General features: G+C 73.9%; 49 protein-coding genes (1 of these 49 only partly in view). 32 read left to right on the forward strand and 17 right to left on the reverse strand.

From position 1 onward, the window contains the following. Window positions 1-162: 162 nt before the first annotated feature. The 4 genes from ACFYSC_RS01435 to ACFYSC_RS01450 are packed head-to-tail and all read right to left on the reverse strand — an operon-like array spanning window position 163 to window position 2,829. Window positions 163-735, reverse strand: a complete 573-nt coding sequence (locus tag ACFYSC_RS01435; protein ID WP_389956290.1) for a hypothetical protein — start codon at window positions 733-735, stop codon at window positions 163-165. Between the two features lie 4 nt (window positions 736-739). Beyond that, window positions 740-1,651: a zinc metalloprotease HtpX gene (gene htpX / locus ACFYSC_RS01440; RefSeq protein ID WP_362945642.1), complete on the reverse strand. Its 912-nt coding sequence runs from the start codon at window positions 1,649-1,651 to the stop codon at window positions 740-742. A gap of 9 nt (window positions 1,652-1,660) precedes the next feature. Beyond that, window positions 1,661-1,939 (reverse strand): hypothetical protein, encoded by a 279-nt coding sequence (locus ACFYSC_RS01445; RefSeq protein WP_362945645.1) that lies wholly within the window; start codon window positions 1,937-1,939, stop codon window positions 1,661-1,663. After that, window positions 1,936-2,829: a PspA/IM30 family protein gene (locus ACFYSC_RS01450; RefSeq protein ID WP_389955064.1), complete on the reverse strand. Its 894-nt coding sequence runs from the start codon at window positions 2,827-2,829 to the stop codon at window positions 1,936-1,938. Before ACFYSC_RS01450 ends, ACFYSC_RS01445 begins: the two co-directional genes overlap by 4 nt. A 149-nt stretch (window positions 2,830-2,978) precedes the next feature. Here ACFYSC_RS01450 and ACFYSC_RS01455 point away from each other — a divergent pair, with 149 nt between their 5' ends. Then, window positions 2,979-3,590: a DUF3043 domain-containing protein gene (locus tag ACFYSC_RS01455; RefSeq protein ID WP_389955066.1), complete on the forward strand. Its 612-nt coding sequence runs from the start codon at window positions 2,979-2,981 to the stop codon at window positions 3,588-3,590. 100 nt (window positions 3,591-3,690) lie between these two features. Then, a complete protein-coding gene (locus tag ACFYSC_RS01460; protein ID WP_389955069.1) occupies window positions 3,691-4,047 on the forward strand; it encodes a hypothetical protein in 357 nt (118 codons plus the stop codon). Here the strand turns inward: ACFYSC_RS01460 and ACFYSC_RS01465 are convergent. Next, entirely contained in the window at window positions 4,006-4,146 is a 141-nt protein-coding gene (locus tag ACFYSC_RS01465) for a hypothetical protein (RefSeq protein ID WP_389955072.1), read from the reverse strand. The two genes, ACFYSC_RS01460 and ACFYSC_RS01465, sit on opposite strands and share 42 nt — an antisense overlap. Window positions 4,147-4,216: 70 nt before the next feature. Then, on the reverse strand, window positions 4,217-5,539 hold the full coding sequence (locus ACFYSC_RS01470) for an SMI1/KNR4 family protein (RefSeq protein ID WP_389955074.1): 1,323 nt from the start codon (window positions 5,537-5,539) through the stop codon (window positions 4,217-4,219). Between the two features lie 55 nt (window positions 5,540-5,594). Here ACFYSC_RS01470 and ACFYSC_RS01475 point away from each other — a divergent pair, with 55 nt between their 5' ends. Further along, complete coding sequence (locus tag ACFYSC_RS01475) at window positions 5,595-6,593, forward strand: aldo/keto reductase family protein (protein ID WP_362945655.1); 999 nt, start codon at window positions 5,595-5,597, stop codon at window positions 6,591-6,593. Window positions 6,594-6,745: 152 nt separating this feature from the next. On the opposite strand, the gene ACFYSC_RS01480 is transcribed toward ACFYSC_RS01475, so the two are convergent. Next, window positions 6,746-6,952 (reverse strand): hypothetical protein, encoded by a 207-nt coding sequence (locus tag ACFYSC_RS01480; protein ID WP_389955078.1) that lies wholly within the window; start codon window positions 6,950-6,952, stop codon window positions 6,746-6,748. A 112-nt stretch (window positions 6,953-7,064) separates the two neighbouring features. On the opposite strand from ACFYSC_RS01480, the gene ACFYSC_RS01485 reads away from it, so the two are divergent. Both ACFYSC_RS01485 and ACFYSC_RS01490 read left to right on the forward strand, forming a co-directional pair. Then, window positions 7,065-8,240: a bifunctional adenosylcobinamide kinase/adenosylcobinamide-phosphate guanylyltransferase gene (locus ACFYSC_RS01485; RefSeq protein ID WP_389955080.1), complete on the forward strand. Its 1,176-nt coding sequence runs from the start codon at window positions 7,065-7,067 to the stop codon at window positions 8,238-8,240. A gap of 199 nt (window positions 8,241-8,439) precedes the next feature. Continuing rightward, window positions 8,440-9,264, forward strand: coding sequence for an adenosylcobinamide-GDP ribazoletransferase (locus ACFYSC_RS01490; RefSeq protein WP_389955083.1), 825 nt, complete (start codon window positions 8,440-8,442; stop codon window positions 9,262-9,264). An 11-nt stretch (window positions 9,265-9,275) separates the two neighbouring features. Here ACFYSC_RS01490 and ACFYSC_RS01495 read toward each other — a convergent pair whose 3' ends face one another. The 3 genes from ACFYSC_RS01495 to ACFYSC_RS01505 all read right to left on the reverse strand — a co-directional run bounded on the left by ACFYSC_RS01495 (window position 9,276) and on the right by ACFYSC_RS01505 (window position 11,759). Beyond that, window positions 9,276-10,196 (reverse strand): CPBP family intramembrane glutamic endopeptidase, encoded by a 921-nt coding sequence (locus ACFYSC_RS01495; protein ID WP_389955085.1) that lies wholly within the window; start codon window positions 10,194-10,196, stop codon window positions 9,276-9,278. A gap of 241 nt (window positions 10,197-10,437) precedes the next feature. Further along, window positions 10,438-11,415, reverse strand: coding sequence for a hypothetical protein (locus ACFYSC_RS01500; RefSeq protein ID WP_389955088.1), 978 nt, complete (start codon window positions 11,413-11,415; stop codon window positions 10,438-10,440). Continuing rightward, a complete protein-coding gene (locus tag ACFYSC_RS01505) occupies window positions 11,412-11,759 on the reverse strand; it encodes a GntR family transcriptional regulator (RefSeq protein WP_179818577.1) in 348 nt (115 codons plus the stop codon). The genes ACFYSC_RS01500 and ACFYSC_RS01505 overlap by 4 nt, the downstream gene beginning before the upstream one ends. Window positions 11,760-11,887: 128 nt before the next feature. Here ACFYSC_RS01505 and ACFYSC_RS01510 point away from each other — a divergent pair, with 128 nt between their 5' ends. The 9 genes from ACFYSC_RS01510 (at window position 11,888) to ACFYSC_RS01550 (ending at window position 21,906) form a co-directional block, all read left to right on the forward strand. Then, entirely contained in the window at window positions 11,888-13,375 is a 1,488-nt protein-coding gene (locus ACFYSC_RS01510; protein WP_389955092.1) for a leucyl aminopeptidase, read from the forward strand. Window positions 13,376-13,593: 218 nt separating this feature from the next. Further along, window positions 13,594-14,973 carry a dihydrolipoyl dehydrogenase gene (lpdA, locus tag ACFYSC_RS01515; protein ID WP_389955095.1) on the forward strand — a complete coding sequence of 460 codons (1,380 nt, stop codon included), beginning with the start codon at window positions 13,594-13,596 and terminating at the stop codon, window positions 14,971-14,973. Between the two features lie 39 nt (window positions 14,974-15,012). Further along, a complete protein-coding gene (gene sucB, locus ACFYSC_RS01520; RefSeq protein ID WP_389955098.1) occupies window positions 15,013-16,482 on the forward strand; it encodes a 2-oxoglutarate dehydrogenase, E2 component, dihydrolipoamide succinyltransferase in 1,470 nt (489 codons plus the stop codon). A gap of 177 nt (window positions 16,483-16,659) precedes the next feature. After that, a complete protein-coding gene (locus ACFYSC_RS01525; protein ID WP_389955101.1) occupies window positions 16,660-17,553 on the forward strand; it encodes a TIGR01777 family oxidoreductase in 894 nt (297 codons plus the stop codon). Window positions 17,554-17,619: 66 nt separating this feature from the next. Then, on the forward strand, window positions 17,620-18,357 hold the full coding sequence (locus tag ACFYSC_RS01530; RefSeq protein ID WP_362940449.1) for a peptidase E: 738 nt from the start codon (window positions 17,620-17,622) through the stop codon (window positions 18,355-18,357). Window positions 18,358-18,385: 28 nt separating this feature from the next. Next, window positions 18,386-19,063: a lipoyl(octanoyl) transferase LipB gene (gene lipB / locus ACFYSC_RS01535; protein ID WP_389955105.1), complete on the forward strand. Its 678-nt coding sequence runs from the start codon at window positions 18,386-18,388 to the stop codon at window positions 19,061-19,063. 226 nt (window positions 19,064-19,289) lie between these two features. Then, window positions 19,290-20,219 (forward strand): lipoyl synthase, encoded by a 930-nt coding sequence (gene lipA / locus ACFYSC_RS01540; RefSeq protein WP_362940455.1) that lies wholly within the window; start codon window positions 19,290-19,292, stop codon window positions 20,217-20,219. Between the two features lie 165 nt (window positions 20,220-20,384). After that, entirely contained in the window at window positions 20,385-21,065 is a 681-nt protein-coding gene (locus ACFYSC_RS01545) for a DUF4191 domain-containing protein (RefSeq protein ID WP_362940458.1), read from the forward strand. A 10-nt stretch (window positions 21,066-21,075) separates the two neighbouring features. Continuing rightward, entirely contained in the window at window positions 21,076-21,906 is an 831-nt protein-coding gene (locus ACFYSC_RS01550; RefSeq protein WP_389955109.1) for a class I SAM-dependent methyltransferase, read from the forward strand. A 17-nt stretch (window positions 21,907-21,923) separates the two neighbouring features. On the opposite strand, the gene ACFYSC_RS01555 is transcribed toward ACFYSC_RS01550, so the two are convergent. Further along, a complete protein-coding gene (locus ACFYSC_RS01555) occupies window positions 21,924-22,385 on the reverse strand; it encodes an RDD family protein (RefSeq protein WP_389955111.1) in 462 nt (153 codons plus the stop codon). Between the two features lie 261 nt (window positions 22,386-22,646). Here ACFYSC_RS01555 and glnA point away from each other — a divergent pair, with 261 nt between their 5' ends. After that, the gene (gene glnA, locus ACFYSC_RS01560) at window positions 22,647-24,071 is read left to right on the forward strand and encodes a type I glutamate--ammonia ligase (protein WP_362940467.1); all 1,425 of its coding nucleotides are present in this window, start codon (window positions 22,647-22,649) and stop codon (window positions 24,069-24,071) included. Window positions 24,072-24,546: 475 nt separating this feature from the next. Here the strand turns inward: glnA and ACFYSC_RS01565 are convergent, their stop codons facing one another. After that, window positions 24,547-25,158 (reverse strand): hypothetical protein, encoded by a 612-nt coding sequence (locus tag ACFYSC_RS01565; protein ID WP_389955115.1) that lies wholly within the window; start codon window positions 25,156-25,158, stop codon window positions 24,547-24,549. Window positions 25,159-25,456: 298 nt separating this feature from the next. Between ACFYSC_RS01565 and ACFYSC_RS01570 the strand changes: the two genes are divergently transcribed. From ACFYSC_RS01570 to ACFYSC_RS01590, 5 genes are all read left to right on the forward strand, one after another. Next, entirely contained in the window at window positions 25,457-26,884 is a 1,428-nt protein-coding gene (locus ACFYSC_RS01570; protein ID WP_389955119.1) for a sensor histidine kinase, read from the forward strand. Further along, a complete protein-coding gene (locus ACFYSC_RS01575) occupies window positions 26,881-27,564 on the forward strand; it encodes a response regulator transcription factor (RefSeq protein ID WP_362940479.1) in 684 nt (227 codons plus the stop codon). The genes ACFYSC_RS01570 and ACFYSC_RS01575 overlap by 4 nt, the downstream gene beginning before the upstream one ends. A gap of 227 nt (window positions 27,565-27,791) precedes the next feature. Beyond that, window positions 27,792-28,856: a sigma-70 family RNA polymerase sigma factor gene (locus ACFYSC_RS01580; protein WP_389955121.1), complete on the forward strand. Its 1,065-nt coding sequence runs from the start codon at window positions 27,792-27,794 to the stop codon at window positions 28,854-28,856. 101 nt (window positions 28,857-28,957) lie between these two features. Next, window positions 28,958-29,770 (forward strand): C40 family peptidase, encoded by an 813-nt coding sequence (locus ACFYSC_RS01585; RefSeq protein WP_389956293.1) that lies wholly within the window; start codon window positions 28,958-28,960, stop codon window positions 29,768-29,770. A 27-nt stretch (window positions 29,771-29,797) separates the two neighbouring features. Next, window positions 29,798-30,793, forward strand: a complete 996-nt coding sequence (locus ACFYSC_RS01590; protein WP_389955123.1) for an LLM class flavin-dependent oxidoreductase — start codon at window positions 29,798-29,800, stop codon at window positions 30,791-30,793. Between the two features lie 26 nt (window positions 30,794-30,819). Here ACFYSC_RS01590 and ACFYSC_RS01595 read toward each other — a convergent pair whose 3' ends face one another. Together ACFYSC_RS01595 and ACFYSC_RS01600 are read right to left on the reverse strand one after the other, a co-directional pair. Then, window positions 30,820-32,019, reverse strand: coding sequence for a hypothetical protein (locus ACFYSC_RS01595; RefSeq protein ID WP_389955126.1), 1,200 nt, complete (start codon window positions 32,017-32,019; stop codon window positions 30,820-30,822). 246 nt (window positions 32,020-32,265) lie between these two features. Further along, window positions 32,266-35,352, reverse strand: a complete 3,087-nt coding sequence (locus ACFYSC_RS01600) for a bifunctional [glutamine synthetase] adenylyltransferase/[glutamine synthetase]-adenylyl-L-tyrosine phosphorylase (RefSeq protein ID WP_389956296.1) — start codon at window positions 35,350-35,352, stop codon at window positions 32,266-32,268. 339 nt (window positions 35,353-35,691) lie between these two features. Between ACFYSC_RS01600 and ACFYSC_RS01605 the strand changes: the two genes are divergently transcribed. After that, window positions 35,692-36,564 (forward strand): alpha/beta hydrolase, encoded by an 873-nt coding sequence (locus ACFYSC_RS01605; protein ID WP_389955129.1) that lies wholly within the window; start codon window positions 35,692-35,694, stop codon window positions 36,562-36,564. 117 nt (window positions 36,565-36,681) lie between these two features. On the opposite strand, the gene ACFYSC_RS01610 is transcribed toward ACFYSC_RS01605, so the two are convergent. Further along, window positions 36,682-37,407 (reverse strand): hotdog fold domain-containing protein, encoded by a 726-nt coding sequence (locus tag ACFYSC_RS01610; RefSeq protein WP_362940494.1) that lies wholly within the window; start codon window positions 37,405-37,407, stop codon window positions 36,682-36,684. A 435-nt stretch (window positions 37,408-37,842) separates the two neighbouring features. Here ACFYSC_RS01610 and ACFYSC_RS01615 point away from each other — a divergent pair, with 435 nt between their 5' ends. After that, on the forward strand, window positions 37,843-42,012 hold the full coding sequence (locus ACFYSC_RS01615; RefSeq protein WP_389955132.1) for a SpoIIE family protein phosphatase: 4,170 nt from the start codon (window positions 37,843-37,845) through the stop codon (window positions 42,010-42,012). After that, window positions 42,012-42,308, forward strand: coding sequence for an STAS domain-containing protein (locus ACFYSC_RS01620; protein ID WP_389955135.1), 297 nt, complete (start codon window positions 42,012-42,014; stop codon window positions 42,306-42,308). Before ACFYSC_RS01615 ends, ACFYSC_RS01620 begins: the two co-directional genes overlap by 1 nt. Window positions 42,309-42,458: 150 nt before the next feature. On the opposite strand, the gene ACFYSC_RS01625 is transcribed toward ACFYSC_RS01620, so the two are convergent. Further along, the gene (locus ACFYSC_RS01625; protein ID WP_389955138.1) at window positions 42,459-43,820 is read right to left on the reverse strand and encodes a glutamine synthetase family protein; all 1,362 of its coding nucleotides are present in this window, start codon (window positions 43,818-43,820) and stop codon (window positions 42,459-42,461) included. Window positions 43,821-44,112: 292 nt separating this feature from the next. Here ACFYSC_RS01625 and ACFYSC_RS01630 point away from each other — a divergent pair, with 292 nt between their 5' ends. Genes ACFYSC_RS01630 through ACFYSC_RS01640 form a run of 3 tightly spaced genes read left to right on the forward strand, consistent with a single transcriptional unit; the run spans window position 44,113 to window position 46,777 of the window. Next, on the forward strand, window positions 44,113-45,087 hold the full coding sequence (locus tag ACFYSC_RS01630; protein WP_389955140.1) for a hypothetical protein: 975 nt from the start codon (window positions 44,113-44,115) through the stop codon (window positions 45,085-45,087). A 35-nt stretch (window positions 45,088-45,122) separates the two neighbouring features. After that, window positions 45,123-45,662 carry an EF-hand domain-containing protein gene (locus tag ACFYSC_RS01635; RefSeq protein ID WP_389955143.1) on the forward strand — a complete coding sequence of 180 codons (540 nt, stop codon included), beginning with the start codon at window positions 45,123-45,125 and terminating at the stop codon, window positions 45,660-45,662. Window positions 45,663-45,706: 44 nt separating this feature from the next. Then, the gene (locus ACFYSC_RS01640; RefSeq protein WP_389955145.1) at window positions 45,707-46,777 is read left to right on the forward strand and encodes a terpene synthase family protein; all 1,071 of its coding nucleotides are present in this window, start codon (window positions 45,707-45,709) and stop codon (window positions 46,775-46,777) included. A 77-nt stretch (window positions 46,778-46,854) separates the two neighbouring features. Here the strand turns inward: ACFYSC_RS01640 and ACFYSC_RS01645 are convergent, their stop codons facing one another. Further along, window positions 46,855-47,832, reverse strand: coding sequence for a DUF5937 family protein (locus tag ACFYSC_RS01645; RefSeq protein ID WP_389955147.1), 978 nt, complete (start codon window positions 47,830-47,832; stop codon window positions 46,855-46,857). Between the two features lie 47 nt (window positions 47,833-47,879). Here ACFYSC_RS01645 and ACFYSC_RS01650 point away from each other — a divergent pair, with 47 nt between their 5' ends. The 6 genes from ACFYSC_RS01650 to ACFYSC_RS01675 all read left to right on the forward strand — a co-directional run. Beyond that, complete coding sequence (locus ACFYSC_RS01650; protein ID WP_389955149.1) at window positions 47,880-49,337, forward strand: MFS transporter; 1,458 nt, start codon at window positions 47,880-47,882, stop codon at window positions 49,335-49,337. A gap of 516 nt (window positions 49,338-49,853) precedes the next feature. Further along, window positions 49,854-51,392: a BTAD domain-containing putative transcriptional regulator gene (locus ACFYSC_RS01655; protein ID WP_389955151.1), complete on the forward strand. Its 1,539-nt coding sequence runs from the start codon at window positions 49,854-49,856 to the stop codon at window positions 51,390-51,392. Between the two features lie 2 nt (window positions 51,393-51,394). After that, a complete protein-coding gene (locus ACFYSC_RS01660) occupies window positions 51,395-53,491 on the forward strand; it encodes a sensor histidine kinase (protein WP_389955153.1) in 2,097 nt (698 codons plus the stop codon). A 156-nt stretch (window positions 53,492-53,647) separates the two neighbouring features. Beyond that, the gene (locus ACFYSC_RS01665) at window positions 53,648-54,592 is read left to right on the forward strand and encodes a hypothetical protein (RefSeq protein WP_389955156.1); all 945 of its coding nucleotides are present in this window, start codon (window positions 53,648-53,650) and stop codon (window positions 54,590-54,592) included. Between the two features lie 101 nt (window positions 54,593-54,693). Continuing rightward, window positions 54,694-56,478, forward strand: a complete 1,785-nt coding sequence (locus tag ACFYSC_RS01670; RefSeq protein WP_389955157.1) for an NAD+ synthase — start codon at window positions 54,694-54,696, stop codon at window positions 56,476-56,478. A gap of 70 nt (window positions 56,479-56,548) precedes the next feature. Continuing rightward, window positions 56,549-56,739, forward strand: partial view of a Scr1 family TA system antitoxin-like transcriptional regulator gene (locus tag ACFYSC_RS01675; RefSeq protein ID WP_389955160.1) — the 5' portion only. It continues 151 nt past the right edge of the window; only the first 191 of its 342 coding nucleotides appear in the window; its start codon is at window positions 56,549-56,551; its stop codon lies beyond the right edge, outside the window.

Raw genomic sequence — 56,739 nt, forward strand, 5'->3', positions numbered from 1 at the left:
GGAGCCCGCCGCGCGCCCTGTCATGTCTTGAGGAGCAGATTACGGCGCGTTCCCGTCGTCCGGCCGGCGCGCCGTGACGCCGCGAGGAACTCAGCGCGCCATGACGACGCCGGAGGCTCCGTACGCCGCGGCCCCCGGAGAACCCCGTTCGGCCGGGCGCCGCTAAAGGCCCGGTGCGCCCCAGAGGGGGAACCAGCGGTCGAGATCGGGCTCGATGGGCAGCTCGTCATCCAAGGCGGCGCGCACCTGGAGTTCCAGTGCGCTGTCGCGGTGCTGCCCCGACAGGGGCGCGAACGGGTAGAAGGTGCCCCGCTTGTACAGGTAGACCAGCGCCAGGCCCCGGCCGGTCGGAGCGGAGAAGCTGACCAGCGAGCACAGCAGGGACGGGCCGAACCCGGCCGACTCCAGGGAGGAGTTGACCGCGTGCAGGCCGGTGACCAGCTCGCCGAGCCCGTCGGGCGAATGGCGCATGAACAGCCAGGTGTAGCCGTAGGGGTCCTGGGTCTCCTCGACCGGCGGGCCGTCCCCGGCGGCGAGCAGGTCCACGACGTCCTCCTGCAGCCGGTTGAACGCCTCACCCTCGGCCGAGCGGAAGCAGACCGACCCGTTCCCGGTCGGAGCCAGGCCGGTCGCCGCCTGCAGCGTCACCGCCGCCGACGGCAGCGCGAACAGTGCGTCCAGGTCGGGCTGCGCCGGCTCCGTACGGCCCAGCATCGCGTCCCACCAGCGTTTCACCACGTCACGCCCCTCTGCCCAGTTCGGCGGAGATCCTGCCGAGCTGCTCCAGCCGCCGGTCCAGCGGCGGGTGGGTGGCCAGCAGGGCGGCCATGGCCGTGCGCCCCGACACCGCGGGGGCGAAGAAGAACGCGTTGAACGGCTCGGCCTCCCGCAGGTCGCGGGTCGGGATGCGGGCCATGTCCCCGCTGATCTTGGTGAGCGCGCTCGCCAGCGTCGAGGGGCGGCCGGTCAGCAGCGCGCCGGCCCGGTCGGCCGCCAGCTCGCGGTAGCGCGACAGCGCGCGGATCAGCAGGAAGCTCACCGCGTACACCACGACCGACACCAGCAGGATGATCAGCCCGACCGGCGGGCCTCCCCGGTCGTCGCGGGCGCGTCCGCCCAGACCGCTGTAGAGGGCGAGGCGGGTCATCAGCCCGGCGACCACCCCGAGGAAAGAGGCGATCGTCATGACGGCGACGTCCCGGTGGGCCACGTGGGACATCTCGTGGGCGAGGACGCCCTCCAGCTCCGGCTCATCCAGCCGGCGCATCAGGCCGGTCGTCACGCAGACCACCGAGGTGCGCTGGTTGCGGCCGGTGGCGAACGCGTTCGGGACGTCCGAGTCGGCGATCGCCACCCGCGGCTTCGGCATGTCGGCCAGCGCGCACAGGCGGTCGACCAGGGCGTGCAGGGCGGGGGCCTCCCGTGGTTCGACCACCCGCCCGTGCATGGCGAACAGGGCGATGCGGTCGGAGGCGAAGAACTGCACCAGCAGGATGCCGCCCGCGATGAGCAGCACCACGACCGCCCGGACGCCCAGGGAGATCAGCACGCCCACGAACACGACGTACAGCAGCCCGAGCAGGAACATGGTCAGGACCATGCGCCTGGTCAGGCCCCTATCCCGGACAAATCGGGTGTGTGCTGACGTCATATGGACAAACTAACCGGGAATCAGCCCCTCATCCCCGAGCATCTCCCGCACTTCGTCCATGGAAGCGTCGGCCGGAGGCAAAATCAGCTCCGAGGACTCCAGGCTGTCGTCCGGCAGCGGCTTGCCCACGTGGCGGATCTTGTCGAGCAGGTCGTGCAGGCAGCCCCGGAAGGCGCCCTCGTCACCGGACTCGATCGCGGCCTCCAGCCGGCCGTCGAGCGCGTTGAGGACCTCGAGGTCCTCGGGGGCGATCTGGATCTGCCCCTCGCCCATGATGCGGACGATCATCGGCCCTCCCCCGGCTGGCCGTACTCCTGGGTCGGCTGCCCGTACGGCTGCTGCTGCGGCTGCGCGGGCGGCTGCTGGGGGGCCTGCTGATGCTGATGCTGATGCTGATGCTGCTGGGGAGCCTGCTGGTGGGAGGGGGCGTGGCCCTGCTGGGCCGGGCCGGACTCGATCGCGCCCTGCGGCGCCGGGGCCTGTCCCAGCTCGGCCTTCATCCGGGCGAGCTCCAGCTCCACGTCGCGGCCGCCGCCCATGCGGTCGAGCTCGGCCTGGATGTCGTCGCCGCGCTGGCCGCTGAAGTCGTCGAGCGCGCCGCTGGCGAGCAGCTCGTCGATGGCGCCCGCGCGGGCCTGCATCGAGGCGGTCTTGTCCTCGGCCCGCTGGATCGCCAGGCCGACGTCGCCCATCTCCTCGGAGATGCCGGAGAACGCCTCGTTGATCCGCGTCTGCGCCTCGGCCGCGGTGTAGGTGGCCTTGATGGTCTCCTTGCGGGTGCGGAAGGAGTCGACCTTGGCCTGCAGGCGGTGGGAGGCCGTGGTGAGCTTCTCCTCCTCACCCTGGAGGTTGTCGTGCTGGACCCGCAGGTCGGCGATCTGCGTCTGCAGGGCGCCGCGGCGGGTCAGCGCCTCGCGCGCCAGGTCCTCGCGGCCCACGCTGAGCGCCTTGCGGCCCTGGTCCTCAAGCTTGCGGGACTGGGCCTCGATCTGGTTGATCTGCAGTTCCACCCGCTTGCGCGAGGTCGCGACATCGGCGACCCCCCGGCGCACCTTCTGCAACAACTCCAACTGCCGCTGGTAGGAGTAGTCGAGGGTCTCGCGCGGATCCTCCATCTTGTCCAAGGCGTTGTTCGCCTTGGACCTGAAGATCATGGAAAGTCTCTTCATCACGCTCATGCGCGTCGGCCGTCCCCTTCTTCAAATGCGCTATCGGGTCTCCCGGGTGATCTCCGGCCCCCCGGGAGAACAACCGGAGGCCACCTAGGTTCACCCTACGCATAACGTACGGGGGCGTCACTAAGTTGCAGTCCCGGTAGGCTGGCGATGTGTTCCGACGTACCCAGACCACCGCGGACGACTCCCCCGCCTCCGCCTCCGATCCTAAGCCTGCGGGCAAGGGGCGTCCCACACCCAAGCGCCGCGACGCCGAGGGCCGCCGCCGCCAGCCGGTGACCGCCCCCAAGGACCGCAAAGAGGCCTACCGCCAGCTCCGCGAGCGCCAGGCCAAGGAGCGCGTCAGGGCGCGCGAGGGCATGCTGCGCGGCGAGGAGCGTTACCTCCCCGCACGCGACCAGGGCCCGGTCCGCAAGTTCGCCCGCGACTGGGTCGACTCCCGCCGCCTCGTCAGCCAGTACTTCCTGCCGTTCATGGTGGTGGTCCTGCTGATCACCTGGATCCCCTTCCCGGACCAGGACTTCCGCACCGCCGTCAACATCGCCGTCGTCACGATCGGCTGGCCGATCATGATGGTCGGCGTGGTGCTGGCCTCGGTCTGGGTGGCCTGGCGGGTCAAGAAGCTCGCGGCGGAGAAGTACCCCGGCGAGAACGTCCGGGGTGTCGGCTTCTACGCCGCCATGCGCGCGCTGCAGATCCGCAAGCTGCGCTTCCCGCCGCCCACCGTCCTTCCCGGCGGCAGGCCCGTCCCGCCGAAGAAGTAGTGCCCCGGGGGCGACGGTCCCTCCCCGGAAGCCGGTACCCGTGGCCCCGCCCTCCTCATCCGGGACACCGTTGGCGAAGTAGATCAAAAGCAGCGGCCCCATGATCACATCCGTGATCGTCCTGTCCGGCATGCCGGGTGAGGAGCCGCCCACCGACGACGAGGGCATGGCGCGGTACGCCGCGACGCTCACCGCGCCGCAGATCGCCGAGGTCGTGCGGTCGGCGGTGCCGCTGAGCGCGCCGGTGCGGATGCGCTACCCGGCCAGCGTGCGGCGGCGCTACGAGCGGCTGCGGCGCTTCCCCGACGGCTACCTCGTGATGGCCGACGCCCTGTGCAGCTTCAACCCCGTCTACGGGCAGGGGATGACGGTCGCCGCGCTTGAGGCGCTGCTGCTGCGCCGCCTGCTTCGTGGATCATCTGAGCCGGAGCGGCAGGCAGGCGATGGTCACGGCTGATCGGTGGTGGGCGGCGAGCCTGTCGTAGCAGGCCGCGATGCCCTTGAAGTGCCTGGGCCGGTTGAAGCAGCGTTCGACGACGTTGCCCCCGGTGAGCACGAATGCCAGGGGCAGGCCCGCGCCGTACCCGCTCCGAGCGGTCCGGTACGGCGCCTCGGCGGCCCGCCGCTCAGCTGTCCGGCACGTCCCAGTGGAGCTCGCCGTCGGCCACCGCGGGCTCCCAGTACCCGACGGTCCCGCCCGTCTCCAGGGCGTCGGCGGTGGCCTTCAGCAGCGCGTGGTAGGAGCGGACCGGGACGCCCGCGGGCTCGAAGTCCAGCCGCCCCTCGTGGTCGTGCTCCCCGATGTCGCGCAGCAGCGAGTCGGCCACCAGGTGGTTGCCGAGGCCGTCGTCGCCGAACGGGATCATCCGCCCGTCCCACCACTCCGACCGCGGATCCGCGATGTCGTCGGTGCCGTCGACCTCGCACAGCGTGCGCCAGGTGTCGCGGATCTCCCGCACGCTCATCAGGTTGTTACCCAGCAGCCCGAAGGCCCAGGGCCGCCCCGCCACCGTGACGGTGCCGTCGTGCCGCAGCAGGGAGGCCCGCAGGTCATCGGGGAACCGCAGGCCCATCTGCGCCTCGGCGACCGCGATGGTCCGTGCCCGGCCGGGCCCCGCGAGGGTCGCGTAGGTCTTCGGCGCGTTGCTCCGCAGCCACCGCTCGATCCGCGCCCACTGCCGGTTCACCGCCCGGGTGACCCGGGGCGGCACGGTCCGCACGCGGGGCCGGGTGATCTCGGGGTGGCAGTCGGCGTCGGGGGCGCCGCCTTGGTTCCCGTACGGCCCGCCCGTCCCATCCGGCTCGTCCCGCCCGGCCTGATCGGCCTGATCGGTCGGGGAGCCGGTCTCCGCGGGGTACGGGTCTCCCGACGCCTCGGCGCGGACCGCCAGGTCGTCTTCCAGCAGGCCCGTTTCCTCCAGGGTGTGCAGGGACGACTCCCCCACGACCGTGCAGGTGAGGATGGCACCCCAGCCGGGCTCACAGTCCGGCGGGTAGGGGACGTCGGAGACACGGTCCTCTGCGGACACCGCCCTCGACCCGGCTCCCCCCGAGAAGACGTTGCTCTCCAGTGCCTGCGCTCCGGCCGCCAGCAGGACCAGCGCCGCGGCCACGGCGCCCCAGCGGGTCAGGCGGCGCCGGACCGGGCCGTCGAGGGGGCGGCGCGGCGGCCGTTCCGCGGTCAGGAAACGGGGCAGGCGGGTGCCGGCCCCGTAGCGCCTCAGGTCGTCGGCGGTGGGGACGCCGAGGACCGGGACGGGAGGCCACCGCCCCTCGGGCCTCGTCCCGGGTTCCGGCGCGGGAGGGGAGGCGGGGACGGGGACCGGTCGCGGGCCCGCGGCGGGGGCGGCCGGACGGCCCCGCAGACGCATGATCACCACGACGATCACCGCCGCCGCGGCGGCCGCGAGGCCGAGCCGTACCCATCGAGAAGTGATCAAGCGCAGCACGCCGGGCAGAGTATCCCGAATCAGTCGGTCAGATGGCACCTACTAGTGTCGGCGTATGGAATTTCGGCATCTCGGCCGCAGCGGTCTGATGGTCAGCGAGATCAGCTACGGCAACTGGATCACCCATGGCTCCCAGGTCGAGGAGGACGCCGCCAAGGCGTGTGTGCAGGCGGCGCTCGACGAGGGGATCACCACTTTCGACACCGCCGACGTCTACGCCGGCACCAAGGCGGAGGAGGTTCTGGGCCGCGCCCTGAAGGGCGTCCGCCGCGAGTCCCTGGAGATCTTCACCAAGGTCTTCTGGCCCACCGGCCCCGGCCCGAACGACCGTGGTCTGTCCCGCAAGCACATCACCGAGTCCATCAACGGCTCGCTGCGCCGCCTGCAGACCGACTACGTGGACCTTTACCAGGCCCACCGCTTCGACAACGAGACGCCGCTCGAGGAGACCCTCAAGACCTTCGACGACCTCGTACGGCAGGGCAAGGTCCTCTACGTCGGCGTCAGCGAGTGGACCGCCGAGCAGATCGGCCGGGCCCTGAAGATCGCCGACGAGATGGGCTTCGACCGCCTGGTCTCCAACCAGCCGCAGTACTCGATGCTGTGGCGGGTCATCGAGTCAGAGGTCGTCCCCCTCTGCGAGAAGGAGGGTCTCAGCCAGGTCGTCTGGTCGCCGATCGCGCAGGGCGTGCTCACCGGCAAGTATCTTCCGGGTCAGCCGCCGCCGGCCGGCTCCCGGGCCACCGACGCGAGCGGCGGCAACTTCATCTCCCGGATGCTGACCGACGACGTGCTCACCCGCGTCCAGGAGCTGAAGCCGATCGCCGGCGACCTGGGGCTGAGCATGGCCCAGCTCGCGGTGGCGTGGGTGCTGCAGAACCCGAACGTGGCCTCCGCCATCATCGGCGCGACCAAGCCCGAGCAGGTGCGTGACAACGTCAAGGCGTCCGGTGTGAAGCTGGACGCCGAGGTGCTGAAGAAGATCGACGACATCCTCGACCCGATCGTCGAGCGGGACCCGGCCAAGACCGTCAGCCCCGCGAAGCGCCCGTAACCGCCGCGGCCGCACCCCGCCTTCCCCGTCTTCTCATGAAGAGAGCGTTCTCGTGGAAGGCGGGGTGCGGTCGTCCGGGAGGCGCCCCCGACCATCCGGTCATCCGGGCACGCCGCCGGGCCACCGGCCGTGGCGGCTGTGACGGCCTCGGCTCAGGCCGGGCGCAGTGACATCCGCGCGTACTCCACGCGGTCGCCCTCCATGAGGCTGACGCTCTCTACGCCCGCCTCCAGCAGCTCCCGCCACGTCTCGCCGAGCCACGACTCCGCGTCCGCCTGACTGGTGAACGTCTCGGACGGCACGGCCTCCACGGTCACCGGATCGCCGTTCGCGTCCTCGTAACGCCAGTACCACGTCATGTCCCGCGCTCCTTCCGCCGATGCCGCAGGCGCCCTTTCGACCGCTCAGCGAACCCTACCTCGCCGGTCGTCCCCCGGCATGATCGCGGGGCCGCGCCCGTACGCTGGGGCGGTGAAAGTCCTGATCTCCGGTACGGCGCGCGGCGGAGGATGGCCCGTCCCGGGCTGCGGGTGCGCCTCGTGCGCCCGCCTCTCCCCCGGTCACCGCCGCCCCACCGAGGTCGTCGTCTCCGCGGCCGCCGGCACCGTACGGCTGCCGCTCGTGGACGGCGGCCCGCTCCCGCCGGGGTACCGGGTCGCGGCCACCGCCGACGGGCTCGTCCTCGTCGCCCCCGGCGGCGGACGGATCCTCGACGCGACGGCCTCCCCCGCCTCGTCCCCCGCGCCTTCCGCACCGGTCTCCGGTCTCCGGGAGGCCCCGGACGACGAGCCCGGAGCCCGCTGCGACCTGGTGCTGATGGACGTGCTGGACCGGCCGGAACGGCTCGGGGACATGCGGCGGCGGGGCGTGGCGGACGAGCGGACGCGCGTGGTGGCCGTGAACGTGGACCACCGGGTGCCGACGGAGGCCGAGCTCGCCCGGCGGACCGCGCTGTGGGGGGTGCTGGCCGTACCGGACGGGACGGTCCTCGACCTCGCCGGACCCGCGCCCGCCCGTGCCCCGCGGCCGCCGCGGACCCTGCTGCTGGGCGGGGCGCGGTCGGGCAAGTCGGCCGAGGCCGAGCTGCGGCTGGCGGCCGAACCCGAGGTCCTCTACGTGGCGACCGGGCCGTCCGGCGACGGCGACGCCGAGTGGGCCCGCCGCGTGCGGGCCCACCGCGACCGCAGGCCCGCCCACTGGGACACGGCCGAGACGATCGACCTCGCCGGCCTGCTGCGGACCCCGGGACCGTCCCTGCTCGTCGACGGACTCGGCACCTGGGTGGCCGCGGTCTTCGACGAGTGCGACGCCTGGCCGGACGCCCCGGAGAGCCCGGACGGCGCGGACGGCGCGGACGGCGCGGACGGCGCGGACGGTAGGGCCGGCGCGGACGGCCTGGGCGGCGCGGACGGGCTGGGCGGCCTGGAGGCGGTCTCCGCCCGGTGCGACGAGCTGGTCGCCGCCTGGCGGCGGACCCGCCGCCGGGTGGTGGCCGTCTCCGACGAGACCGGCCTGGGCGTGGTGCCCGCCACGGCCGGCGGCCGGATGTTCCGCGACGTCCTCGGCCGGCTGAACCAGCGACTGGCCCTGGAGTCGGAGGAGGTGGCCCTCGTGGTGGCCGGCCGCCTCCTCCCCCTGCCCGTCTGACCCCTCCTCCCGCCCGTCCGGCCCTGTCCCCCGTGGTCCCCCGCGCCCTCGTCCGGCTCTGTCCCTCCCCCCTGCCCGTCCGCCCCCTCGGCCCGGTGAGCCTCCAGCGGTCACCGTCCGGCTCGGCGGTCCACCCGTGTCGCGGTCCCCGGTCGCCCGCCGACGGACGGCGGATGACGGGCGGCTACGATCGGCGGTCATGTCCGCAGGCCCCTCCCCGCCCCGCCCGTCCACGTTCGCCGACGGGCTCCGCCTGGCGGTCGGCACGCTGAGCGTCCTGCCGGTCCGGTCGCCGGAGGTGGTCGACCGCCGGGCCGCCGGGGTCGCGATGACGGCCGCGCCGTTCGTGGGCGCGCTGCTCGGGGCGGTCGGCGCGGCCGTGCTCGGGGCGGCGCTGTGGGCGGGGATCTCGCCGCTTCCGGCCTCGGTTCTGGCCGTGGGCTCCCTGGCGCTGCTGACCCGGGGCCTGCACCTGGACGGCCTGGCCGATCTCGCCGACGGCCTGGGCAGCGGCAGGCCCGCGGACCGCGCGCTGGAGATCATGAAGCGGTCCGACATCGGCCCGTTCGGCGTCGTGACGCTGGTCCTCACCCTGCTGCTCCAGGTGGCGGCGCTGGAGGAGGCGGCCTCGGCGGGGCTGGGGCCGGTCTCACTGGTGACGGCCTGCGCGGCGGGACGGCTGGCGCTCACCTGGGCCTGCCTGCCGTCCGTCCCGCCGGCCCGCCCGGACGGCCTCGGCGCGACGGTCGCGGGAACCGTACGGCGCGGCGCCGCGCTCGCGGTGACGGCTCCGGTGCTCGCCGGGGTGACGGCCCTGGCGTACGGCGTCGCGGGGCGGGGGCCGTACGCCGTGCCCTGGGGGTTCGCGGCGGCCGTGCTCATCGGGCTGCTCGCCGCCCGGGCGCTGCGGCGCAGGGCCGTGCGGCGGCTGGGCGGGGTCACCGGCGACGTGCTCGGCGCGCTCGTGGAGGTCGCGGCGACCGCCGCGCTGCTGGTGTGCGCGGTGATCGCCGGGAACCGCTGACCCGGGGTGGCTCAGCCGGCGGCCGGGGCGGGCGGGGTGACCGGGCGGAACCGGAACAGCGCGGCGGTCAGTACGGCGATCAGAGCCGAGCCGACCAGGCCGGTGATCCCGGCGACGGCCAGGTGGGGCGGCGCGGCGACGTCGCCGACCAGCATGATGAGGCCGCCCGAGCCGTTCAGCGACGCGTGGCCGATGACCGCCGGCCAGATGCTGCCGGAGCGCAGGCGCAGCCAGCCGAGCAGGGCGCCGAAGGCCACGCAGAAGACGACGAACATGGGCGCGGCCCACGCTCCGAGCTCGGGGTAGTTGTAGCCGCGCAGTGTGAGCGGGGCGTGCCAGGCGCCCCAGATCACCCCGGAGACCAGCAGCGCCCGCCAGGTGCCCATCGGCATGAGCCTGGGCAGGAGCCAGCCGCGCCAGCCCCACTCCTCGCCGAAGGTGGCGATCGAGTTGATCAGCGGGGCGATCAGGAAGATCAAGACGACCTGGCTGAGCGCCGTGATCGTGGGGTCGAGCGCGACCTGTCCCTGACCGGTGCGGGGCAGGCCCTGGCGGAACAGGCTGAGACCGTACAGGTCGACGGAGAGCAGCCCGAAGGCTGCGCTCAGCGCGATCGCCGCGGCGACGAGGACGGGGATGCCGAACCAGGCCGCCGCGAGCAGCCCCAGGGTGCGGCCCCGGCGCTCGCCGAGGGTGAGGCCGGTGCGGCGGGCCCACTCGCGGGCGGAGGTCCCGGGCTCCCCGCGGCTCCTGCCGTACAGCCACACGGCCAGGACCCCGAATGTGGGGGTGAACATCATCACGAGGCCGGCCACGGTGAAGATCGGGGAGCCGATGGGGGCGTCGGCCAGCCAGATGGGCAGCGCGGCCAGCCAGGACAGGGCGAACGCGGTGATCAGGAACAGTGGGAGGTCTGCGGACCGGCGTGGCATGACATCGCCTTTCGGGATTCTCGCGGGGAGGCTTCCGTGACTTTCGCGGAGGAGGGAGGCCCGGCCCGTCCACCGGCGCGGTCCGGGCCGCGGAACCGGTCGAGGGGCCGGGGAGTGTGCCGTCGAAGGCCGTCAAGGGACGGGGGTCCGACCGGGGAGTCGGGACGGGTACCGGGGAACGGGAGGGAGATCCGGGGCGGCGCGGGAAACGTCTCCGTCGGGGCCGCGCCGTCCCGGCGGGTCACGCGGCGGCCGTCTCGGCGGCGTAGGCGTTCAGCAGGGCCGCGGCGCGCTCGGCGTCGTCGACGGAGACGATGAGCCGCCCGCCGTCGGCCCGCCGGACGACCAGGCACTCGCCGCCGCGCACCATGACCGCGAGCCGCCCGGTGCCGGGCAGGCCCCGCACGCCCCAGCCGCCGACCTCCAGGGGGTTGTGCCGCTCGGCGGCGGCCCACGCGATCTTCTCGGTGGGGACCCGGAAGGCGGGCCAGGAGAACGGGCCGAAGCCGACCCGCAGCCCGTCCGGGCTGACACGGACGCGGATGTCACTCACCAGGGACACGATCAGCGCCAGGGGCAGCAGCGGCAGCAGGACGGCCCAGACGGCCTCCCCGACCGGCGTCCCCAGGACGAGGAATCCGACGGAGATCACGCCCGCCAGCAGCATCGCCATCGACAGGCTCAGCATCCAGGGGTTGGTGGCACGGCCCGCCCAGACCGCCCGCTGCCCCGGCCGCAGCCGCATGGTCGGCGCGTCCTCGGGCCCGACCGGCCGATCGGGCCCGCCCCGGCCGAGGAAGCCGCTGAGCGCTCCGGCTGCGATGGCCGCGCCGAGCACGGCGGGGATCATCCAGCCGGGCAGCGCGGCCTGCCGCCAGTCGGCGGCGTCGAGGTTGGCGAGGAGGATGGAGCCCGACACGCCCAGCGCGAACACCGACCCGCCGAACAGGAAGCCCCACCAGGCGGCCCGCCCGCCCTGGCGCTCCAGCACCCCGCCGTGCGCGGCCGCGACGATCAGGAGCACCCAGGCGACGCCCCAGATGATCAGGCTCGGCACGAGGCTCGTGTCGAAGGACATCGCGCTGTCGGGGCCGGCCGAGTCCCAGTGCGTGGCGAGGGGGTCGGGCAGGCGGTCGCGCAGCGCGAGGGGGCCGGCGACCAGGGCCGCGCAGACGAGCGTGCCCCAGACGAGCGCGACGGTGACGGCGGTCCGTTTCATGAAAGCTCCCGGATGATGTGGATGACCTCTTCGGGGCCGTAGCCGTACCTGTCGGCCTCGGCGAGCAGCTCGCGCGCCGCCTCCTGCAGCGCCGCGCGCGCGTCGGGCCTGCTGAGCACGCTGACGCCGCGCCCGCGGCGGAACTCCAGCAGCCCCTCGTCCCGCAGCTCGCGCAGTGCCCGCAGGACCGTGTTGACGTTGATCCCGAGCGCGCCCGCCAGATCCCGGGCGGGCGGGAGCCGGTCGCCCGGGGCGTAGGAGCCCTCGGCGATGGCCCGCCGGATCGATCCGGCCACTTGGTCGTGCAGGGGGCGGGGATCATTCAAGTCCAAAGTGAGCAGCATGGTGATATCTACAGTAGCACCATGGCCTTGATGGTGCTAACCATGATGGTTTCATCCGGGCTCCCGCCGATTCGTAGGACGAACCCGCGTTTACGCGTTGCTCCCAAGCACGACTAGCATCGGGCGACGTGACCACTGTGCGGCTGAACTCAACTGACAACGCTGTCTCGTTTGATACCGATGCCCTGGTCGTCGGCGTCCACAGCAGCCCCGACGGTCCCGTCCCCGCTCCGGGGGCCGAGGGCCTCGACGACGCGCTCGGCGGCCGGCTGGCCGCGACCCTCGGCGCCATGGGCGTCAAGGGCAAGGCGGGCGAGATCGCGAAGGTTCCGACCTTCGGCGCGCTGAGCGCCCCCCTCCTGGTCGTCGCCGGCCTCGGCGACGCCCCCGAGGGCGACCACGACCCCGAGGCGCTGCGCCGCGCCGCCGGCGCCGCGACCCGCGCGCTGGCCGGGACCGCCCGGGTCGCGCTCGCCCTGCCCGCCGCCGACGCCGGGCGGGCCGGGGCCGTCGCGCTGGGCGCCCTGCTCGGCGCGTACTCCTTCACCAAGTACCGGACCGACGGCGAGCCGGTCGCCCCGGTCGGCGAGCTGACCGTGCTGAGCCGCGCCGAGGACGCCCAGGCCGCGGTCGACCGCGCCGTCACCGTGGCCGGGTCGGTCTCCCTCGTCCGTGACCTGGTCAACACCCCGCCCTCCGACCTGTGGCCGGCCCGCTTCGCCGAGATCGCCCAGGAGATCGGCTCGCAGGCGGGCCTGTCGGTGGAGGTCCTCGACGAGAAGGAGCTCAAGGAGGCCGGGTTCGGCGGCATCGTCGCCGTCGGCCAGGGCTCGGCCAACCCGCCGCGTCTGGTCCGCCTCGCCTACAGCCACCCCGAGGCCGCAAAGCGGGTCGCCTTCGTCGGCAAGGGCATCACCTTCGACTCCGGCGGCCTGTCCCTCAAGCCCACCACCTCGATGGACTGGATGAAGTCCGACATGGGCGGCGCGGGTGCGGTCTTCGGCGCGCTCGTCGCGATCGCCGGGCTCGGCCTGAAGGTCAACGCGGTCGGCTACCTGTGCCTCGCGGAGAACATGCCGAGCGGCACCGCCCAGCGCCCCTCCGACGTCTTCACCAGCTACGCCGGCAAGACCGTCGAGGTCCTCGACACCGACGCCGAGGGCCGCCTGGTCCTGATCGACGGCATCGCCCGCGCCGCCGAGGACGAGCCCGACGTGATCGTGGACGTCGCCACGCTCACCGGCGCCCAGATCGTGGCGCTCGGCTGGCGTACGGCCGGCGTCATGGCCAACGACGACGAGCTGCGCGCGACCGTCGTCGAGGTCGCCGGCGAGCAGGGCGAGGCCGCCTGGGGCATGCCCCTGCCGGAGGAGCTCCGCAAGGGCCTGGACTCCCCCGTCGCCGACATCGCCAACCTGCACCCCGAGCGCTTCGGCGGGATGCTGACCGCGGCCATCTTCCTGCGGGAGTTCGTGCCCGCCGGGGTGAGCTGGGCGCACATCGACATGGCCGGTCCCGCCTTCAACAAGGGCGAGCCGCACGGTTACACCCCCAAGGGCGGCACCGGGGCGATCACCCGGACCCTCGTGGGCATCGCCGAGCGCTACGCGGGCTGACCGGTCCACCCCGCCCCGGGCGGCGTCCCCGAGCGGGCGGCGCGCGGGGCGGACAAATGAAAAGATGCGGTCGCCGGGGCCCGGCCGACGGGCCGGTCCCGGCGCGAGCGGCGATCCGCACCCCGCGGGGCGGACACGCGCGGCGCACCCGCGCCGTTCGCGGGGCGGGCCGGGCGCGACCGTGAAGACGGTATTTCGATCCGACAAGGAGCTTTCCTGTGGCTGATGGCAGCGGCCCCTACGACATCGTCGTCCTGGGGGGCGGCAGCGGGGGGTATGCCTGCGCTCTGCGGGCCGCCGAGCTGGGCAAGAGCGTCGCGCTGATCGAGAAGGACAAGATCGGCGGCACCTGCCTGCACCGGGGGTGCATCCCCACCAAGACCCTCCTGCACTCGGCGGAAGTGGCCGACGAGACCCGGGAGAGCGCGGCGTTCGGCGTCCGGGCCCGTTTCGAGGGCATCGACATGGACGGCGTCCACGCGTTCAAGGACAAGATCGTCAACCGCGCCTGGAAGGGCGTGCAGGGCCTGCTCAAGAGCAAGGGCATCACGATCGTCGAGGGTGAGGGCCGTCTGGCGGGCCCGAACCGCGTGGCCGTCGGCTCGGAGGTCTACGAGGGCCGCAACATCGTGCTCGCCACCGGCTCGGCGCCCCGGACGCTGCCCGGCCTGGAGATCGACGGCGAGCGGGTCATCACCAGCGAGCACGCCCTCCGGCTGGACCGCGTGCCGAGCTCGGTGGTCGTCCTGGGCGGCGGCGTCATCGGCGTGGAGTTCGCCAGCGTCTGGCGTTCCTTCGGCGCCGAGGTGACGATCGTCGAGGGGCTGCCGCACCTGCTGCCCCTGGAGGAGGAGTCCAGCTCCAAGCTTCTGGAGCGGGCCTTCCGCCGCCGCGGCATCAAGCAGGAGCTCGGCGTCTTCTTCGAGAGCGTCAAGACCACCGACACCGGCGTGGTCGTCACGCTCGCCGGCGGCAAGACCCTCGACGCCGAGCTGCTGCTCGTCGCCGTCGGCCGCGGCGCCGTCTCCTCGGGCATGGGCTTCGAGGAGGCCGGGATCGCGATCGAGCGCGGCACCGTCGTGGTGAACGAGTACTGCCAGACCAGCGTGCCGGGCGTCTACGCGGTGGGCGACCTCATCCCCACCCTGCAGCTCGCCCATGCCGGTTTCGCCGAGGGCATCCTGGTGGCCGAGCACATCGCCGGGCTGAACCCGGTGCCGATCGACTACGACGGCGTGCCGCGCATCACCTACTCCGACCCCGAGGTCGCCTCGGTCGGCATCACCTCCGCCCAGGCCCGGGAGCGCGGCCACGAGATCGTGGAGTTCACCTACGACCTCGCGGGCAACCCCAAGAGCCAGATCCTGCAGACGCAGGGCGCGGTCAAGATCATCAGCGAGAAGGACGGCCCGGTGCTCGGCGTGCACATGGTCGGCCGCCGCGTCGGCGAGCTGGTGACGGAAGGTCAGCTGATCTACAACTGGGAGGCCCTGCCCTCCGAGGTCGCGCAGCTGATCCACGCCCACCCCACCCAGTCCGAGGCAGTCGGCGAGGCCATGCTGGCCCTGGCCGGCAAGCCGCTGCACGTCCACAACTAACCACCGGCCCTCGCTCGGAAGACACGAGAGAAGACACCAATGCCGAAGTCCGTACAGATGCCCCAGCTCGGCGAGAGCGTCACCGAGGGCACCGTCACCCGCTGGCTGAAGAAGGAAGGCGAGCGCGTCGAGGCCGACGAGCCGCTCCTCGAAGTCTCGACCGACAAGGTCGACACCGAGATCCCCTCCCCTGCTTCGGGCGTCCTCAGCAAGATCGTCGTCGCTGAGGACGAGACCGTCGAGGTCGGCGCCGAGCTGGCGATCATCGACGAGGGCGGCACGGCCGCCGCGGCCCCGGCCGAGGAGGCCGCCCCGGCCGCCGAGCCGGAGCCGCAGCCCGAGCCCGAGCCCGAGCCGGCCCAGCCGATCTCGTCGATCCCGCAGCCCGCCCCGCAGCAGGCGCCCGCCCCGGCCCCGCAGCCGCAGGCCCAGGCTCCCGCCCCGGCGCCCACGCCGGCTCCGGCCCCCGCGCCGCAGGCCCCGGCCCCGGCCCCGCAGCAGGCTCCCGCCGCACAGGCGCAGCAGGCTCCGGCCGGTGAGAGCCCGTACGTCACCCCGCTGGTGCGCAAGCTCGCCAGTGAGCACAACGTCGACCTGGAGTCGCTGAACGGCACCGGCGTCGGCGGCCGCATCCGCAAGCAGGACGTCCTGGAGGCGGCCCGCAGCCAGCGCGAGCAGGCCCAGGCCGCCCCGGCTCCCGCGCCGCAGGCCGCCGCCCCGCAGGCGCAGCAGCCTCAGCAGGCCGCCGCCCCGGCTCCCGAGCCGGTCGTGGTGGACACCACGCTGCGCGGCCGTACCGAGAAGATGTCGCGGCTGCGCCAGACCATCGCCAAGCGCATGGTGGAGTCGCTGCAGGTCTCGGCGCAGCTCACCACCGTGGTCGAGGTCGACGTCACCAAGATCGCGCGGCTGCGCGACCGGGCGAAGGCCGAGTTCCAGCGGCGCGAGGGCGTGAAGCTGTCGTTCATGCCGTTCTTCGCCCTCGCCACCGTCGAGGCGCTCAAGCAGCACCCGAAGCTGAACGCCACGATCAACAGCGAGACCAACGAGGTCACCTACTTCGACGCCGAGCACCTGGCCTTCGCGACCGACACCGAGCGCGGCCTGATCGTCCCGGTGATCAAGGACGCCGGTGACCTCAACATCGCGGGCCTGGCCCGCAAGATCGCCGACCTGGCCGAGCGCACCCGCACCAACAAGGTGAGCCCGGACGAGCTGACCGGCGGCACGTTCACGCTGACCAACACCGGCAGCCGCGGCGCGCTGTTCGACACGCCGATCCTCAACCAGCCGCAGGTCGGCATGCTGGGCACCGGCGCGGTCGTCAAGCGCCCGGTCGTCGTGGACACCCCCGAGGGCGAGGTCATCGCCGTCCGCTCGATGGTGTACCTCGGGCTCAGCTATGACCACCGCCTGGTCGACGGCGCCGACGCCGCCCGTTTCCTGACGACGATCAAGCGTCGCCTGGAGGAGGGCCGGTTCGAGAACCAGCTGGGCCTGAACGCCTAGTCCGCCGCTTCCCGGTTCCGGGCCGGTCCGCGTCTCGCGGGCCGGCCCGGTCCGTTTCCCGGGGGACCCCGGCGGCCCGCCGGGGTCACGGTCACCGCGCCGGCAGGCCGCGCCCGGGTGAATCCGGCGGCCTCCGCCTCCCGAAGACCGGAGGGGAGGTCGATTACATTGGACGATATGACGATCATCGTGACCGGCTCGTCGGGCCTGCTGGGATCCGCCCTGGTTCGCTCCCTGCGCGCCGACGGCACGCGGGTGGTCGCACTCGTACGGCGGGCGCCGCGAGGCCCGGACGAGGCGTTCTGGGACCCGGCGGGGGGCACTCTCGATCCGGCCGTGCTGGAGGGCGCCCGGGCCGTGGTCCACCTCGCCGGGGCGGGCATCGGCGACCGGCGCTGGAACGAGGAGTACAAGCGCGAGATCGTCCGCAGCCGGGTGGAGGGGACCGCGACCGTCGCCCGGGCCCTGGCGGAGCTGCCGGCCGCTCCGGCGCTGCTGTCGGCCTCGGCGACCGGCTTCTACGGCGACACCGGCGACCGCGAGGTGGACGAGACGTCCCCGGCGGGCTCCGGCTTCCTCGCCCGGGACGTGGTGGTGCCCTGGGAGGCCGCCACCCGGCCCGCCGCCGAGGCGGGCGTCCGGGTGGCGCTGCTGCGCACCGGGCTGGTGCTGAGCCGCGACGGGGGTCTGCTGGCCAGGATCCTGCCCCTCTTCCGCTCCGGGATGGGCGCCCCGCTGGGGTCGGGCCGGCAGTACATGTCGTGGATCTCCCTCGACGACTGGGTGGGGGCCGTGCGACGCGTCCTGGACGATCCGGGGATGTCGGGGCCGGTCAACCTCACCGCGCCGGAGCCGGTGACCAACGAGCGGTTCACCAGGGAGCTCGGGCAGGCCGTGCACCGGCCGACGATGCCGGTGGCCGTACCCGGTTTCATGCTGCGCGCCGTCCTCGGGGAGTTCGCCGAGGAGGGCGTGCTGATCGGCCAGCGGGTGCTGCCGCGGCGGCTGCTGGAGGCGGGCCACGCCTTCCGGCATATCCGCCTCGACGACGCGCTCGCCGCCGTACTCTAAGGTCCGTTTCCCCGGGGGCCGTCTCCCCGGGGCCCCTTTCCGCCGAAGTCACCTGGAGATCGACATATGGGCAGGTCCGGGCAGTCGCACATCCTCGCCATCGGAGGCGGGTCCTTCCGTCAGACCGAGCGTCACGGTTTCATCGAGGCGAGCCCGCTGCTGCGCTACGCCCTCGACCTGACCGGGCAGGACCGCCCCAGGCTGGGCCTGCTGGCCACCGCCACGGGTGACGACGCCGACTGGCTGCTGAAGATGTACGGCGCGTTCCGCGACTGGGACGTCGAGGTCAGCCACCTGACCGTGTTCCCGATGCCCAACGTCGCCGACCCGCGCGAGTGGATCCTCAGCCAGGACGCGATCTATGTCAGCGGCGGCAGCGTGGCCAACCTCGCGGCGCTGTGGCGGCTGCACGGTCTGGACGAGGCGTTCGCCGAGGCGTGGCGGGCGGGCGTGGTGCTGTCCGGGCAGAGCGCCGGCGCGCTCTGCTGGCACGTGGGCGGCAACACCGACTCCTTCGGCCCCGAGCTCCGGGCGTGGTCCGACGGTCTCGGGCTGCTCCCCTACTCCTGCGGCGTGCACTACGACTCCGACCCGCAGCGCCGCGAGCTGCTGCACCGGTCGGTGGCCTCGGGAGAGCTGCCGGGCGGTTTCGCCGCCGACGAGGGCGTCGGGCTGCACTACGTCGGCACCGAGTTCATCCAGGCCGTCACCGTCTCCCCGAACGGCTACGCCTACCGGGTCGAGCACGACGGCGCCGGCGGGGTCAAAGAGCTCCGCGTCGAGCCCCGGCTTCTCACCGCATGAGCGGGGCCGGGTCAACTACTCTTGGTACGTGAGTGACCTGGCGATAGTCCGTCTCGGTGTCGATTTCCCCTACGAACAGGCATGGGATCTTCAGCGGCGGCTCCACGCCCGCCGGGTGGCCGATGAGATCCCCGACACCTGCCTGCTGCTCGAACACGCGCCGGTCTACACGGCCGGCAAGCGCACCGCCCCCGGCGAACGGCCCGCGGACGGCACCCCGGTCATCGACGTCGACCGGGGCGGCCGGATCACCTGGCACGGTCCCGGCCAGCTCGTCGGCTACCCCATCGTCAGGCTCGGCGGGCCGCTCGACGTCGCCTCCTACGTCCGGCTGCTGGAGGAGACCCTGCTCGGCGTCTGCGCCGACTTCGGGGTGCCCGCCGTACCGGTGCCCGGGCGCAGCGGCGCCTGGGTGGCCGGCGACCCCTCGCACGGCCTGCCGGACCGCCGGGTCGGCGCGGTGGGCATCCGGGTGTCGCGGGGCGTGACGATGCACGGGTTCTCGCTCGACTGCGCCAACGACCCGAGCTGGTACAACCGGATCGTCCCGTGCGGGATCAGCGACGCCGGGGTCTCCTCGCTGTCCGCCGAGACCGGCCGCCGGATCGTGGTGGACGAGGTCACACCGTACGCCGAGAAGCGCCTGGCGGAGACGCTCGGCGCGCGCGCCTTCGAGCTGTTCGAGGAGGATCTCTTCCGCCCCTAGGCTCCCGGGCGTGCCGGGGGCGGCCCGTGAGGCCCCCGGACCGGGACGGGATCCGAGGGCGCGGCCCACCGGGCGGACACGGCGGGCGGGGCGGGCCGCCGGACGGGCGCGGTGAGGGGGCCGCCGGGCGCGCGTGGCGGGCGGGTCACCGGGCGGACGTGGCGGCGCAGGTCGCCGCGGGGTGCCGGGTGCGTCCGTTGTCCGCCGGGGACATAAGCTGAATGACGTGACCGTTGCTCCTGAAGGCCGAAAGCTCCTCCGCCTGGAGGTTCGCAACAGCCAGACCCCCATCGAGCGCAAGCCCCCGTGGATCAAGACCCGGATGAAGACGGGCCCTGAGTACACCGAGCTGAAGTCGCTGGTGAGACGCGAGGGTCTGCACACGGTTTGCGAAGAGGCCGGCTGTCCTAACATCTACGAGTGCTGGGAGGACCGCGAGGCCACGTTCCTCATCGGCGGCGACCAGTGCACGCGGCGCTGCGACTTCTGCCAGATCGACACCGGCAAACCCGCCGAGTACGACACCGACGAGCCGCGCAGGGTCGCCGAGTCGGTCCAGCAGATGGGCCTGCGCTACGCCACCGTGACCGGCGTCGCCCGCGACGACCTGCCCGACGGCGGCGCGTGGCTGTACGCCGAGACCGCCCGGCGGATCCACGCGATGGTGCCCGGCTGCGGCGTCGAGCTGCTGGTGCCCGATTTCAACGGCGACCAGGCCCAGCTGGAGGAGGTCTTCTCCGCCCGGCCCGAGGTGTTCGCCCACAACATCGAGACCGTGCCGCGGATCTTCAAGCGCATCCGTCCCGCGTTCCGCTACGAGCGATCCCTGGAAGTGATCACCAAGGCCCGGCGTGCCGGTCTGGTGACCAAGTCCAACCTGATCCTCGGCATGGGCGAGGAGCGCGAGGAGGTCCTGCAGGCCATGCGCGACCTCCACGAGGCCGGGTGCGACCTGCTGACCGTCACCCAGTACCTCCGTCCCACCCCGCGCCACCACCCGGTGGACCGCTGGGTGAAGCCGGAGGAGTTCGTCGAGCTGCAGAAGGAGGCCGAGGCCATCGGCTTCGCCGGGGTCCTGTCCGGCCCGCTGGTCCGCTCCTCCTACCGCGCCGGCCGCCTGTACCAGCAGGCCATCGAGGCCCGTCAGCACGCCTGAGGCCGCCGTACGGCCCGCCGTACGCCCGGGTGTGCCCGGCCACACCGCACGGCCCGCCGTGCGTCCGCGTCGCCGCGTCCGCGGCGGCGCGGACGGGGGCCGGATCGGTCCACGGTCAGGTCACGTTTTCATCTCTTGCCCACTCGATTTGTATCCTTCATGACTATGGCGAAGAAGCCCGAAGACCAAGAGCGCCCGGGGCGCGTCAAGCAGCTCCGCATGATCGCTCAGATCATCAAGCAGGCCAACCCCAAGGGGATGCCGATCGTCTACGCGTCGGCGCTCGGCACGCTTGTGCTGTTCGTCGTGCTCGGGCTGGTCACGGGCTGGCTGCTGTACCTCATCCTCATCGGGGTGATGGCCGCCCTCATCGTCGGGCTGGTCGTCTTCGGCCAGCTCGCCCAGCGGGCGCAGTACTCCATGCTGCAGGGCCAGCCGGGCGCGGCCGCGGCGGTCCTGCAGAGCATGCGCGGCAACTGGGAGGTGACCCCGGCCGTCGCGGTCAACCGCGACCAGGACATCGTGCACCGCGCGGTCGGCTACCCCGGCATCGTCCTGATCTCCGAGGGACCGGGCACGCGGGTGCAGCGGATGCTCGTCGCGGAGAAGAAGCGCGTCCAGCGGGTCGCGCTCGACGTCCCGGTCTACGACATCCAGTCCGGTGACGGCGAGGGGCAGATCCCGATCGCCAAGCTGCAGCGGCACCTGATGAAGCTGCCGCGCAACCTCAAGAAGCCCGCCGTCTACGAGGTCAACAACCGGCTGAAGGCGCTCCCGCAGACGCTGCCGATGCCCAAGGGCCCGCTGCCGCGCGGCGGCCGGATGCCCCGCCCGAAGATGCGCTGACGGCGGGCCGATGGACCTCGCAGGGGTGGCGCGGCGCCGGGTGGACGCCGCCGGCACCTCCCGGGCCAACCGCGGCTGGTGGGACTCCGCCGCCGACGACTACCAGGCCGAGCACGGCGGGTTCCTGCGCGACGCGGGCTTCGTCTGGTGCCCGGAGGGCCTGGACGAGGCCGACGCGCGCCTGCTGGGCGACGTCGCTGGCAGGGACGTCCTGGAGATCGGCTGCGGCGCCGGGCAGTGCGGCCGGTGGCTGGCCGCTCAGGGCGCCAGGGTCGCCGCCTTCGATCTGTCCTTCCGCCAGCTCCAGCACTCCCGCCGGATCGACCTGACCGGCGATGACGGCGACGGTGACCCCGGCGACGGCGGCGAGCCGCTGCCGGTGGTCCAGGCCGACGCCGAGGCCATGCCGTTCGCCGACGAGTCGTTCGACCTGGCGTGCTCGGCGTACGGCGCGCTGCCGTTCGTGGCCGACGCCGGGGCGGTGCTCCGCGAGGCCCGCCGGGTGCTGCGACCCGGGGGACGCCTGGTCTTCTCGGTCAGCCACCCGGTCCGCTGGGCCTTCCCCGACGACCCGGGCCCGCGCGGCCTGACCGCCGACCGGTCCTACTTCGACCGCTCCCCCTACGTGGAGGTCGGCGAGGACGGGCGGCCGTCCTACGTCGAGCACCACCGCACGATGGCCGACTGGGTCGGGCACGTCGTCGCCTCAGGGCTGGTCCTGGAGGGCCTGGTGGAGCCGGAGTGGCCGGACGGCCACGAGCGCGAGTGGGGAGGCTGGAGCCCGCTGCGCGGCCGCCACCTGCCGGGGACCGCGATCTTCAGCTGCGCCCGGCCCGCCTGACCGCGCGCCGTACCCTTTCAGGTGCGCACGACCACGGTGCCGGCCGCGCGGTCGTGCAGGCCACGCTGGTCGCGGTCCCAGATCAGGGCCGGTACGGCCAGGCAGAGCAGCACGGTCCGCACCACCACGGGGAGGAAGGGCGGCCGCCCGCCGCCGAGCGTGGCGACCCGGATGTTGAGCAGGCGCATGCCGAGGGTCATGCCGGTGGTGCCGACCAGGAGGATGTACTCGGCCGCCAGGACCAGGAGCGGGACCCAGCTCCCCCGGACGGGGTCGATCCGCAGCAGCCCCTGGGTGATGGCCCAGGCGCAGATCAGCCAGTCGATCACCAGCGCGCCGAGCCTGCGTCCGAACCCGGCGACCGATCCGGCGCCGTGCTCGGGCAGACCGAGCCGCTCCCCCGGGTAACCGAGGTCGACGCCCGCCGACCGGACGCCGCCGAGCCACGTCTGGGTCCAGCGGGGTTGCCTGCTGTTCATGGCCCAACGGTATCCGCCCGCGCCGCCGCCCCCGAATCCGCCCGCGCCGGTTACCGGGACCGTACGGGTGGGGGTGGACGGGAGGCGGCGACGGGACGTGAAACTCCGGCAAAGGTCAACGCATCCGCGCAACCGGGCGTATCCGGGCGGCTACCGTGGACGGAGGCCGTGCTTAACACGAGTGAAACAGTCGAGACACGGGGCAGTAACGGCACAGTCCTACCTTCGGCACTGTCAGCCCGTGTCCCTTGGGAGGTTCGCGTGTTCAACTCCGCCGACGACGTCCTGAATTTCATCAGGGACGAAGGCGTGCAGTTCGTCGACGTCAGGTTCACCGACCTGCCGGGGACGACGCATCACTTCACCTTCCCCGCGGAGAACTTCGGGGCCGGCGTCTTCACCGACGGTCTGATGTTCGACGGCTCGTCCATCCGCGGCTTCCAGGCCATCCACGAGTCGGACATGCTGCTGCTGCCCGACCCGTCCACCGCGGTCCTGGACCCCTTCCGGCAGCACAAGACGCTCAACATCAACTTCTTCGTGCACGACCCGCTGACGGGTGAGGCCTACAGCCGCGACCCGCGCAACGTGGCCCGCAAGGCGGAGGAGTATCTCAAGGGCACCGGCATCGCCGACACGGTCTACTTCGGTCCCGAGGCCGAGTTCTACATCTTCGACGACGTGCGGTTCGAGACGAGCGCCCACTCGAGCTTCTACCACATCGACTCCATCGAGGGCGCCTGGAACACCGGCAAGGCCCAGGACGGCGGCAACCTCGGCTACAAGCCGCGTTTCAAGGGCGGCTACTTCCCGGTGCCTCCGATGGACCACTTCACCGACCTGCGCTCGGAGATGGTGCGCCGCCTCATCGACGCCGGCGTCGAGGTGGAGATGCAGCACCACGAGGTCGGCACCGCCGGCCAGGCGGAGATCGACTTCCGCTTCGACACGCTGCTCAAGGCCGCCGACACGATGATGCTGTACAAGTACATCGTCAAGAGCACGGCGCAGGAGTACGGCCACACGGTCACGTTCATGCCCAAGCCGATCTTCGGGGACAACGGCTCCGGCATGCACTGCCACCAGTCGCTGTGGAAGGACGGCGAGCCGCTGTTCTACGACGAGGTGGGCTACGCCGGCCTGTCGGACACCGCCCGCTACTACATCGGCGGCCTGCTCAAGCACGCCCCGTCGCTGCTGGCCTTCACCAACCCGACGATCAACTCCTACCACCGCCTGGTCCCGGGCTACGAGGCCCCGGTCAACCTGGTCTACTCGCAGCGCAACCGCTCGGCGTGCATCCGCATCCCGATCACCGGGTCCAACCCCAAGGCCAAGCGCATCGAGTTCCGGGTGCCGGACCCGTCCTGCAACCCGTACTTCGCCTTCGCCGCCCAGCTCATGGCCGGCATCGACGGCATCCGCAACAAGATCGAGCCGGTCGAGCCGGTCGACAAGGACCTGTACGAGCTTCCGCCGGAGGAGGCCCGTGACATCCCGCAGGTGCCGGGGTCGCTGCCGGAGGTGCTGGCCGCGCTGGAGGCCGACCACGAGTACCTGCTGGAGGGCGGCGTGTTCACGCCGGACCTGATCGAGACCTGGATCGCCTACAAGCGCGAGAACGAGATCGACCCGCTGCGCCTGCGCCCGCACCCGCACGAGTTCGAGCTCTACTACGACGTCTGAGCCCCTGAGCCTTCGGCCCGCGTGAACACCGGCGGTCAAGCCGCCAGGGCACGCACAGGGCACTCATGCCTCCCGCGGAAGGCCGTCGACCGTCCCGCCATCGAGGGCACGCTCGACGGCCTTCCGCATGCGCTCCTCCCCCGACGGCATGAAGTGCGTGCGGGTCAGCAGCGTGAACCCGGGGCCCTCGTGGCCGGGGAACGCGGACGGCCCTGACCTGGCTACCCATGATCGAGGTGTTTTCCCAGGCGCATGATCAGGCACCTGAGATCACCCGGATCTACGGGGGCAGGGCGTGCTCAGGGCACACGCCGCGCAAGGCGATGAGAACCTGTGAACGGTGAAAGTGCTGCTCACAGGCATGATGAGACGGCTGTCGCAGGTCAGGGCGGATAGCCGGTCGGATCTACGACGTCTGGCCGGTCGCGGGGCTCGGGGCCCCGCGCGAGGCCCCGGCGGGCGGACCGCCGGGGCGTCAGCGGGCACCCGCCCTGCGCCGCCGGTAGGCCACGACGGCCACGGCCAGCAGCGGCCCCCAGGCGGCCAGGGGCGCGTAGCACACGACCAGGATCGGCAGCCCCGGCCCGCCGGGGGCGAGCAGCGGGTGGTCCGCCGGCGTCGTCACGAGCCTGTTCACCATGACGACGCCCAGCAGCGTCGCCAGCACCGTGCCCGTCCAGGCGGGGATGAGCACGGCGCGCGGCGGCAGCGTCCGCCCGCCGAGCCGGGGAACCCACCGGGGGACGACCTCCCCCCACGGGCGGATGAGCCCGAGCGCCAGCAGGGCGAAGCCCTCGGACAGGACGCACAGGGAGAGGATGTATGCCTTCTCGCCCGTCCCCATCTCCTCGGCCACGTAGCGCTCGACGCCCTCGCTCAGGCCGAGCGGGAACCCCGTCAGCATGGCGACGCGCCACAGGGTGGACGGCAGCGGCGCCAGCACCGACAGGTGGGTGACCCACCGCGCCCAGCGCTGCACCTGCCCGGAACGGACCTCACGGACCGCACGGACCTCGGGGCCCTCCGCCCGCCGGGCGGGCGCGCGGTGCTCTCCGGGGTGGACGGGGCGGGTGTCGTTCGGTGTCATGCATTCGATCCTGGCGGCGCGGCGCGGGCCGTACCTCGGCCGCGAGGACGGTTCCCGTCCTGCTCCCCGGGGAGCACGCTACCTCCGGGGGAGCAGCGGCTCCGGCGGACGGTCCAGCCGGAGGAGCAGTGGGTCCGGCCGGACGGGCCCACTGCTCCGGCCGTACGGGCCCACCGGCGGAGCGGCGGTTACGGCGGACGGATCCACCGGCGGAGCGGCCCTCCCCCGCGGACCGGCGGTCCGGCGCCCGCTCCCCGCGCTCGCGGAGGTCCGCGGACCCGGGTTCTAAGCTGGGGTGGTGCTCCCCCGCCCGCCGCTCTCCCGCAAGGCGCTGGACCCGCTGCTCGCCATGGTCATGGTCCCCGTCCAGGTCGTCGGCGTGCACCTCGTCTCGGGACCGGTCTACGTGCTCGACGCCGGCGGCGCGCCGGTCGAGCTGAGGAGCAGCCCGGTCGACTGGTTCGCCCACGCCGTGGCGGTGATGTCGGCGCTGGCGCTGTGGGTCCGCGGCCGGCGACCGATCCCGGCGCTCACCGTCACCGCCGGCCTGTTCGTCGTCTACACGATCGCCGGCCATCCCCTCGGGCCGATGGTGCTGCCGGTGATGATCTGCCTGTTCACCGTGGCCCTGTCGCTGCGGCACCGGCCGGCGGCCGCGCTGGCGTTCGCCGTGGTCGTCGCCGCCGGGGCGATCCGGCTGACCCCCCGGATCATCGGCCTGTACGGCGACGCCGGCCGGGCCGCCGGCGCACTCACCGGGCTCTACGCCTTCCTGGTCGCGGTCTTCGGCGGCGCGGTGCTGCTGGGCGAGGTGATCGGCCAGCGGCGGGCCGCCACGGAGGCGCGGAACGCGGCGGCGGAACGCGAGGCGGAGCGCCGGGTCGGCGAGGAGCGGCTGCGCATCGCCCGGGAGCTGCACGACGTGGTCGCGCACAGCATGGCCGGCATCGCCGTGCAGTCCTCCGCGGTCCTGCGGATGCTCGGCGACCCCCCTCCCGAGGTGCGTGCCTCGCTGATGGAGATCCGCAAGGCCAGCAAGGACGCACTGGCGGAGCTGCGGGCCACCGTGGGCACGCTGCGCGACGGTGGCCCAGGGGATGCCGGTGACGCCGGCGACGCCGCGGGGCCGGCCGCGCGAGGGCTGGACCGGCTCGACGCCCTCGTGACGGCCGTGCGCAACGCGGGCGTCCCGGTGGGCCTCCACCGGATCGGGTCCGAGGCGCCGCTGCCGCCGCGGGTCGGCCACGCCGCCTACCGGATCCTGCAGGAGTCGCTCACCAGCGTCCTGCGCCATGCCGGGCCGGACGCCGCCGCGACGGTCCGGGTGGAGTACGGCCCGGCCGGGCTGCGCCTGGAGGTGACCGACGACGGCCGGGGCCCGGCGGGTGACCGGGCCGGATACGACGGTTCCGGCGGTCACAACGGTTCCGGCGGGCACGACGGGTACGGCGGGCACGACGGGTACGGCGGGCACGGCCTCGCCGGGATGCGGGAACGGGCCGAGGCGGTGGGCGGTTCGGTGGACGCCGGTCCGGCGCCCGGCGGGGGGTTCAGGGTGTCGGCGAGCCTGCCCGTCCCCGCGGCGCCCGCCGTACGGGACGCCGGGAGAGGCCGCGGGAGAAGCGGCGGGAAGAACGCCGGGGTGAACGACGAGGAGAGCGTTGGGAGAAACCGCGGGAAGAGCGGCGTGAGGAACCGCGGGAGAAGCGACGGGGAGGCCGGATGATCCGGGTAGGGATCGCCGACGACCAGGCGCTGGTGCGGTCCGGGTTCCGCGCCCTGCTCGGCACCGAGCCGGGCATCGAGGTCGTCGGCGAGGCCGGGGACGGCGGCGCGGCCGTGGCGCTGGCCGGGGAGCTGCGCCCCGACGTGATGCTGATGGACATCCGCATGCCCGAGGTGGACGGCCTGACCGCCACCCGGCGGATCGCCGGCGATCCCGCGCTCGGCGGGGTACGCGTCGTGATCCTGACGACGTACGTGGAGGACGCCAACATCTTCGCCGCGCTGCGCGCCGGGGCGAGCGGCTTCCTCGCCAAGGACGCCGAGCCCGAGGAGCTGGTGCACGCGATCCGGGTGGTGGCGCGCGGCGACGCGCTGCTGTCGCCCGGGGTGACCCGCCGGCTGGTGGCCATGTTCGCGCGGGTCCGTGAGCATCCGGAGGCCGACGCGTCCCCGGACGACCTGCGGGTGCTCACCGGCCGGGAACGTGAGGTCCTCGCGCTGGTCGCGGGGGGACTGTCCAACGACGAGATCGCGCAGCGGCTGGACATGCGCCCGCTGACCGCCAAGACCCACGTGAGCCGCGTGCTGGGCAAGCTCGGCCTGCGGGACCGCGCCCAGCTCGTGGTGGCGGCCTACGAGTCGGGCCTGGTGCGGCCCCGCCGGGGCGCCCTCCCGTCCTGACGGTGCGCGGGCCGGTCCCCGCCGGCTGCCGGTTCCCATCGGCTTTTGTCGGTCCCGTCGGCTGTACTGGTCCGGTGTCCGCACTCCGCACGAGGCCCGGGATACGACCCGGGATGCGGGCTCCCGGACGCGGGACCCGGATCCGGGATCCGGGCGCGGGTTTCGGCCCCCGTCTCCCGGAGAGGGGTCGGACCACGCCTCCCGGAGAGGAACGAAAGGCTCACGACATGTCAGGTGACCCGGACGGCGACGACTTCCTCCGCCAGGCCGCTCCGTTCCGGCGCGAGCTGCTGGCGCACTGCTACCGCATGCTCGGCTCCGTGCACGACGCCGAGGACCTGGTCCAGGAGACCTACCTCCGGGCGTGGCGCTCCTACGACCGCTTCGAGGGGCGATCGTCGCTGCGTACCTGGCTGCACCGGATCGCCTCCAACGCCTGCCTGGACGCCCTGGAGAGCCGGAACCGCCGGCCGCTGCCCACCGGCCTGGGCGGCCCCGCCGATCCCGGTGACGCCCTCGTGCGGCGGCCGGAGGTGCCGTGGCTGGAGCCGGTGCCCGACGCCCTGGCCGGTGTCCCGGCGGGCGTCGGGGCCCGCGTCCCGGCGGGCGCGGCCCCGGCCGATCCCGCCGCGGTCGTGACCTCGCGCGAGAGCGTCCGGCTGGCGTTCGTCGCCGCCCTCCAGCACCTGCCGCCCCGGCAGCGGGCCGTGCTGATCCTGCGCGACGTGCTGAGCTGGCGGGCGGCCGAGGCCGCCGAGACGCTCGGCACGACGACGGCGGCCGTCAACAGCGCCCTGCAGCGTGCCCGTGAGCGGCTCGGTCAGGTGGCGCCGTCCGAGGGCGGAACCACCGAGCCGGACGAGCCGGACGAGCGCGAGCTGCTCGACCGTTACGTCGCGGCGTTCCAGGCCAAGGACGTCCCGGCCATCGTGGAGCTGCTCACCGCCGAGGCCGTCTGGGAGATGCCGCCCTTCACCGCGTGGTACCGCGGGCGCGCGGCCGTCGCCCGGCATCTGGCGACGCGGTGCCCGGCCGGCCCCGGAGACCTCCGGCTGCTACCGGTCGGTGCGAACGGTCAGCCGGGGTTCGCGATGTACCTGCGGGACGACGGCGGGTACCGGCCGTTCGGCATCCAGGTGCTCACCCCCACCGCGTCCGGTGTCGCGCACGTGGCCGTGTTCTTCGGTCTCCGGCTCTTCACGACGTTCGGCCTGCCACCGCGCCTGCCAGCGACCCCGCCGGTCTCTCCCCCGCGCTCCGCGCCTCCTTCCCCGGTTACGGCGGGCCGGTGAGCCCGGTCCCGGCAGACCGGTGAAGGCGAGGACCGAGCGCGATCGGCGGGTGAATTAGGCAGAATTGACCTGACTTGCGCCGAGGAGCGGGGGTGAGCGGGATGGCACGGGTCTCGCGGAACGACCCGGAGAGCCGGGCCACTGGGGGCACAGGGCACCCCGGGGACACCGGGGACACGGCACGGTCCGGGGACGGCACCGGCCGCCGCGGCCCGGCGGCCTCGGAGGGCCCGAGGGCCGGGAGCGGCCCGGACCGGAGCCGCAGGCGGGCGGTCGCGGCGGGCGCGGCCGTGCTCGCGGGGGTCCTGGTGGTCGCCGGCGGCTCCGCGCCGCTCCTGCCGGCGGCCCTGAACCGGGTGACGGCCATCGCCTTCGCGATCGAGGCCGGAGGTCACCAGCCGGGCTGGTCCGGCGGCTCGATCCCCTACTCCTGGGGCGGCGGCCACGACACCGCCCCCGGTCCCTCCTACGGCACCTGCCAGGGCTACACCGGCCGGATCCGGCCCTGCCCGGCCACCGCCACCCTGGGCCTCGACTGCTCCGGGCTGGCCCGGTGGGTCTACCACCTGGCCTACGGCCGCGACGTCCTGGGGCCGGGCAACACCGACGACCATGTCAGACGGCTCACCAAGGTGCCGGCCGGCCAGGCCCGCCCCGGTGACCTGGTGTTCTACGGCGAGATCGGCAAGCGTACGGTGAAGACGCACCACGTCGGCGTCTACATCGGCGGCGGCGAGATGGTGAACGCGCTCCGGACCGGCACCGAGGTGCGGATCGACCCGGTCAACGCGGTCAAGGACTTCGCCGGCTACTTCCGGTACCTTCCGCCCTTGGGCCCCGAGGCGATCCCCCAGGCCGCCGCCGTGGACCGTTCCGCCCGCCATGACCGTCCGGACGTCCTCTCGCTACGGTGAGGGTCCGCGAAGATCTCAGGAGCCCCCATGCGCCTCGGCGTCATGTTCGACCGCGATCTCCCCCCGGAGTCGCTCGTCCCCTTCTGCCGCCACCTCGACGCCACGGAGGTGGACGACGTCTGGGTGGTGGAGGACCTCGGCTGGACGGGGGCGATCTCCTCGGCCGCCACCGCGCTCGCCGTGACCTCGCGGGTCCGGGTCGGCATCGGGATCACCCCGGCCCCGCTGCGCAACCCGGTCCTGCTGGCCATGGAGCTGGGCAACCTGGCGCGCATGCATCCGGACCGGCTCGCCGCCGGGATCGGCCACGGCGTCCAGGACTGGATGCGCCGGGCGGGCGCGGCGGCTCCCTCGCCGCTGGCGTTGCTGGAGGAGACCATCGTGGCGGTCCGGGCGCTGCTGCGCGGGGAGACGGTCACCACGCGGGGCCGGGCCGTACGGCTCGACGGGGTACGGCTGGTGCACCCGCCGGCGGTGCCTCCTCCGGTGCTCGCCGGGGTGCTGGGACCGCGCTCGCTGGAGCTGTCCGGGCGGGTGGCGCAGGGCACGATCCTGCCGGAGGGGTTCGGCCCCGAGCGGATCGCCGGGGCCCGCGGGCTGATCGGCGCCGGCGGGCGCGGGCGGGCCCTCCCCGCCCCGGGCGGCGGCGTGCCGGCGCCCGGTGGAGGCGGGTCGGCGCCCGGCGGCGGCCCGGACGGCGAGCGTGGATCAGCCGGCGGCGGGGACGGGCATGGCGGTGACGGGCCGGGCGGCGGCCACGAGGTGGCGGTGTTCACCCATCTGTACGTCGACGACGACCCCGCCCGGGTCCGCGAGGCCGTCCGGCCCTCCGCCGTGGAGACGGGGTCGTTCCTGGGCGTCGTCCCGGACGAGGTGCCGATGGCCGCGGGCACGGCGAAGACGGCCGCCGCGCACGTCAGGGCACTGTGGGCGGCGGGGGCCGGCACGGTGGTGCTCCGCCCGGTCGGCGACGAACCGCTCCTCCACGTCGACCGGATCCTGGCGGCGCTGCGCGACGGCTGACCCGCCCGACGCGGGCCGTGCCGGCCCTACCCGGAGCGGCGGTCGCGCAGGCCGGTCAGGCGGCGCAGGACGTCCCACCAGAAGGACGCGCCGAACAGCAGGGCGATCACGGTGATCAGGTATCCGGGCCAGTGGCCGGGGCTGATCAGCCGGTCCCACCACGAGGCGCCGTTCCAGTTGAAGGAGGGGTCGCGCTCGCCGTCCGGGGGGATCGTCACGCTCACCAGGGAGTGATCGAAGATCTTGACCAGCGCCGGCGAGCTGAACGCCTCGGTCACACAGTCGTACGGCTCGGCGGTGCCGGACACGGCGCACTTCTCCCGCAGCGCCGCGAGGCCCTCGCCGCCGCCCCCGGCGATGGCGGCCACCCCGGCCCGGTAGGCGTTGTCGCGCAGCAGGGTCTTGCCGTACTCCAGGGAGTCCATGCCGAACACCAGCGTCAGCGCCAGCGCGAGGACGAAGATCACCCATTTGACGTAGCGGCGGTACAGCCCGGACAGCCGTTCCATCTCGCCGTCGAACCAGTTCTCCACGCCCTTGCGGAACCTGCCGAGGTCGCGCTGGGCGCTCTCCCAGACGCCCCGCAGGTGGCCGGCGAGCGGGCTGCCGATGGCCTCCAGCTTGGCGAGCAGGCCCTCGACCCCGCCCTCCTCGGCGGCGACCAGCTCCATCACCGCGCCGGAGAACCGTTCCGGCGGGATGTCGGAGATGCTGGTCCGCGCCCCCTTGGGGTGGTCGATCTCGCGCAGCCGCTCGTACAGGCGCTCGGTCATGTCCACCCGCGGGGCGGGCACGGGATCGGCGTCGGACGCCGGATCACCGGCGGGGACGGCACCGGTGGCGGACGCGGGACCGTCGGACGTGAGGCCGTCGGACGGGACACCGGCGGATGCGACGCCGGCGGGCATGTGGCCGTCGGGCGCGGGGGCGGCCGTGGACCCGGGGTCGGCGGGCACCGGCTCGACCACCGGCGGCGCGGGCTCCGCCTCGTGGCGGGGGCGCGGGTCGGAACCGGAGAACGGCAGCCGGGCGAAGACGTCCGTCACCTTCGCCGGAACCCACGACCGGCCGTCTCCCCGGGCGCCGTCCAGGGTGTCGCGGAGATAGGCCCACAGGAACTTGCTACGGATGCCGAAAAGCCGGACGAGGGCCTCGTTGGCCCCGCTCACCAAGAGCGAGAGGAACAGGAAGGCGAGCACCAGGCCGATGGCCAGGTCGATGTACACCGATATCAATATGGATCACCCGCACCGTTGATACACGCCCGTCCCATCGGGCGCAACGGGATCGGCGAAAGAGACGGGGACGGGCATGACGGACCCCCGCGCCACGACGCCCTCCCGGAGCGGCCCGCGGCCCAGATTCCGCGGCCCACGAGCCACGAGCCAGGGTCCGGAGGACCGGGAGGCTGGGGGTCCGGGGGCCGGGGTCCGGGATCTGCGGCCTGAGGCCCCGGTGCCCGGCGGCGCCGTTCAGTCCTCGTAGAAGGCCCGTTCCATGACGCGCCGGGCGCGGCGGGTGACGCGGCGGTAGTCCTCCACGAAGTCCTGGGTGCCGTCCGGCGGATAGCCCAGGGCCTGGGAGATGAGCGCGCGCTCCCGGCCGTCCACCGGGATGGAGTCGGCGGCCCTGCCCCTGACCAGGACGATGGCGTTGCGGACGCGCGAGGCGAACCGCCACGCCTCGGCGAGCGCGGCCTCGTCGTCGGCCGCCAGCAGATCCTCGGCGACGGCGGCGCGCAGCGTCTCCAGGGTGCGGGTGGTCCGCAGCGACGGCAGCCGCCCGGCGTGGCGGAGCTGGAGGAGCTGGGCCACCCACTCCACGTCGGACAGCCCGCCCGGACCGAGTTTTGTGTGCAGGGCCGGGTCGGTGCCGCGCGGCAGCCGCTCGGCCTCCATGCGGGCCTTGAGCCTGCGGATCTCCAGCACGGCGGTGTCGGGGATGCCGTCAGCCGGGTAGCGCAGCGGGTCGGCCAGCTCCAGGAACGCCTCGCCGAGCGACGCGTCGCCGGCCGAGAACCTGGCCCGCAGCAGCGCCTGCGACTCCCACGGCGACGACCAGCGCCGGTAGTAGGCGGCGTAGGAGGCGAGGGTGCGCACCAGCGGCCCCTGGCGGCCCTCGGGGCGGAGGTCGGGATCGACGATCAGCGGCGGGTCGGGGGCGGGCAGCGCCAGCAGGCGGCGCAGCTCGTTGGCCACCGCGTGGGCGGCGTCGGCGGCGTCCCGCTCGGCGACGCCTTCCAGGGGGGAGTGGACGAACATCACGTCCGCGTCGCTGCCGTAGGAGGGCTCGGCGCCGCCGAGGCGGCCCATGGCGATCACCGCGAACGCCGTGCCCAGCGGGGCGCGCCGTTCCATCCCGACCTTGTCGATCGCGGCGTCCAGCGCGGACTGGAGGGTGGCGTCGTTCAGCGCCGACAGCGCGTGGCCGACCCGTTCGACGTCGAGGTGACCGGTGAGGTCGGCGACGGCCGTGCGGAACAGCTCGCGGCGGCGCAGCCCGCGCACCGCGGCGACCGCGTTCTCGGCCGTCGCCTGGCGGCCCGCCGTGGCCCGCGCCTCCGACAGCAGCGCCTCCGGGGGGCGGGGGGCCAGTTCGGCGTCCGAGCCGAGCATCGCCACCGCCTCGGGGGCGTTCAGCAGCAGTCCGGTGGCGTAGCGGCTGGTGCCCAGCAGCCGGGCGAGCCGTTCGGCCACCGCGGTCTCGTCGCGCAGCAGTCGCAGATACCACGGGGTGGTGCCGAGTTCGTCGGAGACCTGCCGGAAGCCCAGCAGCCCGGCGTCGGGGTCGGGGGCGTCGGCGAACCAGCCGAGCATGACCGGAAGCAGGGTCCGCTGGATCGCCGCGCGGCGGGAGACGCCGCTGGTGAGGGCGCTGATGTGGCGTAGTGCCCCGGCGGGGTCGGTGTAGCCGAGCGCCTCCAGTCTCGCCTGGGCCGCGGCGGTCGACAGCCGGGCCTCGGACTCGGGCAGCCGGGCCACGGCCGGCAGCAGCGGCCGGTAGAACAGCTTCTCGTGCAGCCGCCGCGCCTCCATGGCGTGCCGCCGCCAGCGGGCGGTGAACGCCTCCACCGGGTCGCCCGTCATACCCAGTGCCCGGCCCAGCCGCCGCAGGTCGGCGGGGTCCGCGGGCACCACGTGGGTACGGCGCAGCCGGTGGAGCTGGAGCAGGTGCTCGACCCGGCGCAGGAACGCGTACGCCTCGGCGAGGGCCTTGGCGTCGTCGCGGCCGACGTAGCCGCCGCGCGACAGGGCGGCGAGTGCGGGGAGCGTGGCGCGGCGGCGCAGCAGCGGGTCCAGGCGGCCGTGGACGAGCTGGAGGAGCTGGACGGCGAACTCGATGTCGCGCAGCCCCCCGGGCCCCAGCTTGATCTGGCGTTCGGCGGCCTCGCCGGTGTCCCTGCGGACGTGGTCCTCGACCCGGCGGCGCATGGACTGCACGTCCTCGACGAACTTCTCGCGGGTGGCGGCCTGCCAGACCATCTCGTTCGCCGCTCCGACGTACCGCTCGCCGAGCTCGGTGTCGCCGGCGACCGGCCGGGCCTTCAGCAGCGCCTGGAACTCCCAGGTCTTGGCCCAGCGCCGGTAGTAGGCCAGGTGGCTGGCGAGGGTGCGGACCAGCGGGCCGGCCTTGCCCTCGGGGCGCAGTGCGGCGTCCACCTCCCACAGCGCGCCCTCGGGGGTGGTGGCCGAGCAGGCCCGCATCATGCCCTGGGCCAGGCGGGTGGCGAGCCGGAGCGCCTCGGTCTCGTCGCCGCCCTCCTCGGCCGGTTCTGCGACGAAGACGACGTCGACGTCGCTGATGTAGTTCAGCTCGCGGGCGCCGCACTTGCCCATCCCGATGGCGGCCAGCCGTACCGCGTCCGCGCCGGGGTGCTCGGCCCGCGCGACGGCGAGGCCCGCCTCCAGCGCGGCCCCGGCCAGGTCGGACAGCTCGGAGGTGACCTCCGCGAGGGAGGCGGCGCCGGTGACGTCCCGGGCGGCCAGGTGGAGCAGCCGGCCGCGGTAGGCGACGCGCAGCGCCGACAGCGTCTCGGTGCCGTGCCCGTCGGCGCGGGGCCGGGGGTCGCCGGGGTCGGCGCCGACCGCGCGCAGCAGCCCGGCCCGCAGGTCCCGGGAGGCGGGGCGCCGTACGGCCCGCTCGTCGGCGAGGAGGGCGAGGTGCTCGGGGTGCCTGACCAGGTGGTCGCCGAGGGCGGCGCTGACGCCGAGGACACCGAGCAGCCGCGCGCGCAGGCCCGGGTCGGCGCGGAGCGCGCCGAGGACGCCCGGGCCTCCCGGAGCGCCGGGACCACCGTGGCCTCCCGGGCCGCTCGGGCCTCCGGGACCGGCGGGACCGGCGGGGTCTCCCGGAGCGCCGGGGCCGCCCGGCTCGCCGGGGTCCCGCTCGACGAGCCGGGTGAGGGAGGTCAGGGCCAGGTCGGGGTCGGCCGTGCCGACCAGGGCGTCGAGCAGCTCCAGGTCACCGGCCGCCTCGGGACCCAGCTCGGCGAGCAGCCGCTCGGCCCTGGCTCCGTCGGCGAAGCCGAGCCGGGCCAGCCGCCCGGCGGTCGTCTGCATGCGGGGCACGGTCTCCACCGACCCTCCGTCGTCTCACGGTCACGAGTCGTCCATCACGGTCACGGATCGTCTTCACGGTCACGGGTCGTCTTCACGGTCACGGGTCGTCTTCACGGGCATGAGTCGTCTTCACGGTCACGGGCGCGGGTGACGCCCTGCCGGCCCACTCCGGCGGCCGGAGACGCACGGCGGTGACCTTCAGGACCTCATGAACGGATCCTACGGCGCGGCGCGGCGGGTCTCCGATGCCGTTTTCCCGACGACCCGTGATGGCCGGGCGATGACCGGGGTGGCACACTGGCCGGAACCCCGAAAGGCCGAGGAGAGCGTGGTGAGCCGGTGAGCCCTGTCAGTCCCGTCTTCGGCGAGGTCGCGGTCCCCGGCGGCGCGCTGCGCGTCGCGCGGTTCGGCACCGGGCCACGCGTGATCGTGGCGGTGCACGGCATCACCGCCTCCCTCATGTCCTGGGGCGCCGTCGCCCGGCGGCTGCCGGCCGGCTGGTCGCTCGTCGCGATGGATCTGCGCGGCCGCGGCCACAGCGCCGGACTGCCGGGCCCGTACGGCCTGCGCCGCCACGCCGAGGACGTGAACCTGGTGGCCGACTCGGTGGGCGCGGCACGGGACATCGTGCTGACCGGCCATTCGATGGGCGCCTACGTCGCCGCCCTCGCCGCGGCCGGTCGCGACTACGCGAAGGTCGTGCTGATCGACGGCGGGCTGCCGCTGCCGCAGGCCCCGGGCGCCGACCCCGACGTGGTGCTCGCCGCCACGCTCGGCCCGGCCCTCGCCCGGCTGGAGCAGACCTTCCCGAGCGTCGAGGCGTACGTGGACTTCTTCCGCGCCCACCCGGCCTTCGCCGGCGCCTGGCGGCCGGAGGTGGAGGAGTACGTCCGCTACGACGCGATCGGCCCAGAGGGGGCGGTGCGCTCACGGGTCCGGGCGGAACCGGTCCGTCAGGACGGCCGGTGGCTGCTCACCGAGGGCGAGGCGATCGGCGACGCGCTGCGCGCGGTGCGGTCGCCGCTGTCACTGCTGCGGGCGCCGCGCGGGCTGCTGGACCAGCCGGTCGGCATGCTGCCCGAGGAGGTCGCGGCCGTCTGGGCCGGGCGGCTGCCCGGGCTGCGCGACGAGATGGTCGACGACTGCAACCACTACACGATCCTGTTCGACGACCGCTGCGCCTCGCTGGTCGCCGACCGGCTCACCGGCTGACCGCCGCCCACCGCGACGGCGGCGGACGGCGGTCGGCCCGGGGAACCGGACGGCCCGGGGAACCAGCCGGTACGGAGGGTCGGCCGGTCCGGGAGGCCGGGCGTTACAGCGGGCGGGTCAGGCGGGAGCGATCCAGGTGGCCTTGGCGGAGGCGACCAGGGTGCCGTCCACCTCGTACACGGCGCTCTCGCCGAAGAGCTTGCGACCCTCGCGACCGGTGGCGCGGGCCACCACGGAGTAGGTGCCGCCGGGGTAGACACGGCGGTGGACCCGGGCGGTGAGGCGGCCGAGCAGGGCGAACTCACCGGGCTTGAAATGCGCCCAGCCGGTGGCGCAGTCGAGCGCGGCCCAGATGACCGCGTCGGGGACGGAGCCGTCGGTGTCGGCGACGGTCATCGGCACCCGCCAGCCCGCGGCCACCAGGCCGGTGCCGGCCACCGGGCCGGGGAAGATCCGCAGGCCGTCGCCGGGAGTGCGCAGGCCGCAGGAGAAGCATCCGGGGAAGGCGTGGGCGGTGAAGCCGGCGAAGCCGGTCTCGGCGAGGGCCGCCTTGTTGAACGGCACGAAGTCCGGGGCGTCGAGCTCCTCGGCGACGGAGATGGCCTCCACCAGGAGGGCGCCGTCGCGGGTGAGGGTGGCGGTGCCGGCCAGGTGACGCAGCTCCAGCTCGGTGTCGAGCGGGGTGGGCGCGTGCAGCGTGACCTCGACGGCCGAGTCGTGCCGGGCGCCGTACGACGCCTCGGTGACCGTACCCGCGATCCATCCGCCGTTCGCGGTGCCCTCCGGCCCGCGGAAACGCGCCGGAACGGTCAGCACGGTCTGCAGCTCGGCAGCCGTCGTCATGCCGCACCTCCTAGTCGCCTTCACGGCGATTGGTTCGTTAACAAATCGTTTTAAACGGACCGACCGATTTTACCGGAGTCATCGCACACCTGCCGAATCAGGGGTCCGCGACGTCCCGCCGGTCACGGAAGCCCCGGCCGCGGGGCGACCGGCCGGCCTCGTCCGGAAGACGCGGATCGCGGCGGCGCGGGACGGTAAGGATAGGGCACCGCGGGGCTCTCCCGCGGCCGGATTCCGCGCTTCGGTGAGATATGCTGCCCGTCACCGTCGCCTCCCCCATGTCCTGGTTCATGCCGTTTCGTCCGACAGGCTGCCGGCTGATCCCGCGGGTCGTGTCATCGAGCCCGCGGACGGGGACGGCGCCGGTCACGCGACAGCGGCACGGTGACGGGTCCGGTGCGCAAGGCTGGGCCCGGCGTGAGGAAAGGGTGTCAGATGGCGCACTGTGACGACGCTGAGCGCGGGCCGGTGAGAGCGTCCGGCGCCCGGGTGTTCACCGCCGACGACGAGGTCGGCAAGGATCTCGCGCTGGTGGACTGGCGGGCGACGCCCCTCGGGCCGCCGGAGGGGTGGCCGCAGAGCCTGCAGACGGCGGTGAGCATCCTGCTGTCGTCCCGGTTCCCCATGTGGATGGCGTGGGGGCCGCGGCTGACGTTCTTCTGCAACGCCGCCTACCGCCGCGACACCCTGGGCCGGAAGTATCCGTGGGCGCTGGGCCGGCCGGCCGACGAGGTGTGGGCGGAGATCTGGGGCGACATCGGCCCGCGGATCGACACCGTGCTGGCCACGGGGAAGTCGACCTGGGACGAGTCCCTGCTGCTGTTCCTGGAACGGGACGGCTATCCGGAGGAGACCTATCACACGTTCTCCTACAGCCCCCTCAGGGACGACGCCGGCGCGGTGGTCGGCATGCTGTGCGTCGTCAGCGAGGACACCGAGCGGGTCATCGGCGAGCGGCGGATGGCGACGCTCCGGGACCTCGGCTCCGACCCCAGCGTGGCCCGCACCGAGCAGGAGATGCTGGCCTTCGCCTGCCGCCAGTTCGGCCGCAACCCGCACGACCTTCCGTTCACGCTGACCTACCTGCTCGACGACGACCGCGCGCGGCTGGCGGGGACGACCGGGATCCCCGCCGGGCACCCCGCCGCCCCGGAGACCCTTCCGCTCGGCGATCCTCAGGGGGTGTGGCCCACGGCGGCGCCGACCCGGGGGGAGCCGGCGCTCGTGGCGCTCGACGGCGACCCGTTCACCGGCCTTCCCTCCGGGGGCTGGCCGGATCCGCCCACGCACGCGCTGGTGGTGCCGCTGCTGCAGCAGGGCGGCGCGCCGTACGGATTCGTGGTGGCCGCGCTCAACCGGTACCGGCCCCTGGACGACGCCTACCGCGGGTTCATCGAGCTGGCCGCGGGACACGTCGCGGCGGGGATCGCGAGCGCCCGCAGCTACCAGGCCCAGCAGCGGCGGGCCGAGGAGCTGGCCGAACTCGACCGGGCGAAGACCGTCTTCTTCTCCAACATCAGCCACGAGTTCCGCACGCCCCTGACGCTGATCATGGGGCCGGTGGAGGAGCTGCGCACCCGCCTGCAGGGAGCCGACGCGCAGGTGCGAGAGGAGCTGGAGGCCATCCGCCGCAACGGCCTGCGGCTGGGCAAGCTGGTCAACACCCTCCTGGACTTCTCCCGCATCGAGGCGGGCCGGATGCAGGCCCGCTACGAACCCGTCGACCTGGCCGCGGTCACCGCCGAACTGGCCAGCCTCTTCCGCTCCGCCGTGGACAGGGCGGCCCTCTCGTTCCGGGTCGACTGCGCCCCCATGGACGAGCCGGTGTACATCGACCGCGGCATGTGGGAGAAGGTGGTCCTCAACCTCCTCAGCAACGCCCTGAAGTTCACCTTCGAGGGGTCGATCGGCGTCACGGTGCGCGAGGAGGACGGCCACGCGGTGGTGACCGTCGCCGACACGGGCATCGGCGTCCCGGCCGAGGAGGTGCCGCGGCTGTTCGAGCGGTTCCACCGCATCGAGAACGCCCGATCGCGGTCCAACGAGGGGAGCGGCATCGGGCTGGCCCTCGTCCAGGAACTGGTCGGCCTGCACGGCGGCACCATCGTCGCCGACAGCACCGAGGGTGAGGGCACCCGCTTCACCATCCGCCTGCCGTTCGGCTCGGCGCACCTGCCCCCGGAGACGATCGGGACGGTCGCCGACCCCGCCGCCGCGGGCTCCGCCGCCGCCGACCCCTACGTCCAGGAGGCGCTGCGCTGGCTGCCGGAGGACGACGCCGCACTCGCCGGGGACACCTCGGACGCGTCGCCCCAGGACTCCTACGCCGCCCCCGCCGCGGGCCCGGCCGTCCCGGCGCGCGTGCTGGTCGCCGACGACAACGCCGACATGCGCGGCTATCTCGTCCGCCTCCTCAGGGGCGCCGGATATCTCGTCGGCACCGCGGGCGACGGGATGGAGGCCCTGGACGCCATCCGGGCCGACGCCCCCGACCTCGTGGTCAGCGACGTGATGATGCCCCGCCTGGACGGCCTGGCCCTGGTCTCGGCACTGCGGAGCGACCCGCGCACCGCGGCCGTCCCCGTGCTGCTGCTGTCGGCGCGGGCGGGCCAGGAGGAGTCCATCGAGGGCCTGCAGGCCGGGGCCGACGACTACCTGGTCAAGCCGTTCGCCGCCGCGGAACTGCTCGCCCGGGTGCGGGCCAACATGGAGATGGCGCGCCTGCGCCAGCACCAGGCCCGCTGGCGCACCGCGCTGGTGGACTCCCTGCAGGAGGCGTTCTTCGTCTGCGACGAGAACGGCGCCGTCGTCGAGATCAACAACGCGTTCACCGACATCCTCGGCTACGGCTCGGAGGACCTGCCCTACACGGCCGTCCACCCGTGGTGGCCTGACGCCGACGCCGACCCGGAGGCCCACCGGCAGGTGTCCGAGGCCTTCTCCGACCTCCTCGGTCACGACAAGGGCGGCTACACCATCCCCGTCATCCACCGTGACGGGCACCGGGTGTGGGTCAGCGCCAGCTTCAACCACGCGCAGGACCCCGACACCGGGCGCCGCGTCGTCGTCGGCACGTTCCGCGACGTCACCGCCGAGCACTACGCCATCCAGCGGGAGAGCGCCCTCGCCTCCCTGAGCACGGCCCTGTCCCGGGCCGTGAGCCTGCCCGAGGCGCTGGCCGGCGCCCTGCGGGAACTGCACGACCTGTGGCGTGCCCGGTGCGTGCTGGCCGCCGTCTTCGCCGGTGACGAGCCCGTCCTGACCGCCACCGACGAGTCGCTGAGCTGGCACGGGCTCTCCGCCGAGCACCGCCGGGCGCTCACCGGCCTGCGGGAGCGGTCCCCACTGGCCCCCGTCGCCGACCGCACCGGGATGGGCGTCCTGCTGGAGCATCCCGACGGCCCGCTGGCGCTCTGGGTCGACCTGGGCGGCCGCCGGCCCTTCACCGGCGAGGACCAGCTGCTGCTGTCGCTGCTGGCCGGGTATCTCGCCCAGGGACTCGTCCGCGCCCACCAGATCGACCAGCAACGCGAGACGGCGATCGCGCTGCAGCGCGCCATCCTCGGCCCGGCCCGGCTTCCCGAGGGGTTCGCCGTCCGCTACGAGCCCGCCAGCCGTCCCCTGGAGGTCGGCGGCGACTGGTACGACACCATCACCCTGCCCGACGGGCGCATCGGCATCGTCGTCGGCGACTGCGTCGGGCACGGCGTGGAGGCCGCCGCCGTCATGGGGCAGCTGCGGAGCGCGTGCCGCGCGCTGCTCCTGCAGGACGCCAGCCCGGCCCGCACCCTCATGGCCCTGGACCACTTCGCCGCAGGCGTCCCCGGCGCGAGGTGCACCACCGCCTTCTGCGGCGTCCTCGACCCTGAGACGGGGCTCCTGACCTACTCCAGCGCCGGGCACCCGCCGGGCATCCTCGCCCATCCCGACGGCACCACCCATCTGCTCGACGGCGGGCGCTCCATCCCCCTGGCCGCCCGGCCGGGCAGGACCCGCCCCGAAAGCGAGACGGTCATCCCGGCGCGGGCCACGCTCATGCTGTACACCGACGGCCTGGTCGAGCGTCGCCGCCACCCGCTGGACGCGGGCATCGACCGGGCCAGCCGGGCCGTCCAGGACGGCCGGGACGTCGCCGTCGACGACCTCGCCACGCAGGTGATGAGCCACCTGGCGCCCGCCGGCGGCTACAACGACGACGTCGCCCTGCTGCTCTACCGCCATCCCACTCCGCTGGAGATGACCTTCCCCGCCGAGTCGTCCCAGCTCGCCCCCGTCCGCAGGGCTCTGCGGAACTGGCTCACCCAGTGCGACCTGCCGGCCCAGACCATCCAGAACGTCCTGGTCGCCGCCGGTGAGGCGTGCGCCAACGCCATCGAGCACGGCCACCGCCACGCCCCCGGCGACATCGTCCGGCTGCGGGCCGAGGCGTTCGTCGACAACCTGCGCCTCACCGTCGCCGACAGCGGCCGATGGAAACTCCCCCAGCCCGAGGCGAACGCCCATCGCGGCCGCGGCGTCGCTCTGATGCGCGCCATGATGCAGCAGGTCACCATCACGCCCAGCCCCTCCGGCACCACCGTCGACATGCTCATGAGGATCGCCTGATGACCACGCCCCTTACCCTCACCCCCGGACACCGCCCGGACGGGGTCGCGCTCCTGACCGTCGCCGGTGAGATCGACATGAGCAACACCGACGTCCTCGCCGCCGCCCTCGACCGCGCTCCGGGCCCGCTGGTCCTCGACCTGACCGACGTCGAGTATCTCGACAGCGCGGGCCTGAGCGTCCTGTTCACCCACGCCGACCGCCTTACGGTCATCGCCAACGAGCTGCTGTCCCCGGTCCTGACCATCTCGGGGCTCGCCGAACTCGCCACCGTCCACGACGGGGAGCCCGGGTAGACGTCCGAGGAGGCTCGGGCGGACACGTGTGAGGGGCCCGGCCGGCGCCGTACGAGAGGTCCGGGTACGCGTGGGAGGGACCCGGCCGGCGCTGCCGGCCGGGCTCACGCGGGGCGGTTCGCGGTCTTCCGGAGCGGGGAGCCCGGCGGGTCAGAGAACCGGCAGGTAGCGGCCCAGCTCGAACTCGGTGACCTGGCGGCGGTAGTCGCGCCACTCGGCGCGCTTGTTGCGCAGGAAGTAGTCGAAGACGTGCTCGCCGAGGGTCTCGGCGACCAGCTCGCTGTGCTCCATGACCGAGATGGCCTCGTCCAGCGACTGAGGCAGCGGGCGGATGCCCAGCGCCCGGCGCTCGGCCGAGGTCAGCGCCCAGACGTCGTCCTCGGCGCCGGGGGGCATCTCGTAGCCGTCCTCGATGCCCTTCAGGCCGGCGGCCAGGATCACCGCGAAGGCGAGATAGGGGTTGCAGGCCGAGTCCAGGGAGCGGAACTCGATGCGGGTCGAGCCGCCCTTGTGCGGCTTGTACATCGGCACCCGCACCAGGGCCGAGCGGTTGTTGTGGCCCCAGGAGATGTAGCTGGGCGCCTCACCGCCGGCCCCGGCGATCGCCTCGGCGCCGCCCCACAGCCGCTTGTAGGAGTTGACCCACTGGTTGCACACGGCGGTGATCTCCGCGGCGTGCGCGAGCAGACCGCCGATGAAGGAGCGGCCGACCTTGGAGAGCTGGTACTCCGCGCCGGGCTCGTAGAAGGCGTTGCGGTCCCCCTCGAACAGCGACATGTGGGTGTGCATGCCGGAGCCCGGCTGCTCGGTGAAGGGCTTGGGCATGAAGCTCGCCCAGATGCCCTGCTCCAGCGCGACCTCCTTCATGACCAGGCGGAACGTCATGATGTTGTCGGCGGTGGTCAGCGCGTCGGCGTAGCGCAGGTCGATCTCCTGCTGGCCGGGGCCGCCCTCGTGGTGGCTGTACTCGACGGAGATGCCCATCGACTCCAGCATCATGATCGCGTTGCGGCGGAAGTCGTGGCCTGAGCTGTGCGGGGTGTGGTCGAAGTAGCCGCCGTCGTCGATCGGCTCGGGACGGGCGCCCTTCTCCGGCCGTTCCTTCAGCAGGAAGAACTCGATCTCGGGGTGGGTGTAGAAGCTGAACCCCATGTCGGAGGCCTTGGCCAGGGTGCGCTTGAGCACCCAGCGCGGGTCGGCGTGGGAGGGCGACCCGTCCGGCATGAGGATGTCGCAGAACATCCTGGCCGCGCCCGGCATCTCGCTGCGCCAGGGCAGGATCTGGAAGGTCGAGGGGTCGGGCTTGGCGAGCATGTCCGCCTCGTAGACCCGGGCGAAGCCCTGGATCGACGAGCCGTCGAAGCCCATGCCCTCGGCGAAGGCCCCCTCCAGCTCGGCGGGCGCGATGGCCACCGACTTCAGGAAGCCCAGCACGTCGGTGAACCACAGCCGGATGAACCGGATGTCGCGTTCCTCAAGGGTGCGGAGAACGAACTCCTGCTGGCGGTCCACGGCTCCTCCTCCATTACCGACCGGGCGCGACACTCCTGGCCGCGTACAAGTCTGCCCGCTTCGTGTTTCGCACACGTTACGAGAAGAACGGCGGAAAGGCGCATCGGCCGCACCGCCCTCGGGCTCGGCGACTGGCGCGTCCCGGCCGTCCGGCGTGACCGGTGATGCGAGACTCCCAGCAGCCGGAACCGAGTTTGCCCAGGTCAAAGCGGCTAAAACCCCTCTGACCGGGTCAGGGCGGTCGCTCGTGCCCGGCAGGAGCGGACCGAATGTTCTCCCGGGGAGGAAGACGATGCGCACCGGACTGCGGCACGGACCGGCGGGCGGCGTCACGCCGCACGGACCGATGGGCGGCGCCACGCCGCACGGACCGATGGGCGGCGCCACACCGTACGGCCCGGCGGGCGGCGTCGCGCCCGGCGCGCCGCCCCTCCCGCTCACCGAGAGGCTCGCGGCTCTGGCCGTGCCGTGCCCGGTGCACCCGTCGGTGCACCGGATCGAGGCGGCGGCCATCGCCTGGTCTCGCCGGCACGGCCTGCGGGCCGACCCCGGCGGGGGCGCGCACCTGCTGGCCGGGAGGGCGTTCGCCCGGTACGGCACGGACGCGGCCACGATGTTCGCCCGCTGGCTGATCTGGATGTCCGCCGCGAGGGAGGATCCCGCGGCGCTGGCCGGGGTTCCGGCGGTGGCGCGCGGGGACGAGCCGGGCCCGGCGGCGGTGGAGCGGGCGTTCGCCGACCTGTGGCGGGTCTGCGCGCCGCGGATGAGCGACGGCTGGCGCGAGGGGTTCCTGGCCGGGCTGGACGCCCAGCGCGCGGCGCTGCTCCGCGCCGCGGCGCCGGCCGCCGGCGACTACCCGCCGTTCGGCAGGGACCGCTTCGGCCGCTACCTGTTCGACCTGGTGGAGCCGTGCGCCGGGGTGGAGGCGCCCGCGTCCGTACGGCGGAGCCCGCACTGGGCGGCGGTCGTCGAGGCGAGCTGCGACGTGGTCGTGTGGTGCGCGGACCTGGTGTCCGGGGACGGCTACCTGGCGGCCGCGAGCCCCGGCGCAGGCGGGGACCCCGTGGCGTGGGTCACGGATCGGTTGGTCGAGCGGATGGACGACCTGTGGACGGCCGCCCGCATGATCCCGCAGGTGGTGGAGCGGCGCGGCCTCGACACCGCCGCCGCCCGGGAGGTGATCCAGGTCACGTGCGCTTTCTTGACCATTCCCAGGGCCCATCTGGAATGGCTCTTGGAATCACCTCGCTATCGTCACCTAGCGTAATCGTCCGCGCCATTCACGTAACACGAGGGTCTACCGTGAGCACCGAACTTCTCAAGCACAAATTAGACCGTGCCTTCGGGCACCTGGACGTCGACGGCGACGGCCGGGCCGTACGGGACGACATGCTCGGGCTGGGCGCCAGGATCCTGGTCGGATTCGGAGAGTCACCGACCTCTCCGGCGGGCAACCGGCTCGTCGGCGGGCTGGAGGCGATCTGGTCGACGCTGTCGGCCGCGGCCGGCGGCGACGGCGTGATCTCCCCGGAGGGCTTCCGGGCGGGCATGATCTCGGCGTTCGTGGAGGGCGGCCGGTTCGATCCGGTGTTCCGGCCCGCCGCCGAGGCGGTCGCGCGGCTCTGCGACACCGACGGGGACGGCTCGGTCCGGCCGGACGGCCTGCGGATCGCACTGACCGCCTTCGGCACCGCCCACGACGACGTGGACGTGGCGTTCGACCGGCTCGACCGCGACCGGGACGGGGTCATCGCGGTCGGCGAGCTGGTCGAGGCGGCCCGGCAGTACTACACGAGCACCGACCCGAACGCGGCCGGCAACTGGCTCTTCGGGCCGCTGTAGTGCTCGCCAGGACATGCGGGGCGGCGCCCCGCGAGATGGACGAGATGGAACGATGGCCGTCCCGGGCCCGCACCCCCGTCACGGCCGCGTCCCTGCTCCTGCCCCTCGTCGAACGGGTACCGGCGATGGGCGCGCCCTGCCGCATGCACCCCGCCATCGACCGGATCGGGGCGTCGCTCGCCGAGTGGGCCCGGGGGACGGGCCTGGAGCCGCCCTCGGGGGCGCGGTTCGAGCGGATGGCGGGCCGCGCGCTCGCCGACGCCGGCGAGGACGCGGCGCTGCTGTTCGCCAAGTGGCTGACCTGGCTGTTCTGCTTCGACGACGAGTGGGACGAGAAACCGGCCGGGCGGGTGGCCGAGACCGTCGACGCCGCCTTCACCCGCCTCGGCGTCATGACCCGGGCTTCGCCGTTCCTGCCGGGTTCCACCGGCGGGTCCGGCGCGTCCGCGACCGGGGAGCGCCCTCCCGTTGAGGCGTCGTTCGCCGGCCTGTGGCGGGCCACGGCCGGGCGGATGAGCGCCCGGTGGCGGCAGCGGTTCGCGCGGGGGCTGGTGGCCCAGGGGGCGGCCTGCCGCGCGGAGGCGGAGAACCGGTGCGCCGGGCGGGTGCCCTCGGCCGCGGAGTACCCGGCGCTGCGCCGGGGCACCGCGGGGCCGTACCTGTTCGACCTGGTCGAGCCGTGCCTGGGGGTGGAGGTGCCGCCGGGGCTGAGGGAGAGCGTGACCTGGCGGACGCTGGTGGACGCCTGCAACGACGTGACGGCCTGGTGCAACGACGTGGCGTCGTATCCCAAGGAGCGGGCCAACGGCGACGTGCACAACTACGTGACGGTCGCCGCCGGCGCGTTCGGGTTCTCGGAGGCGGAGGCCGTCGCCTGGGTCAGCGACCGGATCGCCGAGCGTGCCGAGGACCAGCGCGCCGCGGCCCGGCGGCTGCCCCGCCTCTTCGACCGGTTCGCGCTGTCGCCGGCCCAGGCCAGGGACGTCAGCAAGGTCGCGTGCGCCTTCCTGGCCGCGCCGCGGGCGCAACTGGAGTGGCTCCTGGAGTCCAGCCGGTACGGCGCGGCCGCCCCGGCGGCCCGGGACGGATACGGCCCGGCGGCCCAGAGCGGGTAGGCCCGGCGGCCTGGGGCCGGAGGGTTCCGCCCCTCCCGGACCGGCGCGCCCCGGACCGGCGCGGCGATCCCGCCGGTTCAGGAGACGCAGGCGAGGGAGTCGCCCACCGGGCTGCGGCGGTAGACGACCTCGCGTCCGAGGCGGCGGCGGGTCACCAGCCCCCCGCCGGCCAGGACGGTGAGGTGCTGGCTGACCGCCCCGGGGGTGAGGCCCATCCGCCGGGCGAGCGCCGAGGTGGTCGCGGGCTCGGCCAGGGCGGTGAGGATCCGGGCCCGGGTGCGGCCGATCAGCGCGGCGAGGGCGTCGGGGGCGGGCGGCGGGCCGTCGGTCCACAGCGTGCCGACGCCCGTCGCCGGGTAGACGAGCATCGGCTGGTACGGCTCGACCATCGCGGCGGTGTCGGGCCAGTGGAAGGCGGTCGGCACGAGGACCAGGCCGTCGCCGCCGATCGGCGCCGAGTACTCCCGGCTCCGGACGATGGCGAGCCGGTCGCCGCGCCAGCTCACGTTCGGGTGCAGGTCGGCGAAGAGGTCCCGGGCCCCTCCCGCGGCGAGCCTGCGGGAACGGCGCAGCACGTCGGCCTCCAGCAGGCCGTGGACGCGCGGCCAGAACCCGGCGAGCGCCGCCTCCCAGTAGCGCTCCAGGGCGTCGGCGACGCGTGCCACCCCCGCCTCCGGGTCGGCGGTGAACCGCGCGACGATCCGGGGATCGGCCCCCTGCACCCACCCGGCCTCCTCCGCCGCCCGCGCCGGGGGCGTGCGCCGTACCCGGTCCAGCTCGGTGGCGAGGTCGGGCAGCGGGGTGTCGGGGACGGGCGTGAGGAAGTCGGCGAGGTAGCCGCGGAGCGGGACCAGCGCGAACAGCTCCGCCATGTCGAGCGCGGCCACCCGGTCGCGTACGGCGCGCACCCACGGCAGGTGCAGGGAGTGTCGGGCCGGGTCGCGGATCACCCGCAGGCTGGCCACCAGCTCCCAGAGCGGGGAGAACGCGAAGCGGATCCGCGCGACGTCCTCGGGGGCGAAGATCCACTCGACATGGCAGGACTTTTCAGGCACGGCTAAAAGATTCGCGTCCGGCCGCCCGCCTGTCCAATCATGCCGTCATGACGAGCACGACCGTCGCCGGACCCGGCTCGCCGCCCGGCTCCCCCGACTCCCCCGGCTCCAGCGGGCCGTCCGGTTCCTCCGGTTTCCTGCGGTCGAAGCTGGGCGGCCTGCCCCGGCCGTTCTGGGCGCTGTGGGCCGGCACGCTGGTGAACCGGGTGGGCATGATGGTCCAGCCGTTCATCGGCGTCTACCTGATCGAGTCCCGCGGCATGTCCCTGACCGCGGCCGGCACGGTGATGACGGTGTTCGGGGCCGGTTCGCTGGTCTCCCAGGTCCCCGCGGGCTGGCTGGCCGACCGGTACGGCAGGCGGATCACACTCGCCGGCGGCATGACGGCGACCGCCGCCGCCATGGCGGCGCTGGGCGCGAGCAGCTCGTTCCCGGCGATCGTGACGTCGATGTTCGTGCTGGGCCTGGCGATCGACGCCTACCGGCCGGCCTCCAGCGCGCTGGTGGCGGACCTCGTCTCCCCCGCCGACCGGCCGCGCGCCTACGGCCTGCTCTTCTGGGCGCTGAACCTGGGCTTCTCGGTGGCGATGGTCGCCGGAGGCTGGCTCGCCCGCGCCGGGTACGGGTGGATGTTCGCCGTCAACGCCCTCACCTCGGTGGCCTTCGGCCTGCTGGTGTGGCGGGCGGTGCCCGAGACGCTGCCCCGGCGCGCGGGCCGCGCCGGATCCAGGCAGGGCCGCACCGGGTCCCGGGGCGGGAACGGCGGACCCTCGGACGGCGGGCCCTCGGACAGCGGGCCCTCGGACAGCGGGCCCTCGGACAGCGGGCCCTCGGACGGCGGCGGACTCCAGGGCGAGGGCGACCGGCTCCGGGACGGCGGGACTCCGGCCGGGGATCGCGCCGGGACGCGGAGCGGCGGGCTCGCCGCGCTGCTCGGCGACCGGCTGATGATCGTCTACTGCCTGATCTCCCTGCTGTACAGCATGGCCTACACCCAGGCGTTCACCACCCTGCCGGTGGCGATGAGCCACTCGGGCTTCTCCACGGTCGACTACGGCCTGGTGATCGCGGTGAACGGCGTGCTGATCGTGATCCTGCAGCCGCTGACCGGCGACTGGCTCGGCAGGCGCGACCCCGGCACCGTTTTCGCCACCGGCCTGATCGTCATCAGCGCGGGCTTCGCGCTGACCGCCTTCGTCTCCAGCGTCGCCGGGTACGCCGCGGGCGTGGTCGTCTGGACGCTGGGCGAGATCCTCACCGCGGGACTGCCGGGCGCGATCGTGGCGGTCCTCGCCCCGACCCACCTGCGCGGACGATACGCCGGCGTGTACGGCCTGGCCATGTCGGGCGGGGCCATGCTCGCCCCGCTGGCCGGAACCCGCCTGCTCGAAGCCGGTCCCGTCACGCTGTGGCTGACCGTCGGCGGGGTCAACCTGGTCGCGGCGGCGGGCCTGTTCGCGATCCGTCCGGCGCTGCGCCGCCGCGCGGCCTCGCCGGAGGCGTGAGCGGAGTCGGAGGCGTGACGGCGGAGGCGTGACGGCGAAGGCGTGCGCAGAGCCGGAGGGGTGACGCCGGAGGCGTGAGCGGAGCCGGAGGGGTGACGCCGGAGGGGTGAGCGGAGCCGGAGGGGTGACGTCGGAGCCGGCCCGGAGCGCCGGACCCGTCGCGAAACCGGCCCCGCGTCTCCCGCGCGCTCCGGGGCAGGTGGCGGGCCGCCGTACGGTCCCGTGAACACCGGCCCCTTCCCGGAGCGCGTTGAACCGTTGTTGATCCGATTGCTGTTCCCGCGCGGTACGGTCCCCCCGTCACGGAATGGAGGGTCGGGACATAGCGCCACATACTCGGTTATTTCACCCTTAGGGGGATTTTCCACTTTCAGGGCGGAGATCTGTGACCGAAGTGGTGCAGCCACCCACCTTGAATGTGCGGTTTCGACTACCGATGATTCTCTTCAGTCGGCGAACGATGGCAGGTGGAGCAGGTATGACCTTGGACGCGGTGGCTCTACGCTTACGCCTGAGATGCTGACGTTTCGGGCCCTGGGACCGTTCCAGGCACGCCATGACGGGGACCCCGTCGATCTCGGCGGGCAGCGCCAGAGGGCCGTGCTGGCCCGGCTGCTCGTCGCGGGCGGCCGCGCCGTACCGGTGAGCATGCTCATCGACGAGCTGTGGCCCGGTGAGCCCCCCGCCCAGGCCCTGTCCACCGTCCAGGGATACGTCTCGCGCCTGCGGCGCGCCCTGGAGCCCGGCCGCGCCCCCCGGGAGGAGGCGGTGGTCCTGGTCTCCGCCCCGCCCGGTTACGCGCTGCGCGCCGTCCCCGAGCAGGTGGACGCCTGGACGTTCGAGCGCGCGGTGAAGGAGGCGACGGGCGGGCCCGCCGAGGTGTGGGAGCGTCTGGGCCGGGCCCTCGCGCTGTGGCGGGGACCGGCCCTGGCCGAGTTCTCCGACCTGCAGTGGGCGGTGACCGAGGCGGGCAGGCTGGAGGAGCTGCGGCTGGTCGCGGTGGAGCGCCGCGCCGACGCGGGCCTGCGGCTCGGGCCGTCCGGTGCGCTGGTGGCCGACCTGGAGGCCCACGCCTCCGCCCACCCGCTGCGGGAGGAGGCCTGGCGGCTGCTCGCGCTGGCGCTCTACCGCAGCGGCCGGCAGGGGGACGCACTGGGCGCCCTCCGGCGCGCCCGCGCGCTGCTCCGTGACGAGCTGGGCCTGGACCTCGGCCCGGCCCTGCAGCGGCTGGAGTCCGACATGCTGTCGCAGGCCCCCCACCTGGACCTGCCGCCCGCACCGCCCGCCACAGGCGGATCTCCCGCTGCCGGAGGGTCACCGGGCCCCGGTGAGGCCCGGGAAGGCCGGGAGGCGCCGGTCTCCGCGACGGCCCCGGCGGAGGCGGACGGTCCGCGGGTGCTGCGCGTGGTGGTGGCCGACGACCAGGCGCTGGTCCGCACCGGCCTGCGGGTCGTGCTGGACAGCGAGCCCGGCTTCCAGCTGGTCGCCGAGGCCGAGGACGGCGAACGGGCGATCACGGCCGTCCGCGAGACCTCCCCCGACCTGGTGCTGATGGACATCCAGATGCCCCGGCTGGACGGCCTGACCGCCGCGCGGCGCATCCTGGCCGACGACGCGCCGCCGAAGGTGATCATGATGACCACGTTCGGCACGGACGACAACCTGTACGCGGCGCTGCGGGCCGGGGTGAGCGGCTTCGTGCTCAAGACCTCCGCCCCCGAGCAGCTCATCGGCGCGATGCGGGCCGCGCAGGCCGGGGACGCGCTGATCGATCCCGCCGTCACCACCCGGCTGATCGCCGCCTTCGCGGGGCGGACCGACCCCTCCGCCCCGCCCGCCCTCGCCGGTCTCGGCGACGCCGAACTGGACCTGATGAAGCTGGTCGCCCGCGGGCTCACCAACCGCCAGATCGCCGCGACCCTGTCGGTTCCCGAGCCCTCGGTGGCGCAGTCGGTGACCAGGCTCCTGGACCACCTCGGGCTGCACGACCGCGCCCAGCTCGTCGTCGCGGCGTACGAGTCGGGGCTGGTCAACCCCGGCGGGCCGGGCAGGTAGCGGTGGCCGGGCGCACCCGGCCCGGCGGCGGGCCGGACGACGGCGCCGGCCTGGCGGGCGGTTCGGGGACCGGGCGGCCCGCCCGGCGGGCGCTGCCCGTCTCCGTCCGGCGGATCGTCGCCGTCGTGTCGGCCGTCGTGTCCGTCACGCTCACCGTCACCGGCTACGTCACCTACCGGCAGCTCCCCCCGGGCTGGGCCGGGGACCTGCCCGCCACCCCGGAGATGTCGGTCGGCGTGACCTTCCCCCTGGTCGGAGCGTTCCTGCTGGCCCACCGCTCACGCCCGCCCACCGCCTGGCTGATGTGCCTGGGCGGGTTCGGCTGCGCGGTCAGCACCTTCGCCGGCGCCATGATGCTGCGCTCGGGCGCCGACGGCGCGATGGAGGCCGCCGGGTACTACCGCCATGTCTCCGGGCTCGGCTGGATCGCAGGCGGCATCCTGCTGGCCACCGTGCTGCCGCTGTACTCCCCCGACGGGCGGCTGCCCTCGCGGCGCTGGCGCCCGGTGGCGGCGCTGGCGTTCACCGTCATGGCGGCGGAGGCGTTCCGCTCGATCACCCGCCCGACCCCGCCTCTCCGGAACTACCCGCTGCCGAGGATCGTCCCGAACCCGTTCGCCGTCGAGGCGCTGGCGCCCCACCTGGAGTGGATGCTCCTGGCCTCGACATGGGCGATCAACGTCATGGCCGTCCTGGCCCTGGCCTCCCTGGCCGTCCGGTTCCGGAGCGGCGACCCGGTGCTGCGCCGTCAGATCGCCTGGCCATTAAGCACGTTCGGCCTGTACGTGGTGGTCCTGCTCGGCGGCCCCTCCTGGTGGCTGCCGGCGACCGTCCTCACCGGGCTGATTCCGGTCTCCATCGCCTTCGCCGTGCTGCGCTACCGGCTCTACGGCATCGAAACCGTCGCGAGCCGCGCCTTCGTGGCCGCCGGGCTGATCGCCGCGGTCAGCGTGGTCTACTTCGGCGCGGGCGCCGTGGCCGGGCTGTTCCTGTCCGACTACGCCCCGGTTGGCGGGGCGATCGCGGCGCTGTTCGCCGGCGCGGTCTTCCACCCGCTCCGCCGCGTGCTGCGGCTGTGGGCCGACCGGCTCCTGTACGGCACGCGCGGCGACCCCCGCGCGCTGACCGCGCGGCTGGCCGCGGAGGCCGCCCAGACGGAGCCGGTGAACGCGCTCGCCGCCATGGCCGCGGTGATCCGTGACGTGCTGAGCGTCACCGGGGTCGCGGTCGAGGTGGACGGCGCGGAGGGCAGACCGGCGGAGATCGGGCTGCTCGGCCCGGCCCCCCGGACGGTGCCGCTGATCTGGCACGGTGAGCCGGTCGGGCGGCTGCTGCTGGGCTCCCCCGGCCCCCGCCGGTTCGCCGCCGCGCACAACGACCGGCTCATCGCGGCGGCCACGCCGTACGTCGCGGACGTCGTGCACGCCGTACGGATGACCGCCGACCTGCGTCGCTCCCGCGAGCGCATCCTGAGCGCCCGCGAGGAGGAACGCCGCCGCCTGCGCCGCGACCTGCACGACGGGCTCGGGCACGCGCTGACCGACATGGCCATGTCGATCAACATGGCCAGGATCACCCTGCGCACCTCTCCCGACTCGGCCGACCTGCTGCTGGGCGAGCTGCGCGGCGCCATGGACACGGTCAGCCGGGAGGTCAGGGAGCTGGTGTACGGCCTGCGCCCGCCGACCCTGGACGAGCTGGGCCTGGCCGGAGCCGTGCGGGCGCTGGCCGCCGAGGGGGACCCCGAGGTGTCCGTGGAGACGGCGGGCGACCTGTCCGACCTGCCCGCCGCCGCCGAGGTGGCCGCCTACCGGATCGCCCAGGAGGCGCTGACCAACATCCGCAAGCACGCCGGGGCCCGGACCGCGACGGTCTCGCTGGCCCGCGGGGAGTCGCTGACGGTGCGGGTGCGGGACGACGGCAAGGGGCTGCCGGAGACGGCGCGCTCCGGCGTGGGCCTGCTGTCGATGCGCGAGCGCGCCGCCGAGCTGGGCGGGACGTGCGTGGTCGGCGTGGCCCCGGGCGGCGGCACCGTCGTGGAGGCCGTCCTGCCGCTCCCGGCGGGCCGCGAGCCCCCGGCGCCGGCCGGGCGGGCGTGAACCCTCCGCCGGAGCGGGCCTTCCCGGCCGGGCGGAGCCTTCGGCGCCCCGGCCTGGCGAGCACGGCCTTTCGGCTCCGCTTCCGGGCGGATGTGAACCTTCCGCGCCGCTCGGCGCTCTAACAACCAGCAGACGAACCGTTCCAAGGAGATCGTTGTGAAATACCGGACCCTGGTCGCCGGCGCCGCGCTCGTCGTGACCGCCCCCGCTCTCTCCGCGACCGCCCAGGCGTCCGCCGGGACGACCGCGACCACCGCCTCCGCGGCGGGTCCCGCGGCGGCCCCGGCCGCGGCCACCGTACGCGGCGTCTACTTCGACTACAAGGACGGTGGCGTACGGGTGACGGCCGGATCCGGCGGGCGGGCGGTGACCATCCCGTCGGGCGACGGTTCCTTCGTCGGCCAGTTCTCCGCGTCGCCGGACGGCGGACGCGTCGCCTGGATCGACGCCAAGGGCCGGCTGCACGTCAGGTCGGCCGCCGGGGACAAGGTCGTCGCCACCGGCGCGGCCTACGGCGGGCCGTGCGTGACCCCCGCCTGGAGCGCCGACGGCCGGCGCATCGCCTTCCCCAGGAGGGGCGACTCGGAAGCCGCGACGGTGGCCGCGGTCGGCGCCTCCGGCGGGCGGGTGACCGTGCTCGGCCGTACCCCCGGCCCCTGCCACCTGACCTGGTCGGCCGACGGCGGGACGCTCGCCGGCTACGCCGGGGACACCACCGGCGTCCACCTGCTCGACACCCGCACCCACCGCTCCCGCAAGGCGCCCGGCATCAGGCTCGCCAACCACGTGGGGAGCGTCTCGCCCGACGGGCGGCGGGTCGTGGTGCGGACGATCTCCGCGGACGCCCCGGGCGGAGACGGCTCCTGGCCCGTCTGGTACAGCCCGTCGATCTACGACACGATGACCGGCAAGAAGATCGCCATCCCGGTGAAGGGCAGTGCGCTCAGCGCCCACTACCTGCGCGACGGCCGCCTGGCCGTCCGGGTGAAGGGCGCCTCGGCCAACACGATCGTCGTCCTCGACCGCTCGGGGAAGGAGGTCCGGCGCGTCACCGAGCCCGCCACCGCGCGGAAGCTCGGCCTGCTCGGCGTCACCGGCTGACGGGTACGGGCCGCCCCCTTCCCCGGGCGGCCCGGGTAGCCCGCCGTCTTCCCCGGGCGGCCCGTCACCGCCTCCCGGGAAGCCGGGAATAGGGTGGGGACGTGGCTCAACTCCGTATCGCCCTCGCCCAGACCGACCCCGTCGTCGGTGACCTCGCCGGCAACGCGGACAGGCTCGTCGAGTGGACGAGGCGCGCCGCCGACCGGGGCGCGCACCTGGTGGTCTTCACCGAGATGTTCCTGACCGGCTACCCGGCCGAGGACCTCGTGCTGCGCAGCTCGTTCGTGGAGGCGTCGATCGCCGCGGTCGAGGACGCCGCCCGGCGGCTGGCCGACGAGGGCCTCGGCGAGATCCCGGTGGTCGTGGGCTACGTCGACCGGGCCGACCTGGCGCCCCGGATCGGACAGCCCAAGGGCGCCCCGCTGGACGCCGCCGCGCTGCTGCACCGCGGCCGGGTCGTCACCAGGACCGCCAAGCACCACCTGCCGAACTACGGCGTCTTCGACGAGTACCGCTACTTCGTGCGGGGCGATCGCCTGCCGATCTTCCGCCTGCACGGGGTGGACGTGGCGATCGCCGTCTGCGAGGACCTCTGGCAGGACGGCGGGCCCGTCTCGGTCGTGGCCGAGGCCGGAGCCGGGCTGCTGGTGGTGCCGAACGCCTCGCCGTACGAGAAGGAGAAGGACGACGTCCGGCTGGAGCTGGTCGCGAGGCGGGCGCGGGAGGCGGGCTGCGCCCTCGCCTACGCCAACCAGGTCGGCGGGCAGGACGAGCTGGTCTTCGACGGCGACTCGATCATCGTCTCGGCCTCCGGCGAGCTCGTCGCGCGGGCCGCGCAGTTCTCCGAGGAGCTCCTGGTCACCGACCTGGAACTGCCGGAGGCCCGGTACGGCGGGCTGGGGACGTTCCAGGTGGACGCCCACGACGGCACGGTGATCACGGTGGAGCGGGTGGAGCTGGCCGCGTTCCCCGTCGAGCCCTACGCGCCGCAGCCCCCCTCCGTGGCGCCGCGCCTGGACGACCTCGCCGAGATCTACTCGGCCCTGGTGCTGGGGCTTCGCGACTACGTCGCCAAGAACGGCTTCCGGTCGGTCATTCTGGGCCTGTCCGGCGGGATCGACTCGGCGCTGACCGCCACGATCGCCTCCGACGCCGTCGGCCCCGACCGGGTCCACGCGATCATGCTGCCCTCGCGCTACTCCTCCGAGCACTCGCTGAGCGACGCCCGGGAGCTGGTGGACCGGCAGGGGATCAACGCCCGGGAGGTGCCGATCGCCGACATCGTCGAGGCGTTCGAGAAGGAGATCGAGCTGTCCGGCCTGGCCGCGGAGAACCTCCAGGCCCGGGTGCGCGGCATGATCCTGATGGGCCTGTCCAACGAGCACGGCCACCTGGTGCTCACCACCGGCAACAAGAGCGAGCTGGCGGTCGGCTACTCCACCCTCTACGGCGACTCCGCCGGCGGCTTCGCTCCCATCAAGGACGTGCTCAAGACCCAGGTCTGGGAGCTGTCCCGCTGGCGCAACGCCCAGGCGGGCACCTCCGGCGACTTCCTGTACGGCTTCGACCGGCCGCCGATCCCGGAGAACTCCATCTCCAAGGAGCCGAGCGCCGAACTGCGGCCCGGCCAGCGCGACACCGACTCCCTGCCGCCGTACGACGTGCTCGACCGGCTGCTCGGCGACTACGTCGAGAACGACATGGGCTCGGCCCAGCTCGTCGCGGTCGGCCACGACCCGGAGCTGGTGGCCAGGGTCATCCGCCTGGTGGACGTCGCCGAGTACAAGCGCCGCCAGTACCCGCCGGGTCCGAAGATCACCCCGAAGAACTTCGGCCGCGACCGCCGCCTCCCCATCACCAACGCCTGGCGCGAACAGGCCCGCTGACCGGAAGCCCGGTGGCGGGCGGGTGGCCGGGGTAACGGGTGGACGTCTGGCTGTGTGGGTGGCCGGCCGCATGGGCGCCCCGCCATGTGGGTGGACGACCGGGCGCGACCAGCTCGCGGCGCTGCTCGCCGCGGCCGAGCGTAAGCACGTCTCCATCCAGGTCGTGCCGAAGGGCGCGGGCGCGACCGGAGGCGCGATCGCCGGTATGGAAGGAGGTTTCTTCATTGCGGGCGTCGAAGGAAGCCTGGATAGTGTGTTCGT

It is taken from the genome of Streptosporangium sp. NPDC004379, from assembly GCF_042873875.1.
Lineage (GTDB): Bacteria > Actinomycetota > Actinomycetes > Streptosporangiales > Streptosporangiaceae > Streptosporangium.

Bases quoted from the DNA above. Each gene is read 5' to 3' on its own strand.
- ACFYSC_RS01480 (WP_389955078.1), bottom strand. From the start codon at position 6,952: ATGACGTGGTACTGGCGTTACGAGGACGCGAACGGCGATCCGGTGACC.
- ACFYSC_RS01460 (WP_389955069.1), top strand. From the start codon at position 3,691: ATGATCACATCCGTGATCGTCCTGTCCGGCATGCCGGGTGAGGAGCCG.
- ACFYSC_RS01475 (WP_362945655.1), top strand. From the start codon at position 5,595: ATGGAATTTCGGCATCTCGGCCGCAGCGGTCTGATGGTCAGCGAGATC.
- ACFYSC_RS01555 (WP_389955111.1), bottom strand. From the start codon at position 22,385: ATGAACAGCAGGCAACCCCGCTGGACCCAGACGTGGCTCGGCGGCGTC.
- ACFYSC_RS01500 (WP_389955088.1), bottom strand. From the start codon at position 11,415: ATGAAACGGACCGCCGTCACCGTCGCGCTCGTCTGGGGCACGCTCGTC.
- ACFYSC_RS01490 (WP_389955083.1), top strand. From the start codon at position 8,440: ATGTCCGCAGGCCCCTCCCCGCCCCGCCCGTCCACGTTCGCCGACGGG.
- ACFYSC_RS01495 (WP_389955085.1), bottom strand. From the start codon at position 10,196: ATGCCACGCCGGTCCGCAGACCTCCCACTGTTCCTGATCACCGCGTTC.
- ACFYSC_RS01615 (WP_389955132.1), top strand. From the start codon at position 37,843: ATGGCGCACTGTGACGACGCTGAGCGCGGGCCGGTGAGAGCGTCCGGC.
- ACFYSC_RS01575 (WP_362940479.1), top strand. From the start codon at position 26,881: ATGATCCGGGTAGGGATCGCCGACGACCAGGCGCTGGTGCGGTCCGGG.
- ACFYSC_RS01505 (WP_179818577.1), bottom strand. From the start codon at position 11,759: ATGCTGCTCACTTTGGACTTGAATGATCCCCGCCCCCTGCACGACCAA.
- ACFYSC_RS01650 (WP_389955149.1), top strand. From the start codon at position 47,880: ATGACGAGCACGACCGTCGCCGGACCCGGCTCGCCGCCCGGCTCCCCC.
- htpX (WP_362945642.1), bottom strand. From the start codon at position 1,651: ATGACGTCAGCACACACCCGATTTGTCCGGGATAGGGGCCTGACCAGG.
- ACFYSC_RS01620 (WP_389955135.1), top strand. From the start codon at position 42,012: ATGACCACGCCCCTTACCCTCACCCCCGGACACCGCCCGGACGGGGTC.
- ACFYSC_RS01640 (WP_389955145.1), top strand. From the start codon at position 45,707: ATGGAACGATGGCCGTCCCGGGCCCGCACCCCCGTCACGGCCGCGTCC.
- ACFYSC_RS01600 (WP_389956296.1), bottom strand. From the start codon at position 35,352: ATGCAGACGACCGCCGGGCGGCTGGCCCGGCTCGGCTTCGCCGACGGA.
- ACFYSC_RS01445 (WP_362945645.1), bottom strand. From the start codon at position 1,939: ATGATCGTCCGCATCATGGGCGAGGGGCAGATCCAGATCGCCCCCGAG.
- ACFYSC_RS01565 (WP_389955115.1), bottom strand. From the start codon at position 25,158: ATGACACCGAACGACACCCGCCCCGTCCACCCCGGAGAGCACCGCGCG.
- ACFYSC_RS01585 (WP_389956293.1), top strand. From the start codon at position 28,958: ATGGCACGGGTCTCGCGGAACGACCCGGAGAGCCGGGCCACTGGGGGC.
- ACFYSC_RS01655 (WP_389955151.1), top strand. From the start codon at position 49,854: ATGCTGACGTTTCGGGCCCTGGGACCGTTCCAGGCACGCCATGACGGG.
- sucB (WP_389955098.1), top strand. From the start codon at position 15,013: ATGCCGAAGTCCGTACAGATGCCCCAGCTCGGCGAGAGCGTCACCGAG.
- ACFYSC_RS01590 (WP_389955123.1), top strand. From the start codon at position 29,798: ATGCGCCTCGGCGTCATGTTCGACCGCGATCTCCCCCCGGAGTCGCTC.
- ACFYSC_RS01550 (WP_389955109.1), top strand. From the start codon at position 21,076: ATGGACCTCGCAGGGGTGGCGCGGCGCCGGGTGGACGCCGCCGGCACC.
- ACFYSC_RS01580 (WP_389955121.1), top strand. From the start codon at position 27,792: ATGTCAGGTGACCCGGACGGCGACGACTTCCTCCGCCAGGCCGCTCCG.
- ACFYSC_RS01545 (WP_362940458.1), top strand. From the start codon at position 20,385: ATGGCGAAGAAGCCCGAAGACCAAGAGCGCCCGGGGCGCGTCAAGCAG.
- ACFYSC_RS01525 (WP_389955101.1), top strand. From the start codon at position 16,660: ATGACGATCATCGTGACCGGCTCGTCGGGCCTGCTGGGATCCGCCCTG.
- ACFYSC_RS01530 (WP_362940449.1), top strand. From the start codon at position 17,620: ATGGGCAGGTCCGGGCAGTCGCACATCCTCGCCATCGGAGGCGGGTCC.
- ACFYSC_RS01610 (WP_362940494.1), bottom strand. From the start codon at position 37,407: ATGACGACGGCTGCCGAGCTGCAGACCGTGCTGACCGTTCCGGCGCGT.
- ACFYSC_RS01450 (WP_389955064.1), bottom strand. From the start codon at position 2,829: ATGAGCGTGATGAAGAGACTTTCCATGATCTTCAGGTCCAAGGCGAAC.
- ACFYSC_RS01630 (WP_389955140.1), top strand. From the start codon at position 44,113: ATGCGCACCGGACTGCGGCACGGACCGGCGGGCGGCGTCACGCCGCAC.